Origin of the sequence: Nocardioides sp. Leaf374 (genome assembly GCF_916862475.1) — a bacterium.
GTDB classification, from domain to species: Bacteria; Actinomycetota; Actinomycetes; order Propionibacteriales; family Nocardioidaceae; genus Nocardioides; species Nocardioides kribbensis.
In genome coordinates, this window is record NZ_CAKASO010000030.1 from 1 (window position 1) to 51,151 (window position 51,151).

General features: G+C 75.0%; 51 protein-coding genes. 28 read left to right on the plus strand and 23 right to left on the minus strand.

Annotated elements, in window-relative coordinates; genetic code table 11:
• Together LPA27_RS13455 and LPA27_RS13460 are read right to left on the minus strand one after the other, a co-directional pair.
• Positions 1-217, minus strand: a 217-nt coding sequence (locus LPA27_RS13455; protein ID WP_228942765.1) for a hypothetical protein, incomplete at its 3' end; no start/stop codon positions are given.
• A gap of 134 nt (positions 218-351) precedes the next feature.
• Positions 352-1,344 carry a serine/threonine-protein kinase gene (locus LPA27_RS13460; protein WP_228942766.1) on the minus strand — a complete coding sequence of 331 codons (993 nt, stop codon included), beginning with the start codon at positions 1,342-1,344 and terminating at the stop codon, positions 352-354.
• A 285-nt stretch (positions 1,345-1,629) separates the two neighbouring features.
• Here LPA27_RS13460 and rpsF point away from each other — a divergent pair, with 285 nt between their 5' ends.
• The 4 genes from rpsF (at position 1,630) to rplI (ending at position 3,479) form a co-directional block, all read left to right on the plus strand.
• On the plus strand, positions 1,630-1,920 hold the full coding sequence (gene rpsF / locus LPA27_RS13465) for a 30S ribosomal protein S6 (RefSeq protein ID WP_082500432.1): 291 nt from the start codon (positions 1,630-1,632) through the stop codon (positions 1,918-1,920).
• Positions 1,921-2,066: 146 nt separating this feature from the next.
• On the plus strand, positions 2,067-2,657 hold the full coding sequence (locus tag LPA27_RS13470) for a single-stranded DNA-binding protein (RefSeq protein ID WP_056865084.1): 591 nt from the start codon (positions 2,067-2,069) through the stop codon (positions 2,655-2,657).
• Positions 2,658-2,781: 124 nt separating this feature from the next.
• Entirely contained in the window at positions 2,782-3,018 is a 237-nt protein-coding gene (rpsR, locus tag LPA27_RS13475; protein WP_056865083.1) for a 30S ribosomal protein S18, read from the plus strand.
• A gap of 14 nt (positions 3,019-3,032) precedes the next feature.
• Entirely contained in the window at positions 3,033-3,479 is a 447-nt protein-coding gene (rplI, locus tag LPA27_RS13480; protein WP_056865082.1) for a 50S ribosomal protein L9, read from the plus strand.
• A gap of 128 nt (positions 3,480-3,607) precedes the next feature.
• Here rplI and LPA27_RS13485 read toward each other — a convergent pair whose 3' ends face one another.
• Genes LPA27_RS13485 through LPA27_RS13495 form a run of 3 tightly spaced genes read right to left on the minus strand, consistent with a single transcriptional unit; the run spans position 3,608 to position 6,794 of the window.
• Positions 3,608-4,810 carry a hypothetical protein gene (locus LPA27_RS13485; protein ID WP_228942767.1) on the minus strand — a complete coding sequence of 401 codons (1,203 nt, stop codon included), beginning with the start codon at positions 4,808-4,810 and terminating at the stop codon, positions 3,608-3,610.
• A 60-nt stretch (positions 4,811-4,870) separates the two neighbouring features.
• The gene (locus LPA27_RS13490) at positions 4,871-5,425 is read right to left on the minus strand and encodes a hypothetical protein (protein WP_228942768.1); all 555 of its coding nucleotides are present in this window, start codon (positions 5,423-5,425) and stop codon (positions 4,871-4,873) included.
• A gap of 43 nt (positions 5,426-5,468) precedes the next feature.
• On the minus strand, positions 5,469-6,794 hold the full coding sequence (locus LPA27_RS13495; protein ID WP_228942769.1) for an MATE family efflux transporter: 1,326 nt from the start codon (positions 6,792-6,794) through the stop codon (positions 5,469-5,471).
• A gap of 487 nt (positions 6,795-7,281) precedes the next feature.
• On the opposite strand from LPA27_RS13495, the gene dnaB reads away from it, so the two are divergent.
• Positions 7,282-8,715 (plus strand): replicative DNA helicase, encoded by a 1,434-nt coding sequence (gene dnaB, locus LPA27_RS13500; RefSeq protein ID WP_056865078.1) that lies wholly within the window; start codon positions 7,282-7,284, stop codon positions 8,713-8,715.
• A gap of 17 nt (positions 8,716-8,732) precedes the next feature.
• On the opposite strand, the gene LPA27_RS13505 is transcribed toward dnaB, so the two are convergent.
• Positions 8,733-9,473, minus strand: coding sequence for an ABC transporter permease (locus LPA27_RS13505; protein WP_228942770.1), 741 nt, complete (start codon positions 9,471-9,473; stop codon positions 8,733-8,735).
• Between the two features lie 119 nt (positions 9,474-9,592).
• On the opposite strand from LPA27_RS13505, the gene LPA27_RS13510 reads away from it, so the two are divergent.
• Positions 9,593-12,436, plus strand: a complete 2,844-nt coding sequence (locus LPA27_RS13510) for an alpha-amylase family glycosyl hydrolase (RefSeq protein WP_228942771.1) — start codon at positions 9,593-9,595, stop codon at positions 12,434-12,436.
• A gap of 69 nt (positions 12,437-12,505) precedes the next feature.
• Here LPA27_RS13510 and LPA27_RS13515 read toward each other — a convergent pair whose 3' ends face one another.
• Both LPA27_RS13515 and LPA27_RS13520 read right to left on the minus strand, forming a co-directional pair.
• Positions 12,506-12,934 carry a hypothetical protein gene (locus LPA27_RS13515; protein WP_228942772.1) on the minus strand — a complete coding sequence of 143 codons (429 nt, stop codon included), beginning with the start codon at positions 12,932-12,934 and terminating at the stop codon, positions 12,506-12,508.
• Complete coding sequence (locus LPA27_RS13520) at positions 12,931-14,019, minus strand: WXG100 family type VII secretion target (RefSeq protein WP_056865073.1); 1,089 nt, start codon at positions 14,017-14,019, stop codon at positions 12,931-12,933. Before LPA27_RS13520 ends, LPA27_RS13515 begins: the two co-directional genes overlap by 4 nt.
• A gap of 56 nt (positions 14,020-14,075) precedes the next feature.
• Here LPA27_RS13520 and LPA27_RS13525 point away from each other — a divergent pair, with 56 nt between their 5' ends.
• Positions 14,076-14,552 (plus strand): hypothetical protein, encoded by a 477-nt coding sequence (locus tag LPA27_RS13525; RefSeq protein WP_228942773.1) that lies wholly within the window; start codon positions 14,076-14,078, stop codon positions 14,550-14,552.
• A gap of 97 nt (positions 14,553-14,649) precedes the next feature.
• On the opposite strand, the gene LPA27_RS13530 is transcribed toward LPA27_RS13525, so the two are convergent.
• Positions 14,650-14,928 carry an HU family DNA-binding protein gene (locus LPA27_RS13530; protein WP_056865071.1) on the minus strand — a complete coding sequence of 93 codons (279 nt, stop codon included), beginning with the start codon at positions 14,926-14,928 and terminating at the stop codon, positions 14,650-14,652.
• A 354-nt stretch (positions 14,929-15,282) separates the two neighbouring features.
• Between LPA27_RS13530 and LPA27_RS13535 the strand changes: the two genes are divergently transcribed.
• The 4 genes from LPA27_RS13535 (at position 15,283) to LPA27_RS13550 (ending at position 20,830) form a co-directional block, all read left to right on the plus strand.
• Complete coding sequence (locus LPA27_RS13535; protein ID WP_228942774.1) at positions 15,283-16,902, plus strand: GMC family oxidoreductase; 1,620 nt, start codon at positions 15,283-15,285, stop codon at positions 16,900-16,902.
• Positions 16,899-18,509 carry an aldehyde dehydrogenase family protein gene (locus tag LPA27_RS13540; protein WP_228942775.1) on the plus strand — a complete coding sequence of 537 codons (1,611 nt, stop codon included), beginning with the start codon at positions 16,899-16,901 and terminating at the stop codon, positions 18,507-18,509. The genes LPA27_RS13535 and LPA27_RS13540 overlap by 4 nt, the downstream gene beginning before the upstream one ends.
• Positions 18,510-18,661: 152 nt before the next feature.
• Complete coding sequence (locus LPA27_RS13545; protein ID WP_228942776.1) at positions 18,662-19,507, plus strand: Fpg/Nei family DNA glycosylase; 846 nt, start codon at positions 18,662-18,664, stop codon at positions 19,505-19,507.
• A 75-nt stretch (positions 19,508-19,582) separates the two neighbouring features.
• Positions 19,583-20,830, plus strand: coding sequence for a PQQ-dependent sugar dehydrogenase (locus LPA27_RS13550; RefSeq protein ID WP_228942777.1), 1,248 nt, complete (start codon positions 19,583-19,585; stop codon positions 20,828-20,830).
• A gap of 100 nt (positions 20,831-20,930) precedes the next feature.
• Here LPA27_RS13550 and LPA27_RS13555 read toward each other — a convergent pair whose 3' ends face one another.
• The gene (locus LPA27_RS13555) at positions 20,931-21,539 is read right to left on the minus strand and encodes a GNAT family N-acetyltransferase (protein ID WP_228942778.1); all 609 of its coding nucleotides are present in this window, start codon (positions 21,537-21,539) and stop codon (positions 20,931-20,933) included.
• A gap of 250 nt (positions 21,540-21,789) precedes the next feature.
• On the opposite strand from LPA27_RS13555, the gene LPA27_RS13560 reads away from it, so the two are divergent.
• A complete protein-coding gene (locus tag LPA27_RS13560; RefSeq protein WP_228942779.1) occupies positions 21,790-23,517 on the plus strand; it encodes a DUF429 domain-containing protein in 1,728 nt (575 codons plus the stop codon).
• Between the two features lie 112 nt (positions 23,518-23,629).
• Positions 23,630-24,133 carry a mycothiol transferase gene (locus LPA27_RS13565; protein WP_228942780.1) on the plus strand — a complete coding sequence of 168 codons (504 nt, stop codon included), beginning with the start codon at positions 23,630-23,632 and terminating at the stop codon, positions 24,131-24,133.
• A gap of 45 nt (positions 24,134-24,178) precedes the next feature.
• Here the strand turns inward: LPA27_RS13565 and LPA27_RS13570 are convergent, their stop codons facing one another.
• The 3 genes from LPA27_RS13570 to LPA27_RS13580 all read right to left on the minus strand — a co-directional run bounded on the left by LPA27_RS13570 (position 24,179) and on the right by LPA27_RS13580 (position 27,073).
• Positions 24,179-24,922 (minus strand): peptidase E, encoded by a 744-nt coding sequence (locus tag LPA27_RS13570; protein WP_228942781.1) that lies wholly within the window; start codon positions 24,920-24,922, stop codon positions 24,179-24,181.
• Positions 24,919-25,704 carry a hypothetical protein gene (locus LPA27_RS13575; protein ID WP_228942782.1) on the minus strand — a complete coding sequence of 262 codons (786 nt, stop codon included), beginning with the start codon at positions 25,702-25,704 and terminating at the stop codon, positions 24,919-24,921. Before LPA27_RS13575 ends, LPA27_RS13570 begins: the two co-directional genes overlap by 4 nt.
• A gap of 79 nt (positions 25,705-25,783) precedes the next feature.
• Positions 25,784-27,073, minus strand: coding sequence for an MFS transporter (locus LPA27_RS13580; protein WP_228942783.1), 1,290 nt, complete (start codon positions 27,071-27,073; stop codon positions 25,784-25,786).
• A 163-nt stretch (positions 27,074-27,236) separates the two neighbouring features.
• Here LPA27_RS13580 and LPA27_RS13585 point away from each other — a divergent pair, with 163 nt between their 5' ends.
• From LPA27_RS13585 to LPA27_RS13600, 4 genes are all read left to right on the plus strand, one after another.
• Positions 27,237-28,622, plus strand: a complete 1,386-nt coding sequence (locus tag LPA27_RS13585; RefSeq protein ID WP_228942784.1) for a glutamine synthetase family protein — start codon at positions 27,237-27,239, stop codon at positions 28,620-28,622.
• Entirely contained in the window at positions 28,622-29,470 is an 849-nt protein-coding gene (locus LPA27_RS13590; protein ID WP_228942785.1) for a DUF6885 family protein, read from the plus strand. Before LPA27_RS13585 ends, LPA27_RS13590 begins: the two co-directional genes overlap by 1 nt.
• Positions 29,471-29,514: 44 nt before the next feature.
• The gene (locus LPA27_RS13595) at positions 29,515-29,811 is read left to right on the plus strand and encodes an antibiotic biosynthesis monooxygenase family protein (protein ID WP_056865064.1); all 297 of its coding nucleotides are present in this window, start codon (positions 29,515-29,517) and stop codon (positions 29,809-29,811) included.
• 77 nt (positions 29,812-29,888) lie between these two features.
• Entirely contained in the window at positions 29,889-30,341 is a 453-nt protein-coding gene (locus tag LPA27_RS13600) for a DUF427 domain-containing protein (protein ID WP_228942786.1), read from the plus strand.
• A 108-nt stretch (positions 30,342-30,449) separates the two neighbouring features.
• On the opposite strand, the gene LPA27_RS13605 is transcribed toward LPA27_RS13600, so the two are convergent.
• On the minus strand, positions 30,450-30,869 hold the full coding sequence (locus LPA27_RS13605) for a VOC family protein (RefSeq protein WP_056905144.1): 420 nt from the start codon (positions 30,867-30,869) through the stop codon (positions 30,450-30,452).
• A 298-nt stretch (positions 30,870-31,167) separates the two neighbouring features.
• Here LPA27_RS13605 and LPA27_RS13610 point away from each other — a divergent pair, with 298 nt between their 5' ends.
• The 3 genes from LPA27_RS13610 to LPA27_RS13620 all read left to right on the plus strand — a co-directional run bounded on the left by LPA27_RS13610 (position 31,168) and on the right by LPA27_RS13620 (position 33,704).
• Positions 31,168-32,004 carry a PadR family transcriptional regulator gene (locus tag LPA27_RS13610; protein ID WP_228942787.1) on the plus strand — a complete coding sequence of 279 codons (837 nt, stop codon included), beginning with the start codon at positions 31,168-31,170 and terminating at the stop codon, positions 32,002-32,004.
• On the plus strand, positions 32,001-32,471 hold the full coding sequence (locus tag LPA27_RS13615; RefSeq protein ID WP_056865061.1) for a DUF1707 SHOCT-like domain-containing protein: 471 nt from the start codon (positions 32,001-32,003) through the stop codon (positions 32,469-32,471). Before LPA27_RS13610 ends, LPA27_RS13615 begins: the two co-directional genes overlap by 4 nt.
• A 165-nt stretch (positions 32,472-32,636) precedes the next feature.
• Positions 32,637-33,704 (plus strand): LLM class F420-dependent oxidoreductase, encoded by a 1,068-nt coding sequence (locus LPA27_RS13620; protein WP_228942788.1) that lies wholly within the window; start codon positions 32,637-32,639, stop codon positions 33,702-33,704.
• A gap of 31 nt (positions 33,705-33,735) precedes the next feature.
• On the opposite strand, the gene LPA27_RS13625 is transcribed toward LPA27_RS13620, so the two are convergent.
• The 4 genes from LPA27_RS13625 to LPA27_RS13640 all read right to left on the minus strand — a co-directional run bounded on the left by LPA27_RS13625 (position 33,736) and on the right by LPA27_RS13640 (position 37,750).
• The gene (locus tag LPA27_RS13625) at positions 33,736-34,350 is read right to left on the minus strand and encodes a response regulator transcription factor (protein ID WP_228942789.1); all 615 of its coding nucleotides are present in this window, start codon (positions 34,348-34,350) and stop codon (positions 33,736-33,738) included.
• Entirely contained in the window at positions 34,347-35,639 is a 1,293-nt protein-coding gene (locus LPA27_RS13630; protein ID WP_228942790.1) for a sensor histidine kinase, read from the minus strand. Before LPA27_RS13630 ends, LPA27_RS13625 begins: the two co-directional genes overlap by 4 nt.
• A gap of 180 nt (positions 35,640-35,819) precedes the next feature.
• The gene (locus LPA27_RS13635; RefSeq protein WP_228942791.1) at positions 35,820-36,662 is read right to left on the minus strand and encodes an ABC transporter permease; all 843 of its coding nucleotides are present in this window, start codon (positions 36,660-36,662) and stop codon (positions 35,820-35,822) included.
• On the minus strand, positions 36,659-37,750 hold the full coding sequence (locus LPA27_RS13640) for an ABC transporter ATP-binding protein (protein ID WP_228942792.1): 1,092 nt from the start codon (positions 37,748-37,750) through the stop codon (positions 36,659-36,661). Before LPA27_RS13640 ends, LPA27_RS13635 begins: the two co-directional genes overlap by 4 nt.
• Positions 37,751-37,927: 177 nt before the next feature.
• Between LPA27_RS13640 and LPA27_RS13645 the strand changes: the two genes are divergently transcribed.
• Complete coding sequence (locus LPA27_RS13645; protein ID WP_056905149.1) at positions 37,928-38,365, plus strand: DUF1707 SHOCT-like domain-containing protein; 438 nt, start codon at positions 37,928-37,930, stop codon at positions 38,363-38,365.
• A gap of 376 nt (positions 38,366-38,741) precedes the next feature.
• Here LPA27_RS13645 and LPA27_RS13650 read toward each other — a convergent pair whose 3' ends face one another.
• Positions 38,742-39,569, minus strand: coding sequence for an SDR family oxidoreductase (locus tag LPA27_RS13650; RefSeq protein ID WP_228942793.1), 828 nt, complete (start codon positions 39,567-39,569; stop codon positions 38,742-38,744).
• A 70-nt stretch (positions 39,570-39,639) separates the two neighbouring features.
• Positions 39,640-41,016 carry a cytochrome P450 gene (locus LPA27_RS13655; RefSeq protein ID WP_228942794.1) on the minus strand — a complete coding sequence of 459 codons (1,377 nt, stop codon included), beginning with the start codon at positions 41,014-41,016 and terminating at the stop codon, positions 39,640-39,642.
• Positions 41,017-41,130: 114 nt separating this feature from the next.
• Between LPA27_RS13655 and LPA27_RS13660 the strand changes: the two genes are divergently transcribed.
• The 4 genes from LPA27_RS13660 (at position 41,131) to LPA27_RS13675 (ending at position 44,523) form a co-directional block, all read left to right on the plus strand.
• Entirely contained in the window at positions 41,131-41,757 is a 627-nt protein-coding gene (locus tag LPA27_RS13660) for a TetR/AcrR family transcriptional regulator (RefSeq protein WP_056905151.1), read from the plus strand.
• A 142-nt stretch (positions 41,758-41,899) separates the two neighbouring features.
• Positions 41,900-43,024, plus strand: a complete 1,125-nt coding sequence (locus tag LPA27_RS13665; protein ID WP_228942795.1) for an FUSC family protein — start codon at positions 41,900-41,902, stop codon at positions 43,022-43,024.
• Between the two features lie 40 nt (positions 43,025-43,064).
• Entirely contained in the window at positions 43,065-43,703 is a 639-nt protein-coding gene (locus LPA27_RS13670; protein ID WP_228942796.1) for a hypothetical protein, read from the plus strand.
• Positions 43,704-43,770: 67 nt separating this feature from the next.
• Entirely contained in the window at positions 43,771-44,523 is a 753-nt protein-coding gene (locus LPA27_RS13675; RefSeq protein ID WP_228942797.1) for a TetR/AcrR family transcriptional regulator, read from the plus strand.
• A 72-nt stretch (positions 44,524-44,595) separates the two neighbouring features.
• Here LPA27_RS13675 and LPA27_RS13680 read toward each other — a convergent pair whose 3' ends face one another.
• From LPA27_RS13680 to LPA27_RS13690, 3 genes are all read right to left on the minus strand, one after another.
• Positions 44,596-45,339 (minus strand): DedA family protein, encoded by a 744-nt coding sequence (locus tag LPA27_RS13680; protein WP_228942798.1) that lies wholly within the window; start codon positions 45,337-45,339, stop codon positions 44,596-44,598.
• 373 nt (positions 45,340-45,712) lie between these two features.
• Entirely contained in the window at positions 45,713-46,321 is a 609-nt protein-coding gene (locus LPA27_RS13685; protein WP_056865051.1) for a YceI family protein, read from the minus strand.
• Positions 46,322-46,527: 206 nt separating this feature from the next.
• Positions 46,528-46,677, minus strand: coding sequence for a hypothetical protein (locus tag LPA27_RS13690; RefSeq protein WP_156697959.1), 150 nt, complete (start codon positions 46,675-46,677; stop codon positions 46,528-46,530).
• 296 nt (positions 46,678-46,973) lie between these two features.
• On the opposite strand from LPA27_RS13690, the gene LPA27_RS13695 reads away from it, so the two are divergent.
• From LPA27_RS13695 to LPA27_RS13705, 3 genes are all read left to right on the plus strand, one after another.
• Positions 46,974-47,261 (plus strand): hypothetical protein, encoded by a 288-nt coding sequence (locus LPA27_RS13695; protein WP_056865050.1) that lies wholly within the window; start codon positions 46,974-46,976, stop codon positions 47,259-47,261.
• Positions 47,262-47,360: 99 nt separating this feature from the next.
• A complete protein-coding gene (glmS, locus tag LPA27_RS13700) occupies positions 47,361-49,190 on the plus strand; it encodes a glutamine--fructose-6-phosphate transaminase (isomerizing) (RefSeq protein ID WP_228942799.1) in 1,830 nt (609 codons plus the stop codon).
• 130 nt (positions 49,191-49,320) lie between these two features.
• On the plus strand, positions 49,321-51,151 hold a 1,831-nt coding region (locus LPA27_RS13705), incomplete at its 3' end, for a DEAD/DEAH box helicase (RefSeq protein ID WP_228942800.1).

Below are 51,151 nucleotides of genomic sequence, written 5' to 3' on the forward strand. Positions count from 1 at the left end.
CGACCTCGTAGGTGTGGCCGCAGCCGGGGCAGCGGGCGGCCAGCACCTCCTCGGCGACCGCGCCGGGCATCGCGGCGTGGCACTGCTCCTGGGCGCGGTGGCCCTCGGCGGCGCGGGGACGGTCCTGCTGCGCCGGGCCCGGCGTCGCTGACCCGAGGCGGAGCCCTCGCCCTCGGTCGTGCCCGCGCTCGGCGGCGCCGGACCGGCGCCGCGCCATGTCCTCCCGGGGTCTGGTCCCGCTGGTGCCCTCGCCCGCGCCCTGCGCACGCGGTCCCCGGGTCCGCGTCCCCGGGTCCGCGTCCGGGGGTCCGCCTCCGCCCGGGGAGGTGGGCGCGTGGGGCCGGGTGACGCTCAGCCGGCCAGCAGCCGGACGCCTGCGGCGGCGAGCCCGCCGGCGCCACCGAGGCAGCCCGCGCCGGCCAGCCCCAGGGCCCATCGGTGCGCGCGGTCGGGCGGGCGGGCCCGGGAGGGGTCCGTCACGGGCCGCGCCCCCGGCGGCGCCGGCCAGGGCGGGGGTCCGAGCCGGTCCACGACCACCGGGGGCCGGGCACCGTCCCTCCACGGGGCGCCCGACGGCACCCCGGCCCGCCGCAGCAGGCCCAGCGCCGCGGCCGCCGAGGCCGGCCGTCGCCGGGGGTCGTGCGCGGTCAGGGCGTCGAGCAGTGGCACGAGACGCCCCGGGGGCGGCGTGGGTGGCGGTCCGGAGCGGGTCGGGGCACGACCGCTGAGCAGCTGGAGGGCGACGACGCCGGCGGCGTAGAGGTCCTGGCCGGGGTCGGGGGGCTCGCCCGCCGCCTGCTCGGGGGCCATGTAGCCGTCGGTGCCGACGGCACCGGGGGTGCGCGTCAGGCGCACGTCCTCGGCGAGCGCGGCCACACCGAAGTCGCCCAGGCGCACGTGCGGCCGCGCCGAGCCGGTCGCGTCGAGGAGCAGGTTGGCCGGCTTGACGTCGCGGTGGACCACGCCGGCCGCGTGCACGGCGGCGAGCGCCTGCAGCAGCTGGTCCAGCACGACGGCGACGAAGTCGGCGGGCAGGGGGCCGTGGGTCTCCAGCAGCGACTGCAGCGAGCCCCCGCGCACGAGGTCCATGGTCAGGACGACCAGGTCGTCGTCGGCGGCCCAGCCGTGGGGGGCGATCACGTGGGGGTGGCGCACCCGCACCGACTGCTCGCGCACGAAGCGCAGCAGCAGCGAGGCGTCGTGCTGCCCCAGCACCTTCACGGCGACGAAGCGCTCCTGACGCAGGTCCCACGCCCGCCACACGCTGCCCATGCCGCCGGCGCCGACCTGGTCGGCCAGCACGAAGCGACCCGCCAGGGGCGGGATCGGCGGCACCGGGCTCACCGTGACGACGCTAGCCGGAGCGCCGGCTCGCCGCAGCGGCTCTCCACAGCCCCCCGACCGGGGCCGGCCGGCCCGGGGGCGACCCGGGGGCGGCCGGGACGGGGATTGCCGGGCGGCGTCGGGGCGCTGGTAATCTCGAGTGTCCTCGCGCGCGCTCCCCACCGATGGGATCGGGCTCGCGCGGGACACGCTCGATGACCCCGGTGCGCCGGGGCTCGGGCGACGCACAGCCCTCCTGCCACGGAGAGACCGTGGCCGCCGAGTCCAGAGGAGGTGGAGACCGCTATGCGTGCTTATGAAGTGATGGTCATCCTCGACCCCAGCCTCGAGGAGCGCACGATCGCGCCCTCGCTCGAGAAGTACCTCAACGTCGTCACCAAGGACGGTGGCACCGTCGAGTCGGTCGACGTCTGGGGACGTCGTCGCCTCGCCTACGAGGTGAAGAAGAACGCCGAGGGCATCTACGCGGTGATCTCGCTGAACGCCGAGCCGGCCACGGTCAAGGAGCTCGACCGCCAGCTCACGCTCAACGAGTCCATCCTGCGCACGAAGGTCATCCGCCCCGACGCCAAGTGAGGCGTGGCGGCAGGTCGGGCCCCGAGCCCGTCCCCGCCGCCTGTGGAGGACCTCTGGCCGTTGTCGGCGGCTGCCGCCACCATGGCAGCACCGACATCGGACCCGACTGATGCGCATGCACCACCCGACACCCTGAGGGAGAACCCATGGCCGGCGAGACCATCATCACCGTGGTCGGCAACCTGACCGACGACCCGGAGCTCCGCTTCACCCCGTCCGGGGCCGCGGTCGCCAACTTCACGGTCGCCTCGACTCCGCGCACCTTCAACCGTCAGACCAACGAGTGGGAGGACGGCGAAGCCATGTTCCTCCGGTGCTCGATCTGGCGCCAGGCCGCGGAGAACGTCGCCGAGTCCCTGCAGCGCGGCATGCGTGTCGTGGTGCAGGGCCGCCTCAAGGCCCGCTCCTACGAGACCCGCGAGGGCGAGAAGCGCACCGTCTTCGAGCTCGAGGTCGAAGAGGTCGGTCCGTCGCTGAAGTTCGCCACCGCCAAGGTCACCCGCGCCTCCCGTCAGGGCGGCGGGGGCGGCTACTCCGGCGGCGGCCAGGGAGGCTCGCAGGGCGGGTCCTCCCAGGGCGGCGACGACCCGTGGGCCAGCCCGGCTCCCTCGGGCGGTGCCGGTGGGTCCGGCGGTGGCTACGGCGGCGGCGGTGGCGGCGGGCAGTCCCGTCCCGCCCCTGCGGCCGGCAACGACCCCTGGGCCGCCCCCGGCGTCCAGGACGAGCCCCCGTTCTGACGCGCTGCACCACCTGCACGACCCGCACCACCGCCGGTCGCTCGACCGGCGTCCTGTCCGTCCACCTCAACCATTCCGACCTGGTAGCCACTCCGGGACGGGCTTCTAGAAAGGAAGCACCACAATGGCCAAGGCAGTGATCCGCAAGCCGAAGAAGAAGGTTTGCCAGTTCTGCAAGGAGAAGGCGACCGGTGTCGACTACAAGGACACCACCCTGCTCCGCAAGTTCATCTCCGACCGCGGCAAGATCCGCGCGCGTCGGGTGACCGGCAACTGCGTCCAGCACCAGCGCGACGTCGCCACCGCGGTCAAGAACGCCCGCGAGGTCGCCCTGCTGCCCTACACGTCCACCGGTCGCTGAGAGGAGCGGAGAAGATGAAGCTCATCCTGACCCAGGAAGTCACCGGTCTCGGTGCCCCCGGCGACATCGTCGAGGTGAAGGACGGCTACGGCCGCAACTACCTCGTCCCGCGCGGCCTCGGCATCCGCTGGACCCGCGGTGCCGAGAAGACCGTCGAGTCGATCAAGGCCGCCCGCGCCTCGCGCGCGGTCCGCGACCACGACCACGCCGCCGAGATCAAGGCCAAGCTCGAGGCCTCGCCCGTCACCGTCAAGGTGCGCGCCGGCGAGGGTGGCCGCATGTTCGGCTCGGTCAGCGTCACCGAGATCGCCACGGCGGTCACCGACGCGACCGGCGAGGCCGTCGACAAGCGCACCATCGCGGTGACCAACCCGATCCGCTCGCTCGGCGCCCACCAGGTGTCGGTCAAGCTGCACGACGAGGTGTCCGCCACGGTGGCCCTCAACGTCGTCAAGGGCTGATCCCAGCACGACCCCGGGCCGCTCGGCGGCCCTCACGCCGACGGGGCCGTCCCTCCTCCGGGAGGGGCGGCCCCGTCCGGCGTTCCCGGGGCCCTCGGTGTCGCTGGGTGGGTGTCAGTGGCCCGCGGTCAGTGGGCCAGGATGCCGTCGAGCCGCACGGGCCGACCGTCGCTGGTGACGCGGATGCGGATGGTGCCGGTGCGCAGCGGGCTGTTCTGGTCGCGCACGGTGTAGAGGTGCTGGCGGTCCACGGTCGGGGTGGCGAGGTCCACCGGCTGCCACTTCCGGGCCCGGCCGATCTTGACCTCGACGCTGCCCGCACCGGGACCGCTGGGGCCGATGAGCACCAGCTCGCGCACGTTGCGCCCGTAGTAGCGCAGGGTCGCGCCCCTCTCCCGGGTCTCCAGGAAGCTGCCGCCCAGCGCGTCGGCGGAGCGCAGCGAGCGCCAGCGGCCGCCGTCGCCCGCGGTGAGGTCGGCCGGCACCGCGAAGACCGCGGTGCTGTCCTTGACGGTGGGGTCGGTGTTGCCGGCCTTGTCGGTGGCACGCACCGTGAGCGTCTTGTCCCCCGGCCCGAGGCCGCGCAGGGTCGTGACACCCTCCGCGCACGGCACGGCGGCGCCGTCGACGTCGCAGGCGAAGGTCGAGCCGCCCTCGTCGGCGGCCAGTCGCACCTGCGGGCTCAACGAGTCGGCGATCGGCAGCCGGTAGCCCTCGAGCTGGGGCGGGGAGCTGAGCACGAAGGTGTTGGGTGCGACGGTGTCGACGCGCACCACGCTCACCGCGGCCGACTCGTCGAGGTCGGGCAGGTCGGTCTCGGCGCCCGCGACGAGCAGCCCGGGTGAGGCGGTGGCGTCGATGGCGTCGTCGGCGGTGTCGATCGCGCGCACCCGGAAGGTGTAGGGGGCCGCCGAGCTGTCGTCGAGGTCCTGATAGGTCTGCGGGCTCCGGCAGGCCTCCCACCGGTCGTTGGTCGACGCGCCGTCGTCGTCGAGCTGGCACTCGAAGGAGATCGGGTCGGTGTCGCCGTCGGTGTGGCGCCCCGAGAAGGTGAAGGTCAGGTCGTCGGTGCGCAGGTAGCCGGCCGCGTTGGGCGGCGGGGTGAGCGCGGTGATCGTGGTCTCCGGCGGCGCGATGTCGTCGCACGGCGGGCCGGTGGGCAGGCCCAGCACGCTGCGCGGTGCCACCTCGGTGGTGCAGGCCTCGGCGGCCTGTGCGACCCCGGCGGGGCCGACCAGGGGGAGCAGCCCGGCGACGAGACCGCCGGTGGCCAGGAGTCCGACGCGGCGTCCGACGCGGCGGACGTGGCGGACGCGGGGCGAGGTGGGCATGACGACTCCTGGGGCAGCGGGACCGGTGGTGGCTGGACAACGCCCCGGGGCCCGCCCAGGCTACGAAGCCGCGCCGGGAATCCCAGCTGCTCCAGACAACTGCTCGCGGGTGGCCCAGGGGCGCGCGGCGTACCGGAAGCCGAGCCAGACCAGCACGAGCAGCAGCAGCTGCGCGCTGACGTACGCCGGCACCTCGAGCGCGGCGACGCCGGCGCCGAAGACCAGCGGGGGCAGGACGGCGACGACGACGGCGAGCAGCCGCAGGGTGCGCAGCCAGGCCGACGCGCGGGTATCGCCCGCGGCGCGCGCCCGCTCGGCCAGCTCGTGGCACAGCAGCAGCACGAGCGCGAGCTGGGGCAGGTTGGCGCTCCACAGCAGCGCCGGGTCGCCCTCGGCCAGGCGGGTCGCGACCTCGGGGAACCACACCGCCACCGACACCGCGCCCGCCACGGCCCCCAGCGCCAGCAGCGGGAGGCGACGCGCGACCGGCAGGTCGCGCACGCCGAGCAGCACGAGGACCCACCCGACGGGGTCGGCGAGCAGGTCGTGGCCGCGCACGGGAGCGACGAGCAGGATGATCAGCAGCCCCATCGCGACGGACTGGAGCGGCTTCATGGCCGTGATGGTAGGCCGCGCCCCTGCGCCGCCGGAGGGGCGGTCAGGCGCGAGCCGGCCCGGTGACCATCCACGCGTCGCCGCGGGCGCGCGCGACGAGCACCACCAGACGCGCCCCCATGAACACCGCGCTGAACCCCACCCAGAGCAGCACGAGCCCGCCCGTCGGTGCGGCCAGCAGCGCCACCGGGGCGTAGACCAGCAGCGTCGCCACGCCGCCCCAGGCGAGGTAGACGCCGTCGCCGGCACCGATGAGCACGCCGTCGAGCACGAAGACCACCCCGGCGACCGGTTGTCCGAGCGCGGCGACGAGCAGCACCGGCACCAGTCGCTCGGCGACGGCGGGGTCGTCGGTGAAGAGCCGCCCGAGCACGGGGCTGACCGCGGCCAGCCCCAGGCCGGTCACGACCCCGGCGCCCACGCCCCACTGCAGCATGCGGCGGGTGGTCGCGCGGGTGCCCGCCAGGTCGCCGGCCCCGAGGGCGCGACCGGTGAGGGCCTGGGCGGCGATGGCGATGGCGTCGAGCACGAAGGCCAGGAAGGTCCACAGGGTCATGGCCAGCTGATGGGTGGCGAGGTCGGCGTCCTGGGCGCCGCCCACGACGCCGAGCGTCACGGCGTAGGTGGTCACGAGCAGCGCCGCCCGCAGGGTGAGGGTGCGCACCACCAGCGGCACGCCGGCGCGGCCGGCCGCTCGGATGCCGGGGAGGTCGGGCCGCAGGGGGGCGCCCTCGCGTCGCGCGGCGCGCACGACGACGGCGAGCAGCGCCGCGGCGGAGGCGACCTGGGCCAGCACCGAGCCGATCGCGGAGCCGGCGATGCCGAGGTCGAGGCCGTAGACGAGCAGCACGTTGAGCACAACGTTGAGCAGGTTGCCGGCGACGGCGACGACCAGGGGGGTGCGGGTGTCCTGGAGGCCGCGCAGGATGCCGGTCGTGGCCAGCATGACCAGCAGGGGAGTGGTGCCGAGGAAGGCCAGGCGCAGGTAGGTCTCGGCCTGCGCCGCGACCTCGGGTCCGGTGCCGAAGGCGGCCACCAGCGGCGTGGTGCCCAGGACGCCGCCGACGGTCACCACGGCGCCGATGACCACGGCCAGCCACACCCCGTCGACGCCTTGCGCCATCGCCCGCCGTGTGTCGCCGGCGCCGAGGTGGCGCGCGACGGCCGCCGTGGTGCCGTAGGCGAGGAAGACGCACAGGCCGACGGCCGTCTGGAGGACCACGGCGGCGATGCCGAGACCGGCCAGCTCCGGGGTGCCGAGGTGGCCCACGATGGCGGCGTCGGTGAGCAGGAAGAGCGGCTCGGCCACGAGGGCCAGGAACGCCGGCACGGCCAGGCGCAGGATCTCCCTGTCCTCGGCCCGCCGCACGGGTCGCAGTGTAGTCACGTAAGGGGCTCCCGGCCGTTCCGGTCCTGACCGCCGTAGTCCGTGGCGACCAGTGGATAACTCGGGCCTGCCTGTGCATATCGCACGGGCCCGGTGCTTTGTCGACAAACACCCAGGCATCCGCCCGGTAGCCGGGGTGTGAACGCCCACGGCGTGAAAATACTTTGGTTCCACATGGCCTCAGCACTGTTTGCGCAGGTCAGCGCGGTGCGGTCGGGGAAAGTCCGTTTGTTGTCCACAGGGTTGTCCCCAGGCGGTGCACAACGCCACGCGTGTCGTCCACGGGTCACCCCGAGTTATCCCCAGGGCCTGTGGACAAGGTGGTGTCGCCGACCCCCTCCGACCACGTACGGTCCGACGACTGTCGGTGGACGTCCCTACCGTCGGCAGCGGCCGGGCACCCCCGGCGCGACCCGGTGACGGGGTCGCCGACGCACGGTCCGGGGTCGGGACGAGGAGGAGCCACAGCATGAGCGTCACCGAGCAGGCCGGTCACTCCGGGGGCTCCGCTCCCCTCGACGAGCCGCCCTTCGAGGACTGGGGCGACGGTCCGGTCTCCTACGCGCCGGGCGAGCGACCGACCACCCCCGGCGCGCGCACGCCCCCGCAGGACATGGCCGCCGAGCAGTCGGTGCTCGGCTCGATGCTGATCTCCAAGGACGCCATCGCCGAGGTCTCCGAGGTGCTGCGCGGCGTCGACTACTACCGCCCCAGCCACGAGACGATCCACGACGCGATCATCGATCTCTACGGCCGCTCCGAGCCGGTCGACATGATCACCGTGGCCAACGAGCTCCAGCGCCGTGGCGAGCTGCAGAAGATCGGCGGGGCGCCCTACCTCCACACGCTCTCGGCCAACGTGCCGATCGCGGCCAACGCGGGGTGGTACGCCCAGATCGTCCACGAGAAGGCGGTCCTGCGTCGCCTCGTCGACGCCGGCACCAAGATCGTCCAGATCGGCTACGCCGGCGAGGGCGACGTCGACGACATCGTCGACCAGGCCCAGGCCGAGGTCTACAAGATCGCCGACAAGCGCAGCACCGAGGACTACGCGCCGCTCTCCGACATCATGGACGGCGTCCTCGACGAGATCGAGGCCATCGGCAACCGGGAGAACGGGCTCTACGGCGTGCCCACCGGCTTCGCCGACCTCGACGACCTGACCAACGGCCTGCACTCGGGCCAGATGATCATCGTCGCGGCCCGACCCGCCATGGGGAAGTCGACCCTCGCCCTCGACTTCTGCCGCTCCGCCTCGATCCACAACAACCTCTCCAGCGTCTTCTTCAGCCTCGAGATGACGCGCTCGGAGATCACGATGCGCCTGCTCTCGGCCGAGGCGAAGGTGCCGCTCAACCACATCCGCAACGGCAACATGAACGACGACGACTGGACCAAGCTGGCCCGCAAGATGGGCGAGGTCTCCTCGGCGCCGATGTTCATCGACGACTCGCCCAACATGACGATGATGGAGATCCGGGCCAAGGCGCGCCGGCTCAAGCAGCGCCACGACCTCAAGCTCATCGTCATCGACTACCTGCAGCTGATGAGCTCGGGCAAGAAGGTCGAGTCGCGCCAGCTGGAGGTCTCGGAGTTCTCCCGCCAGATCAAGCTGCTGGCCAAGGAGCTCGAGCTGCCGATCATCGCGCTCTCCCAGCTCAACCGTGGCCCGGAGCAGCGCGGCGACAAGCGCCCGATGATGAGCGACCTGCGCGAGTCGGGCTCGATCGAGCAGGACGCCGACATGGTCATCCTGCTCCACCGCGACGACGTCTACGAGAAGGAGTCGACCCGCCCCGGCGAGGCCGACCTCATCGTGGCCAAGCACCGCAACGGCGCGACCCGCGACATCACCGTGGCCTTCCAGGGCCACTACAGCCGCTTCGTCGACATGGCCCACTGACCCGGTCGCCGGGCAGCTCACGCCGCGACGTACGGCGAACGACCGACCAGCCGGGCGACCACGACGCCGGTGACGGTCATCGCCAGCGCGATGGCCGCGAGCACCACGAGCTGGAACTGCGCGGCCTCGGCCGGGCTCGCGCCGCCGAAGAGCGCGCCGACGAAGGCGCCGGGCAGGGTCACCAGCCCCGTCGAGCGGGTCTGGTCGAGCGTGGGCAGGAGCATCTCGCGCGTGGCCTCGCGGCCGATGTCGCGGTGCGCCCGGGTCGGGGTGGCGCCCAGCGAGAGCCAGGCCTCGACCTCCCCGGACCGCTGGGTGGCACTGCGCAGGAAGGTGCGCCCGGTGAGGGTCGCGGCACTCATCGCGTTGCCGATGACGATGCCGGCCACCGCCACGACGTAGCGCACCTCCGGCTCGACCAGGCGCAGCGCGAGCACCGCGCCCAGGGCGACCACGGCGCCGCACACGACGCCGAGCACGGCCGCGCTGCGCCCGCCCCACAGTCCGCGCAGACGGCCGCGGGTCGTCCACGACGCCGTGGCCAGCATGAGCGCGAGGAAGGCCACGACCGTCCAGGGCGCGGAGAGGATGCCGCGCAGCAGCAGCGCCACGACGCCCAGCTGGACCACGGCCCGCAGCAGCGCGGTGAGCGGTGCCAGCCCCAGGGACAGCCCCGCCGCCCGGGCCAGCAGCACCGTCGCCGCCACGAGCGCGCCGAGCCCCAGGGCGAACCCGAGGTGGTCCTGCCAGGCCGTCACGCGTCCAGTCTCCCCGAGGCGGGGGACGCGCGGGGGCCCGGAGGTGACGGGTGTCGGCGGCCCCCACTACGGTGTCGCCTGCTGTGACGCACGTCACCGGATCGATCTCGGGAGCCCCCATGCCACGCACCACACGTCCTGCCCGTCCCGCCCTCCTCGGCCTCGCCGTCGCCGCGGTCCTCGCCCCCCTGGCCGCCACGCCGCTGGTGACCTCGCCTGCCGCCGCCGACCCGGCGTCCGCCGCCACTGCGACCGGCACCACCACGACCAGGTCGCCCGGCGCCCCGGCCGCCGACCCGCGGCCGGCGGCGCGGGCCCGGCACTCGCTGCGCGGCGACCTGACCGACCAGAGCTTCTACTTCGTCATGGGCGACCGGTTCGCCAACGGCGACCCCTCCAACGACCGCGGCGGCCTCGAGGGTGAGCGCGAGGTCACCGGCTTCGACCCCACCGGCAAGGGCTTCTTCAACGGCGGTGACCTGGTCGGTCTGCGCGAGCGGCTCGACTACGTGCAGGGCCTCGGCACCGACGCGATCTGGCTGACGCCGGTCTTCAAGAACAAGCCGGTGCAGCTGGAGGACGGCCCCTCGGCCGGCTACCACGGCTACTGGATCACTGACTTCACCCAGGTCGACCCCCACCTCGGCACCAACGAGGACCTCGCGGCGCTCGTCGACGCGGCCCACGAGCGGGGCATGAAGGTCTTCTTCGACATCATCACCAACCACACCGCCGACGTCATCGGCTACGAGGAGGGTGCGCGCACCGCCTACGTGCCCAAGGACGTCGAGCCCTACCGCACCGCCGGCGGCCGGGCCTTCGACGACCGCGACGTCGCCGGCCGCGCCTTCCCCGAGCTCGACGCCGCCACGTCCTTCCCCTACACCCCGGTGCTGGAGGAGGGCGAGGAGGACCTCAAGGTCCCGGCGTGGCTCAACGACCCGCGGATGTACCACAACCGCGGCAACACCACCTTCACCGGCGAGGACAGCCAGTACGGTGACTTCTTCGGCCTCGACGACCTCTTCACCGAGCGGCCCGAGGTGGTCGAGGGCATGCTCGACATCTACCGCACGTGGGTCGGCGACTTCGGCATCGACGGCTTCCGCATCGACACCATGAAGCACGTCGACGACGAGTTCTGGCAGGAGTTCGGCCCCGGGATGGTCGACTACGCCCGTGCCCGGGGCAAGGACGACTTCTTCATGTTCGGCGAGGTCGCCCTCGACGGCAGCGGCACCGCGGCCAAGGCCTTCACCTCCCGCTACACCACGACCGCCCGGATGCAGTCGGTGCTCGACTTCCCCTTCCAGGACGCCGCCCGCGGCTTCGCCTCGCGCGGGGGCTCGGCCGCGGCCGTGGCCCGCTTCTTCACCGCCGACGACTGGTACACCGACGCCGACTCGAACGCCTACCAGCTGCCCACCTTCCTCGGCAACCACGACATGGGCCGCTTCGCGCACTTCCTGCGCGCCGACAACCCGGGCGCCGACGACGCGGAGCTGCTGTGCCGCGACGTCCTGGCCCACGAGCTGATGTACCTCTCCCGCGGCAACCCGGTCGTCTACTACGGCGACGAGCAGGGCTTCGCCGGCGAGGGCGGCGACCAGCTGGCGCGCCAGACCATGTTCGCCAGCCAGGTGCCGGAGTACGCCGACGACACCCAGCTCGGCACCGACCGCACCGGCGCCGACGACAACTTCGTCACCGACCACCCGCTCTACCAGGCCATCGCCGGTCTCGACGCGCTCACCGAGGAGCACCCCGCCCTGCGCGACGGCGCCCTCCAGGTGCGCCACGCCGACGACGGGCCGGGCGTCGTGGCCTTCTCCCGCACCGACGCCCGCGAGCAGGTCGAGTACGTCGTGGCCGTCAACAACTCCACCGAGGCACGCACCGCAGCGGTCCCGACGTACGCCGCTCGCGCCGGCTTCCGGCTGGTGCACGGCGACGGGCCGGCCGACCTCGTGACCGGCCGCGACCGCAGCCTGCCCGTGGAGGTGGGCCCGCTGTCCACCGTGGTCTACCGCGCCACCCGCGCGCTGCCGGCCTCGACCCGCGCGCCCCGGATCGAGCTCGACCGCCCCGCGCCCGCGGCCGCCGCCCGCGGCCGGATGCAGGTGCGCGCCGACGTCGACACCACCTCCTTCGCCGAGGTCACCTTCCTGGCCCGACGAGCCGGCGGGGCGTGGCGCTCGATCGGCACCGACGACTCCGCGCCCTACCGCGTCTTCCACGACACCAGCGCGCTGCCCACCGGGGCGCGCGTGGACTACCGCGCCGTGGTCCTCGACAACGCCGGACACACCCGGTCGAGCCAGGTGCGCGCGGCCCGGGTCGCCGCTCCGGCGCTCACCCTCGACGCCGGGGCCGACGAGGCCGGCACGGTGAGCAGCATCGACCCCGTGACGGTGACCGCGGGCGTCGACCCCGAGCGGGCCGACCAGCGGGTGCGCTTCGAGCGACGCGTGGGCGCTGGCGACTGGACCCGCCTGGGCGTCGACTCCTCCTCGCCCGTCTACACCTGGCGCGACGACGTGACCGGGCTGCCCGTCGGCTCGCGGGTCCGCTACCGCGCCACGCTGCTCGAGCCCGGGACCCCCGCCGTGCGCAGCGACGTCGTCACGGTGCGCACCGCCGAGGCGGTGGCCCAGCGCGACAGCGTGGTCGTGGCCGGCGACCTGCAGAGCGAGATCGGGTGCCCGGGCGACTGGGACCCCGCCTGCGAGCAGAGCCGGCTGGCCTTCGACCCCACCGACGGGCGCTGGCACGCGAGGTTCGCGCTGCCGGCGGGCTCCTACAGCTGGAAGATCGCGGTCGACGGCGGCTGGGAGGAGAACTACGGCGCCGGCGGCGCGGCCGGCGGCGACAACCTCGCCCTGGACGTGCCCGACGGCGGCGGTGACTACCTCTTCACCTGGGACCAGGTCAGCCACGTGCCGTCGGTCGAGCCCGCGGGCTGAGCGCCCGGTGCGAGCCGGGCCGCGACGACCCGCGGCCCGGCCCGGTAACCGGCCCGGTCGCCGCCGGGGTCACCCCCAGCGGCTCGGCCCCCGGTCGTCGCGGCCGCGAGCGCCGCCGGGCGGCGGGTCCTCGGGCGGCATCCGACCCTCCTCCTGGAGGGTCTGGACCACCGCGTCGTCGGTGATGTCCCCGCCGGGGTCGTGCAGGCGCTCGGTCACCTGCTCGCGCTCCTCGGGGGAGAGGCGGGCGATGCCTTCCTCGAGGTTCTCGTAGTTGCGGCTGGCCATGGCCCAGAAGGTCGGGTGCTCGAAGACGCGACGCACGCTCTGCTCGCCGCCGAGCACGCTCACGCACAGCCGGCGCAGGTCGGGGTCCTCGGTGCGTCGCGCGATCACGGCGAGCGTGGCCCGCAGCTGGCGGGCCTGGCGCTGGTCGCCGCGGGTCATGGCGTCGATGCCGGAGTAGTCGGGCTCCGTGGGGCCTCCGGTGGCGCTCATCCGGGGACGCCGTTGGTGAAGGGGATCGCCGGGAACCGATCGGTGGTGTCGGTGTCCTTGAAGGCCTGGTCTACGTAGAGCACCAGCCCCACGAAGCTCTCCACCACCGTGGCGATGTTGCCGGTGTACTTGAGGAACAGCGCGATGGCCTCGCGGGTCACGAAGACCTGGTAGGCGCCGATCGCGGCGATGATGACGTTGATCCCGGGCACGCTGGCGAGGCATCCCGCGGCGGCCAGCTCGGCCACACAGATGAGGACCTGGTCGATGGCGGTGGCCAGCGCCCCGCCGACGACCTCGGCGATCTGGGCGCAGCACTGCACGAGCTCGGCGTACTTGGCGCCGAGCTCGTCGAGCTCGGTGGCGTGGTCGGTGATCGCGCCCGACAGCTCCATGAAGTAGGCCTGGGCCGCGTCGGCGGCGTGACCGCTCCAGGTCGAGCGCACGGTGACCAGGCCCTGCTCGAGCGCGGCGGCGAGGGCGCGGTCGAAGTCGGCCAGCGCCTCGGCCGCGTGGCCGGCCTGGGCCAGCTCGTCGTAGTCGCCGAGGACGGACTGGGTGAGCTCCTTGACGGGGTCGAGCCCCAGCACGCTGGCGATCTTCATGGCCATGCCGGCGATGGAGAACCACCCGGCCTTGTCCATGATCCAGTGCACCATGTCGGGGATGGGCGCGTCCTTCGACGGCGTGGCCGACAAGGCCGAGGTGGTGTCCCCGGCGTCGGGCCGCCTGCCCGTCGACTCCGGCATCGGCGGGGCGGCCGTGCCGGGGAGGACCCCGTCCATCCGCGCCGACTGCGCGTCGTCGGTCTGGCGGTAGATGCCGGCCGCCTGTCGCAGCGAGATGCCGCACCCGCCGAAGACGAAGCTGAGCTGCTGGTAGGAGGCGTCGAGGCGCTCGACGACGCCGCGGTTGGCGAGGTAGATGTCGGCGAAGAGGTCGCCCTCGTCGTGCGGCACCCCGGAGTAGGAGGCGACGTAGGACTGCGCCTCCTGGCAGGCGCCGCTCATGGTGGCACCACCCCCGTAGTTGGTGAGGAAGTCGGCGAACGCGTCGATGTCGGCGGGGACGACCTGGAAGGACATGGCTGCTCCTGGGCTGGGTGACCGGACGGGCGGACGGCCACCCGTAGGGTCTCCTCGTGGCGACCACCTCAAACGACCTCGTCGGCCGACCCCACTCCACGCAGCGGATGGTGGCCGTGCTGCCGGGTGTGCCGATGCTGCTCATCGGTCTCTTCCTGGTGGCGGTGCGCCTCAACCCCGTCGGGCTGGTGCTCGTCGTGCTCGGCTTCGCCATGGTGTCGAACCTGTGGCGCAAGGTGACCGTGCACGAGGACCACCTCGTGGCGCAGGGCCGCTTCTCGCGCCGCCGCCTCGACCTGCGCGAGATCACCCAGGTCGGTCTCTCAACCTTCGCCGCCGCCTGGGTGCAGCCGCGCCACGGCAAGGCGATCCAGCTGTGGATGATCTCCGAGGGCGACGACATCGTGAACCCGGGCCGGATGGGCTTCATCCGCCAGCTGCGCGAGCGTGCGGCCCGCGCGGGCGCCACCCTCGAGCCGGAGCTGCAGGAGCCGACCGACCCGGCCGAGGCCGACCGCTGGTTCGGCCGCTGAGCCGGGGGCGGCCCGGCCCGGACGCGACGAGGCCGCCCACCGGGAGTCCCGGGGGCGGCCTCGTCGTACGACGTCCGGCCGGTCGGCCGGGGTCGGGTCAGCTCTTGGCGACGGCCTTCTTGAGCTGGGCGCCGGCCTTGAACGCGGGAGCGGTGCTGGCCGCGATCTCCATGGTCTCGCCGGTCTGCGGGTTGCGGCCCTGGCGAGCCGAGCGCTCACGGGTCTCGAAGGTGCCGAAGCCGGGGATGGTGACCTTGTCACCGGCGGCGAGGGCCGAGGTGATGGAGTCGATGACGGCGTTGACGGCCTTGTCGGCCTGGGCGCCGGTGATGTCGGCGGCGGACGCGACGGCGTCGCGGAGCTCGGTCTTGTTCATGGTGGAACCACCTCTCGGGTGCGGAGCACCCCGGTCGAGTATCGGATGACGCGACGACGACGGGGCTCGTCCACAGGGTTGTGGGGCCTGCGACCGGTGCCGTCGTCGTACGGCGCAGCCTCGATCCCACCGCGCCGAGGGGGCTCCTGCCAAGTCGACGCACCGGTCGCGGGCCCGCCGTCGGGCCGGAAGAGCCCGATCTGGCGCGGATTTGACCCTCCGCGGGCGCCTCGGCGTCCGCGGCGGACGTCCGCGCGCCGCGGACGCCGTGGACAGCGCGTTGTGACGCCCACCACCACGCCGTAGGTTCGGGGGATCGCGGCCCGGCAGGGGCCGCCCGGGCGAGGAGGTGCCGTGGCCGAGCGCGAGAGCTTCGACTACGTGGTCGTGGGAGCCGGCAGCGGCGGAGCGGTGGTGGCCGCCAGGCTGACCGAGGACCCGTCGGTCTCGGTGCTGCTGCTCGAGGCGGGGGGAGCGGCCGACGCCGACGAGATCACCATCCCCGCGGCCTTCGCCAACCTCTTCAAGACCCGGTGGGACTGGAACTACACCACCACCGAGCAGAAGCAGCTCGAGAGCAGGCGTGCCTACTGGCCGCGCATGAAGGCGCTCGGCGGCTGCTCGTCGATGAACGCCATGATCTACATCCGCGGCAACCACGCCGACTTCGACACCTGGCGCGACGCCCACGGCGCCACCGGCTGGGGGCACACCGACGTGCTGCCCTACTTCGTGCGCTCCGAGGGCAACACCCGCCTCGGCGGGCCCCACCACGGCCAGGACGGCCCGCTGCACGTCGAGGACCGCCGCTACACCCACCCGCTGACCCACGCCTTCGTCGACGCCGCGGTCGCGTCGGGCTTCAAGCCCACCGACGACTTCAACGGCGCCGAGCAGGAGGGGGCGGGGCTCTACCAGGTCACCCAGCGCAAGGGACGGCGCTGGTCGGTGGCCAAGGCCTACCTCGAGCCCGCCGCCGACCGGCCCAACCTGACGGTGCGCACCGGGGCCTTCGTGGAGAAGGTGCTGGTCGAGGGCGGCCGGGCGGTCGGGGTCAGCTACCAGCAGGGCCCGACCGTGCGCACGGCGTACGTCGAGGCCGAGGTCGTGCTCGCCGGCGGCGCGGTGAATTCCCCGCAGCTGCTGATGCTCTCGGGCATCGGGCCGGGGGCCCACCTGCGCGAGGTCGGCGTCGACGTGCTTGTCGACCTGCCGGGCGTGGGCCAGAACCTCCACGACCACCCGGCCGTGCCGCTGGTCTTCCGCACCCGCGACACCACCGACCTGATGGACCACAACACGCTCGTGCAGTTCGCCCGGGCCAAGGCCACCGGCACCGGGCCGCTGGTCTCCAACATCGGCGAGGGCGGCGGCTTCTGGCGCACCCGCGACGACCTGGCCGCACCCGACCTGCAGGTGCACGTGGCGCCGACCGGCTTCTACGACAACGGCCTGCACGAGCCCACCACCCGCAACGTCACCCTCGCCCCGACCCTGGTGCACGTGGCCAGCCGCGGCTCGGTGCGGCTGCGCTCGGCCGACCCGCGCTGGCACCCCGACATCGACCCGGGCTACTACGACGACCAGGCCGACCTCGACGCCATGACCGCGGGGGTGCGCCGGATGCTGGAGGTCGCCGCGACCGGGCCGCTGGCGGCCCACGTCGTCGGGCCCGGCCTGCCCACGATGCAGGGCTGGGGCGCCGACCCCACCGACGCGCAGATCGTCGAGCACGTGCGCGCCCAGACCCAGACCCTCTACCACCCCGTCGGCACCTGCGCGATGGGCTCCGACGAGCGCGCCGTGGTCGACCCCGAGCTGCGCGTGCGCGGCGTCGAGGGCCTGCGCGTCGCCGACGCCAGCGTCATGCCGATGGTCACCCGCGGCAACACCAACGCCCCCTCGATCATGATCGGCGAGCGCGCCGCGGACCTCCTGCGAGGCCGCACCGCCGCCGGGAAGGACCACCGATGAGCCTCGACACCGGTCTCGACGCCCACGCCGACCCCCACGCCGACCCCCACGCCGAGGGCCTCGGCCTGCCGGAGGGCCAGGGCGGGCCCGCCGACGGACCGACCTTCGACTCCCTCGACCCCGCCACCGGCGACGTCGTGGGCACCCACCCGGTCGACGACGCCGCCGCGGTCGACGCCGCGGTGGCCCGCGCCCGGCAGAGCGCGGGCTGGTGGGCCGCGCTCGGCTTCGACGGGCGCAAGGAGGTGCTCGCCCAGTGGCGCGGGGTGATGACCCGGCGCCTCGGCCAGCTCGCCGCCGTCGTGCACGCCGAGACCGGCAAGCCCCACGCCGACGCGGCCCTCGAGATCGGGCTGGCCATCGACCACCTGGCCTGGGTCGGCGCGCACGCCGAGAAGGTGCTGGGCCGCAAGCGGGTCTCACCCGGCCTGCTGCTGTCGAACCAGACGGCGTCGGTGGAGTACCTCCCGCTCGGCGTGGTCGGCGTCATCGGCCCGTGGAACTACCCCGTCTTCACGCCCATGGGCTCGATCGCCTACGCCCTGGCCGCCGGCAACGCCGTGGTGTTCAAGCCCAGCGAGCTCACCCCCGGCGTCGGGCGCTGGCTGGCCGACAGCCTGCGCGAGGTCGTCGGCGACCGCGCGCTGCTCCAGGTCGTGACCGGCTTCGGCGAGACCGGCGCCGCGCTGTGCCGCGCCGACATCGACAAGCTCGCCTTCACCGGGTCGACGGCCACCGGCAAGCGGGTGATGGCCACCTGCGCCGAGCGGCTCACGCCGGTGGTGATCGAGGCCGGCGGCAAGGACGCCCTGCTGGTCGACGCCGACGCCGACGTCACGGCCGCGGCCGACGCCGCGGCCTGGGGTGCCTTCTCCAACGCCGGGCAGACCTGCATCGGCGTCGAGCGGGTCTACGTGCACGAGCAGGTCTACGACCGCTTCCTCGCCGAGCTCAGCGACCGCGCCCGCGCCGTGCACGCCGGCAACGACCCCGCCGCCAAACTGGGCCCGATGACGATGGCCAGCCAGGTCGACGTCGTGCGCAGCCACGTCAGCGACGCCCTGCAGCGCGGCGGGCGCGCGGTCGTGGGCGGGGAGGACACGGTCGGGGAGCGCTTCGTGCAGCCCACCGTGCTCGTCGACGTGCCCGAGGACTCCCTCGCCGTCACCGAGGAGACCTTCGGGCCCACCGTGACCGTGCGCAAGGTGCGCGACATGGACGAGGCGGTCGCGCTGACCAACGCCGGCAAGTACGGCCTGGGCTCCACGGTCTTCTCCGCCAAGCGCGGGCCCGAGATCGCCCGCCGGCTGCGCACCGGCATGACCGCGGTCAACTCCGTCATCTCCTTCGCCGCCGTGCCGGGGCTGCCCTTCGGCGGGGTCGGCGACTCCGGCTTCGGGCGCATCCACGGCCCCGACGGCCTCAAGGAGTTCACCTACGCCAAGGCCGTCACCCGCCAGCGCTTCAAGCCGGTGCTCAACCTGACGACCTTCGACCGCACCCCCGAGCAGGACACCACCTTCGCCACCCTGCTCACCGCGCTGCACGGGCGCGCCAGCCAGCTGCCGAAGAAGCCGCGCAAGCCGCTGCGCACCCGCAAGGACTGAGCCCGCTCCGGTCCGCCCCAGCCCGCTCCGGCCCGGTCCGGCCCGGTCCGGTCCTGCCGGGTCCGGCCGGGTCCGGTCGGGGTCCCGCCGCTGCGTCGGCGGGACCCCGGCCACGGCACGGCGGCTTGGAGCGGCCTGCTCCACTGGTGGGCATGCCCGAGGGCCACTCCATCCACCGTCTGGCCCGGCGCCACGACCGCCTGCTCGTCGGCCACCGTGTCGCGGCCAGCAGCCCGCAGGGCCGCTTCGCCGAGGGCGCGGCCCTGCTCGACGGGCGGGTGCTCGCCCAGACCCACGCCCGCGGCAAGCACCTCTTCCACCGTTACGTCGACCCCGCGGCCTGGCCGCAGGGCCGCGACGCGCCCGCCGGGCCCGACGACCGGTGGCTGCACGTGCACCTCGGCCTCTACGGCAAGTGGGCCGACGGCCGCGGTGGGCCCGAGGCGCCACGGGGTGCGCTGCGGCTGCGCCTGGTGACCGACTCCCACTGGTTCGACCTGCGGGGCCCGACGGCCTGCGAGCTGCTGACCCCGGGGGAGCGGCAGGCGATCCTCGACCGTCTCGGGCCCGACCCGCTCGACCCCGCCTGCGACCCCGCGCCCGCCACCCGCCGGATCGGGCGCAGCCGCGCCCCCATCGGCACCCTGCTGATGGACCAGTCGGTCGTGGCCGGCATCGGCAATGTCTACCGCGCCGAGGTGCTGCTGCGCAGCCGCGTGAGCCCCTTCCTGCCCGGGCGCGACCTCGACGCCACCACGTGGAGCCACCTGTGGGAGGACCTCAAGGTGCTCATGGAGGCCGGGGTCAGGGCCGGGCGCATCCTCACCACCGAGCCCGACCACCGCGAGCGGCCGGCGGGGCGCCCGCGTCGCGTCGACGCGACGTACGTCTACGGCCGCACGGGGCTGCCGTGCCGCATCTGCGACACCCCCGTCGAGGCGGCCGAGCTCGGCGCACGGCGGGTGTTCTGGTGCCCCACCTGCCAGCCCGACCCGTGAGCGGCCGCTGAGGCGCGGGGGATCCACGTGAAACATCGCGGCCGCCCGGTTGGGCCCTCTTGCCACCATGGCTGCATGATCTCCCGCCTCCCGAGCCGCCTCCCGAGCCGCCCAGCGAGCCGTCTCGCCACCCTCGCGACCACCGGTCTGCTGGCGGCCGTGCTGGTCGGCTGCGGCGACGAGGACACGGCCGCCACCGGCGAGCCCAACCCCGCCACCCGCACGGCCGAGCCGTCGACGACCGCGTCGGAGGAGCCGGCCGGGGAGGACCGGGGCGCCGACGCCCCGCGCACCGGCGAGGACCTCGACGTCTCCGAGGTCGCCACGGGCCTCACCAGCCCCTGGGGCATGGTGCTGCTCGAGGACGGCGGCGCGCTGGTCAGCGAACGCGACACCACCGACATCAAGCTGCTGCCCGCGGGCGACCCCGGCCGCCCACGCGTCGTGGCCACCGTCGAGGCCGCCGAGCCCACCGGCGAGGCCGGACTGCTGGGTCTGGCCGCCACGCCCGACGAGCGCACCGTGCTGGCCTACTACACCACCGCCGAGGACAACCGGATCGCCGCGATGAGCTGGGACGGTCGCCGCCTCGGCGAGCCGCGGGTGATCGTCGACGGCATCCCCGCCGGCGCGACCTACCACCACGGCGGACGGATGCTGGTCGGCCCCGACGGCTACCTCTACGTCAGCACCGGCGAGACCGGCGACGTCGAGCTGGCCCAGGACCCGGAGTCGCTGGGCGGCAAGATCCTGCGCTACACCGTCGAGGGCGAGCCCGCCCCCGGCAACCCCTTCGGCGACGCGGTCTACAGCCTCGGGCACCGCAACGTGCAGGGCCTGGCCTTCGACGACGAGGGCCGGCTGTGGGCCTCGGAGTTCGGCGACGCCAGCTGGGACGAGCTCAACCTCATCGAGGCCGGCGCCAACTACGGCTGGCCGCGGGTCGAGGGCACCGGCGGGGAGCCGGAGTACGTCGACCCCGTCGCCGTCTGGCGCACCGCCGACGCCTCCCCCTCGGGCCTGGCCTTCTGGGACGGCTCGCTGTGGATGGCCGCCCTGCGCGGCCAGCAGCTGTGGGAGGTGCCGCTCGACGGATCCGGGGCCGGGACCGGTGCCGGGGGCGGGTCCGGCGCCGGGGCCGACGGGTCGGCGCGGACCGACGAGGTCGGGCAGCCGGTCTCGCACCTGGCCGGGGAGTACGGCCGGCTGCGCACGGTCACCACGCTGCCCGACGGCAGCGGGCTGTGGCTGGCGACCTCCAACACCGACGGCCGCGGCGACGTGCGCGACGGCGACGACCGCGTGCTCGAGCTGACCCGCTGACCGGTCGGTCTCTGGCGCTCGGTCGCTGACCCTCGCCCGTCGACCGGGCGGCCGCTGACTCGCCCGTCGACCGGGCGGCACCGCGCGCTGCGGGGTCCGGTCACGAGCGGGCGCGCCACTCCTCGGCCAGCAGGGCGTAGGTGAGGCCGTCGAGCCAGCCGCGCGAGCGGTGCAGCGAGTCGCCCACGGTGCGGGCCTCGCGGCGCATCCCGACGCGCTCCATCAGCCGCCACGACGGCGTGTTGTCGGCGAAGCAGTCGGCCACCACCCGGCGCAGCCCGAGGGCGTCGAAGCAGACGCCGAGCAGCGCCCCGACCGCCTCGGTGGCCAGGCCCTGCCCGCCGTACGCCGGGTCGAGGACCCACCCGAGCCGCGCCTGCGTGCCGGCCGCGCGGTCGGCGACCTCGGTCTGGGCCCAGGCGTCCTCGACGGCGAGCATGAGGTCGCCCACCACCACGCCGGGCCGCTCGCGCCGCTCGACCACCAGCGACGTCGCCAGCCGCTGCGGGCGGGTGAACATCGCGGCGTACTCCCCCGGCCCGAGCGCGGCCGAGGACAGCCACTCGTGCACCTCGGGGCGACGACGGATCGCGTAGGTGGCCGTCACGTCGGCCCGCTCGGCACGGCGCAGCAACAGCCGCTCGGTCCTCACCGGCCACGGCACCCGGGTCAGCGGGTCCGACGGGTCGGCCACGGCGTGCTCGCTCACGCCTCGATGGTGCCTGGTCGGGCGGGGGCGGTCACGCGGGTTTCGCCAGCCGGCCGGCGAAACCCGCACTGGTCGGCCCACGCGCGGGCCGACATGTGCGGGTCCGGGCCGACAGGTGGGAGGTCCGGGCCGACAGGTGCGGGTTTCACCGGCTGACCGGTGAAACCCGCAGCCCCACGACCCACACCCCACGACCCGCCCAACCACCTCTCCCGCCCCGCGGCCAGGGCCGATAGGGCAGGGTGAGGGGGTGTACTTCATCGGCGTCGACCTCGCGTGGGGAGACCGGAGCCCGACGGGCCTGGCGGTGGTGGACGGGACGTCGCGGCTGCTGCACCTCTCGGCGGTGCGCTCCGACGACGAGATCGCGGAGGCGCTGGCGCCGTACGTGACCGGCGACTGCCTGGTGGCCATCGACGCGCCGCTCGTGGTGACCAACCCGACCGGGTCGCGGCCCGCGGAGAAGGCGCTGAGCAAGGACTTCCGCCGGTTCGAGGCCGGCGCCCACCCGGCCAACACCGGCAAGCCGGAGTTCGCGCACGGCACGCGCGGCGGAAGGGTGGCGGAGCGCCTCGACCTCGACATCGACCCCCGCTCGGCGCGCAGCCGCCGCGCGATCGAGGTCTACCCCCACCCGGCGACGGTGGTGCTCTTCGACCTGCCGCGCACGCTGAAGTACAAGAACAAGCGCGGCCGCGACCTCGACGGCCTGCGCGAGGCGCTGCTGACGCTGATGTCGCACGTCGAGACCGTCGTCGACGTCGACGAGACCTGGCGCGGACTGCGCGCCCAGGTCGAGCAGGCCACGCGCAAGAGCGAGCTGCGGGTGGTCGAGGACCAGGTCGACGCGGTGGTCTGCGCCTACGTCGCGCTCTTCGCCTCCCGCTCGCCCGACCGGGTCACGACCTACGGCGACCTCGAGACCGGCTACATCGTCACCCCCGCGCTGCCCGGGGCAGAGCCGGAGCTGGCCCGCGAGGACGTCGTGCGCGCGGCCGTGCGGGCCTACGACGCCCAGCACGCCGAGCTCCGCCTGGCCGCCGAGGAGGCCGCCGCCCTGGTCACCCGGATCCTCGACGAGGCCGGCATCAACTACCTCACCGTCACCTCGCGGGCCAAGAGCGTCGCGTCCTTCGCCGAGAAGGCGGGACGCACCAGTGCCGGCGTGCCGCTCTACTCCGACCCGCTGACCCAGATCACCGACCAGGTCGGCGTGCGGGTCATCGCCTACGTCGTCAGCGACGTCGACGCGGTGGCCGACCTGCTCGGCGACCAGGTCGTCGTCAAGGACGACCGCGACATGGGCCAGGACGCCATCAGCGCCGGCGGCTTCGGCTACGCCAGCCGCCACCTCCTCATCACCCCCGACCCGACCCGCGAGGGCGACCCGGCGCTGGCCCACCTCGAGGGCCGCACCGCCCAGGTGCAGGTGCGCACCGTGCTGCAGCACGCATGGGCGGAGTTCGAGCACGACATCCGCTACAAGGGCGTCGTGCCCGAGGAGCACGCCGCCGACTTCGACCGCCGCTTCACCCTCGCCGCGGGCCTGCTGGAGCTGGCCGACCGGGAGTTCGCGGAGATCCGCGACCGGCTGCGCGCCGGGCCGCGCGGGTCGGTGGGGTTCTCCGAGGACGAGATCGACGGCGACCTCGACCCGCGCCTCGACGCGCGCGAGCTGGCGGCCTTCCTGGCCGGGCAGTACGCCGACGCCGGGTGGTCGCGCACCGACCACTACGCCTGGATCTCCGGGCTGCTGCTCGAGCTCGGGATCACCTCCCTCGACGAGCTGGCCACCGCCCTGCGCCCGGTCGCCGACCTCGACCTCAACGCCCGCATGGACTACCGCTACCCGCCCGGCGCGGTGCGACGCCTCGACGACGCCCTGCTCGCCTCCTTCGGCCAGACCTACGTCGACCTGCACGGCAACGCCCACCGCGTCGCGCTGCTGGCCTCCCGGCTGGAGCGGCTGCGCGGCTGACCCGCGCCCGACCGGCCGGGCCCGCCCGTCCCGCCCGCTCTGCCCGTCCCGGCCGCTCCGCCCGCCCGTGCGGGCGAGGATGGCGGTGGCGGGGGCGACGTAGGTTCGGGGCATGACTCCCGCACAGCTGCTCACCGACGCCTTCGAGCGCATCCTCGAGGCGGGCACCGCCGCGGTCGACGGGCTCGACGCCGACCAGCTCGCCCACCGCCCGGGCGCCGACGCCAACCCGATCGGCTGGCTGGTCTGGCACGCCGCGCGGGTGCAGGACGACCACGTCGCCGGTGTCGCCGACCTCGAGCAGGTCTGGACCGCGCAGGGCTTCGCGCGCCGCTTCGACCTGCCCTACGACGACGCCTCCATCGGCTACGGCCAGTCCAGCGAGGAGGTCGGGGCGCTGCGGGCCGAGGCCGACCTGCTGGTGGAGTACCTGCGCGCGGTGCACGCGCAGACCACGGCGTACGTCGCGACGCTCGGCGCCGAGGACCTCGACCGCGTGGTCGACGAGCACTGGGACCCGCCGGTGACCCTGGCCGTGCGCCTGGTCAGCGTGGTCAACGACGACCTCCAGCACGTCGGCCAGGCCGCCTACGTGCGCGGGCTGCTCGGCGCCTGAGCCGAGCCCGGCCGCCAGGCCGCCCTTGCCGCCCGGGCGGCGCGGTCAGCCGAGGAAGCGGACGTCGACGGGGCTCTCGGCCACGGGCGCGGCCTCCATGGCGTCGTCGAGCCCGTCGGCGTCGCCGGTGCGGTGCACCCGGAAGGCTCGGGCGTCGGGGCGCGAGGAGACCGCCTCGACCAGCTCGCCGTCGCGGAAGAGCAGCGCGCAGCCGTCGTCGGCGGCGTAGCCGGAGGGCAGGACGCCGCGCCCGACGAGGTCGACGTAGGTGGGCTGCCGCTCGGCCTCGCCGTCGTAGTGCGGGCAGGCGCTGCCGCGCAGCAGCCCGAGCCCGTCGGGCAGGGCGTCGAGCGGGCCCCAGGAGTCGGTGACCGAGCCCTCGAACCAGCAGTTCATGCCGGCGCTGATCCCGGCCAGCACCACCCCGGCCTCCCCGGCCTCGCGCAGCACCTCGTCGAGGCCGTGCAGGCGCCACAGGGCGAGCAGGTTGAGGGTGGAGCCGCCGCCGACGTAGACGACGTCGGCGGCCAGGACCTGCTCGCGCAGGTCGCGCCCGTCGCGGCGGAAGAGGCTCAGCACGTCGGTCTCGGCGCGCTCGGCGAAGGCGGACTCGAAGTCGGCGATCCGGCCCTGGTCGTCGCCGGCGGCCGTCGGCACGTAGAGCACCCGCGGCCGGTCGCCGCCGCCGCGCCGGCGGGTGGCCAGCGAGAGCAGGAAGTCGTCGAGCAGCGGGTTGTCGGGCTCCATCAGGAAGCCGCCCCCGCCGAGGGTCAGGATGGTGGTGCTCACGCTCTCTCCTCCTCGTCCTGCTCCCGCTCGACCCGCTTCTTGATGCCGCGCAGCCCGGGGAGCTTGCCCAGCATCTCGTTGAGCTCGCGGGAGACGTCGAGCAGGTCGTGCAGGTCGGGCGCGACGCTGCTCAGCGACTCCAGCATCGGCACGACGTCGGACTCCATCTTCCGCGCCAGCAGGGGCAGCTGGTCGACGAGCGCGACCATCGCGTCGACCTCGTGGGGGTGGGTGGTCTCGGCGAGCCGGTCGAGCACCGGCAGCAGCCGGGTCAGCGGCGGCACGACCTGCTCGAGCAGGGGCTCGACGCGCTCGACCATCGGCTCGGCGCGGCCCACGAGCGCCTCGGCACGGCCCACGAGCGGGGCGCCCTCGTCGAGGAGGCCGCCGGCCCGCTCGACCAGCGGCGCCCCGGCGTCCAGCAGCCCGTCGGCGCGGCCGAGCAGCGGCGCGGCCTGCCCGACGAGGCGGTCGGCGCGGCCCAGCAGCGGCTCGACGTCGTCGAGGAGGCCCGCGACCCGGTCGGCGAGCGGCTCGAACGACGTGAGCGCCCGGTCGGCCCGCGCCCGGGTGCGGTCGACCTCCGCGACCACCTCGTCGGCAGCCAGGCGGGTGGCGTCGACGCGCTCCAGCAGCAGCCGGGCCTCGCCCACCAGCCCCTGGGCCGAGGCCAGCAGCGCCTCGGCGCCCGCGAGCAGGCCGACCACGCGGGGACCGGCGGCCACGGCCTGGTCCACCAGCCACCTGACGTCGGAGGGACCGGGCAGCGGGGGGAGTCTCATCACCTCAACCTAGGCCGCGCCGGCCCGCCCGGCTCCACCCCGGGGGCCGAGGCCCGGGCCGGGTGGCGCCCCCGGTCGCTCAGGTCAGGGGTGCAGCGGTGCGGGTGAGGCGGTAGCGGACGAAGGACGGCACGGCGAGCGCCGCGACCACCGTGCCGACGACCACCAGCACCCCGCCGCCGGCCGCGGCGGCCCCGGCGCCGACCGAGGCGGCGGCCGCGCCGTGGGCGACGTCGGCGATGCGGGGGCCGCCGGCGACCACGACGATGAAGACGCCCTGCAGGCGCCCGCGCACGGCGTCGTCGGCGGCGGTCATCAGCATCGAGCTGCGGAAGGCCGCCGAGGCCATGTCGGCGGCGCCGCCCACCATGAGCATCAGCAGCGCCACCACGAGCATCGGGGTGCGCCACCCGTCGACGCCGGCCAGCAGCACCGCCGTGCCGAAGCCGACGACGGCCGCTCCCCAGACCAGGATGCACACGATGACGGCCAGGCCCTGCCGCTCGATGCGCGAGACCCACCCGCTCAGCACGCCGCCGAGCACCGCGCCGGCGGGGATGGCGGCGAAGAGCAGCGCGAAGACGATGCCGCCCTCCTCGGGGCCGCCGAAGTCGACCGCGGCGATCTCGGGGAAGAGCGCGCGGGGCATGCCGAAGACCATCGCGATCAGGTCGACCACGAAGGACATCAGCAGCACGGGCTGCTGGCGCAGGTAGGCCAGGCCCTCGACCACCGAGCGCAGTCCGGGGGTGGTCGTGGCCGCGTCGACCACCGCCAGGCTCGGCAGGCCGAGCACCGCGCCGAGCGTGGCCAGCAGGGTGATCGTGTCGATGAGGTAGAGCCACTCGAAGCCCAGCACGGGGATGAGCACCCCCGCCACCAGCGGCCCGGCGATGGCGCCGGCCTGCATGACGGTCATGTTGAGCGAGTTGGCCGCCGGCAGCAGCTCGGGGGGCAGCAGCTTGGGCAGCACGGCGCTGCGGGTGGGCTGGTTGACGGCGAAGAAGGCCTGCTGCACCGCGAAGAGGCACAGCAGCAGCCACACGTTCGTCGAGCCCGCGGCGGCCTGCAGCCAGAACAGCGCGCTGGTGACGATGAGCCCGACGGTGGTGACCAGCAGGATGGTGCGGCGGTCGAAGACGTCGGCCAGGGCGCCGCCGTACAGCCCGAAGACGACCAGGGGCACCAGCCCGAAGAGGCCGGTGAGGCCGACGTAGGCCGAGGAGCCGGTGTCGGCGTAGATCTGCGCGGGCACGGCGACGACGGTGAGCTGGGCGCCGACGACGGTGACGATGTTGGCCAGCCACAGCCGCTTGAAGTGACGGTTCTGCAGCGGTCGCGTGTCTGCGACGAGGTCCCGGATGCCCACGGGTCGCCAACCTACGTCGGGTCCGCGCTGTTCCCACCCGCGCCCGGGGTGGCCCTCCCCGACGGGCCGGCCGTGGACGGGCCGGCTGTGGACGGGCCGGCTGTGGACGGGCCGGCTGTGGATGGGCGGGGCAGGGCCGGCGCGCCGCCGGTAGCGTGCCGTCATGACCGCCACCGGCGTCCCCGACGTCCACGCCCCCGACGTCCACGAGCTCACCGACCGCCTGGCCCGCGAGGGCGTCGTGGGCGTCACCATCGGCTGGGTCGACAACAACGGCATCGTCCGCTCCCGCACCGTGCCCACCGCCGAGCTGCCGGCCGCCGCGCGCCGCGGGGTCGGGGTGACGGCCGTCTTCGCGGTCTTCGACTCCCACGACGTCATCACCTTCGCCCACGAGGGACTCGCCACGCCTTCCGGCGACGTGCGGCTCGTGCCCGTGGTCGACCGCGCCGACAGCGTCGTGCCCCTCGCCGGGCAGCCCGGCCTGGCCTGGGTCCACGGCCGCCAGCTCGACGCCGACGGCGACCCGTGGCCCTACTGCCAGCGCAGCGTGCTGGAGCGACAGGTCGACGCCGCCGCCGAGGCCGGCTTCGCGGTGCGCGCCGGCTTCGAGGTGGAGATGGTCGTCGTGCGCGAGGGCGAGGACTTCACCCCCGCCCACCACGGCCCGGCCTACGGGCCCAACGCGCTGCGCGAGGTCGACGAGTTCACCCGTCGCCTGCTGCGCGACCTCGCCGCCGACGGCATCGCGATCGGTCAGCTCCACGCGGAGTACGGCGAGTCGCAGGTCGAGCTCGCCCTCTCCGCGCTCGACCCGCTGGCCATGGCCGACACGCAGGTGCTGGTGCGCCAGACCGTGCAGTCGGCCGCGCGGGCCGAGGGCCTGCGGGTCAGCTTCGCGCCGGTGACGACCGCCGCGGGCGCCGGCAACGGCTGGCACCTGCACACCTCACTGGTGCGCGAGGGCCGCAACGCGCTGACCGGCGACGGCCCCCACGGGCTCTCCGACGTGGGCCGCGGCTACCTCGCCGGCCTGCTGCGCGAGCTGCCCGGGATCGTCGCCGTCACCGCGCCCAGCGCGGGGTCGCTGCTGCGCCGCCGGCCCGGCTACTGGGCCGGCGCCTACGGCTTCTGGGGCGTCGAGAACCGCGAGGCCGCGCTGCGGCTGGTGCCCGCCTCGCGCCTGCTGGGCCCCGAGCACACCAACGTGGAGCTCAAGGCCAGCGACGCCTCGGCCAACCCCTACCTCTCCCTCGCGGTGGTCATCGGCGCCGGCCTCGCCGGGGTGCGCGACGGGGCCGAGCTGCCCGACCCGGTGCAGGAGGACGTCGGCGCCTGGGACGACGCGCGCCGCGAGGCCGCCGGGATCGTCGCCCTCGCCACCACCCACGAGGAGCAGCGTGCCCACCTGCTGGGCAGCGCGCTCGTGCGCGACGTGCTCGGCGCCGACCTCCTCGGCGCCTTCGTCGCCTGCCGCGACTCCGACGCCGCCTGGGCCGCCGAGCACACCGTCGAGGAGGTCGTCGCCTCCCACCGGTGGCTGTACTGATGCCCGGTCGACCGGTGCCCGACCGACCGGCGGCCGCACCGCTCGCGGTGCCGGGTCTGCTGCCCGGCGCCGAGCGCGTGCTCGCGGCCCACGGCCCGGCGCTGCCCCAGCCCGACCAGCTCTGCGGACCCTTCGCCGCCGCCCTGGCCCTGCACGCGGTGCTGGCGTCGCCCGCGTCCACCGGGGCCGCCCCGCCGGCCAGCACCCGGGCCGCGGCGCCGGCCGCGGTGCCCTCGGCGACAGCGATCGCGGTGGCCGCCGGCACCGCGATCTGGCCCCACGACGTCGCCGACTGGCGACCGGAGGGTGCCCCGCTGCTGCGCACCGGGTGGGACGAGCTGCCCCGGGCCGCCGCCCTCGGGCACAGCGGCACCGACGCGGCCGGTCTGCTGCGCGGCGTCGAGGCCGCGGCGGGCGACCGGGTGGTCGTCGTGCCCGTGCCCGGGTCGGCGCTCGACGCCGGCGCGCTCGGAGCGCTGCTGGAGCGGCTCCGGGCGGCCGGGCGGCCCGTGGGGGTGGTCGCCAACGTGCGCACCGGGCCGATCAGCCCGCCCGGCGCCACCTGGGACGTCGGGCACTTCGTCGTGCTGCTCGCCCACGACCCCGAGGGCGGGTCTGGTCCCGGGTCCGAGTCCGGGGGCCGGGTGCTGGTGGGCGACACCTACGCCGAGCTCGGCGCGCCCGGGCTGCCTCCGGGCTGCCGCTGGGTGGCGGTCGAGGCGCTGGCCGAGGCGCTCGCCGCCCCGCCCGGGCGCGGCCTGCTGCTGCTGGCGGGGCGCGAGGACGAGGCGGCCGTGGCCGGCCTCGTCGACGCCGCCGGGCTGCCCCGCGGCGTGTGGGCCACCTGAGCGGGCCCGGCGCCGCGGCGGCGTACGGCGGCTAGCCTGCGCGCATGGTCCTCGAGCACGCCCTGCTGCCCGTCCGCCCCGGTCAGGAGGAGGCCTTCGAGGCCGCCTTCGCCCAGGCGCGCTCGATCATCGCCGCCTCGCCCGGCTTCGGCGGGCTGACGCTCTCGCGGCTCGTGGAGCGCCCCGGCACCTACCTCCTGCTCGTCGAGTGGGAGCGCCTCGAGGACCACACCGAGGGCTTCCGCGGCTCGCCCGCCTACGAGCAGTGGCGCGCGATGCTGCACCACTTCTACGACCCCTTCCCGGTCGTGGAGCACGCCGAGAGGGTGATGGAGGCGTGAGCGCGGCCGCCTAGGGTCGGGGTGTGCGCCCCTTGAACCCGCTGAAGCGAGAGAAGCCCGGTCCGGGACAGGAATCGGTGTGGGACTACCCGCGCCCGCCCGCCCTCGACGAGAGCAAGGAGTCGATCGAGGTCACCCTCGACGGCGTCGTCGTGGCGCGCACGACCCGCAGCTGGCGGGTCATGGAGACCAGCCACCCCCCGACCTACTACCTGCCCCGCGAGGCCTTCGTCGACGGCGCGCTGCGCGACGCGGAGGGCAACAGTTTCTGCGAGTGGAAGGGCCTGGCCACCTACTTCGACCTCGTCTCCGGCGACACCGTCGCCCCGCGCGCCGCCTGGACCTACCTCACGCCCACCCCCGGCTTCGAGGCGATCACCGGGGCGATCGCGATCATGCCGGCCTCGGTCGACCGGATCACGGTGAACGACGAGGTGGTGGTGCCCCAGGAGGGCGGCTTCTACGGCGGCTGGATCACCTCGCGCGTCGTCGGCCCCTTCAAGGGCGCCCCCGGCACCTGGGGCTGGTGACCCGCCCGGGCTGAGCCCGCCCCCGCCCCCGGCGATCCGGCGCCCGGTGACCCGGCCCCCGGTGACCGTCCCAGGCCACCGCGACCCGCGCGACGCTGGCGCGCGTCCTCAGCCTCCGGGGGCGAACAGGCAGAGCGGGTGGCCCTCCGGGTCGAGCACCACCCGCACGAGGTCCTGCGGCTGGTGCGGCGCCAGCACGGCGCCCAGCTCCAGCGCCCGTGCGACCGCGGCGGCGAGGTCGTCGACGGCCACGTCGAGGTGCGCCTGCATCTGCTGCGCGCCCGGTGCCGGGGGCCAGGTCGGCGGCACGTGGTCGTCCTCGCGCTGGAACGCCAGCCCCGCGGCGGCCGGGTCGACCGCGCCGTCGGGCCCGACCGGCTTGACGACCACCCACCCCGGGTCGGCCGCGCGCTCCTGCGCGCTGTCGCGGTGGCGCCAGCCGAGCAGCGCGACGTAGAAGGCGGCCAGGGCCTCCGGGTCGCGCGCGCCGAGCACCGTCGAGGCGAGGCGGAAGGTGGGCGTCGTCATCCGGCGAACCTACGCCGCCCCCGCGCCGGTCCCCCGCCGCCACCACGCCGCCACCACGCCGCCGCGATCCCGCCCGCCACGCCGTCGCCACGCCGCCGCGGCCGGTCGGCGCCACCTGTCGGCCCGGACCCGCACCTGTCGGCCCGCGCACCGGCCGACTGGTGCGGGTTTCGCCAGCCGGCTGGTGAAACCCGCGCGGCCCTTGTCACCACCACCACCCCGACGTACGCTCACGATATATCGCGAAACACTCGACGACAGTCGGTCGCCGGGCGCGACGGGCGAGAGGAGTCCGGCCATGAGGCACGGATTCGACAAGCAGCAGCAGCGGGAGTGGGCTGACCGCGCCGAGGCGCTCTGGGCCCAGCACCGCCACGGCGGCTGGGGTCCCGGGCCGGGCTTCGGCGGCCCCTTCGGAGCCTTCGGTCCCGGACCGGGCGGCCCCGGCGGACCCCGCGGTCGCGGGGGACGCCCCGGCCCCCCGCCGTGGCTCGCGGGCCTCTTCGGCCTCGGCGACCCGGAGGCCTCGCGGGGCCCGAAGGTGCGGCGCGGCGACGTGCGCGCGGCCATCCTCGACGTGCTGCGCGCCTCCGGTGAGGCGGGCGAGCCCGTCAACGGCTACCAGGTGATCCAGCAGATCGCGGAGCGCTCCGGCGACGCCTGGCGCCCCAGCCCCGGCTCGGTCTACCCGACCGTCGCGCAGCTGCAGGACGAGGGCCTGGTGGAGTCCGACGACGAGCGCAGCCGTCGCACCCTGCGCCTCACGCCGGCCGGTGAGGAGTACGTCGCGACGCACCGCGACGAGCTCGACGCCGTCTGGGCGCCCTTCGAGGCCACCGCCCGCGAGGCGGCGACCGGGCCGCGCGTCGACCTGCGCCCGGAGATCGGCCAGGTGATGAGCGCGGTGTGGCAGATCGTCACCACCGGCACCGACGCCCAGCGCCGCGCCGCCGTCGACGTACTCGTCGACGCCCGGCGCAAGCTCTACGGCGTGCTCGCCGACGGCGGTGACACCGAGGAGACCGGCGAGGAGACCGGCGCGGAGACCGGCGAGGAGACCGGCGCGGAGCGCGCCGAGGGCGCGCCGACCGACCGGTCGCGCGACGGGACCGCCCGGGAGGCGGACGAGTCATGAGCGAGCAGCACCTGCGCATCGGCGACGCCGAGCGGGAGCAGGCGGCGGCCGCGCTGGGCGAGCACTACGTCCGGGGCCGCCTCGACCACGACGAGCACGCCGAGCGTCTCGAGCGGGTCTGGACCGCGCGCACCCGGGCCGACCTCGGCCCCCTCTTCGCCGACCTGCCCGCCCCGTGGCCCGACGGCCTCCTCCCGGCGACCCTCGCGCAGCGCTCCGGGTCCGGCGGCGCCGCGCGCGACCCGGGTCGCTGGGTGCCGGGACGCGCGGCGTACTGGTCGGGCGGCCGGGCGCTGCGACCGCGCGGGCTGCCCGCGCCCGTCGTCGCCGTGCTGGCCGTGCTGCTGGTGCTGACCGTGGTCACCCACCTCCCGCTGCTGCTGCTCGGGCTCGGGGCGTGGCTCTTCGTCCACACCCGCCACCGCGCGGCGCGCCCGCAGCGGGCGCGTCGGCCCCAGGCCGGGTGAGCACCGGCCCGTCGTGTCGCGCCGCCGTCGGCGCGGCCGGGCATGATGGGCGTCACGCCACCCCAGGAGGACGAGCATGGGCCACCCGCTCACCGCACCGCCGATCCAGCCGGTCCAGCCGGTCCAGCCGGCCCGCACGCCGCCGCACGTGACCGGGGCGTCGCGATGAGCGCGGGCGGGCTGCGGCTGGGCGTCTCCCTGGGCTACTGGGGCGCCGGCCCGCCGCCCGGCCAGGCCGAGGCGGTGGCGCTGGCCGAGGAGCTCGGTCTCGACTCGGTGTGGTCGGCGGAGGCCTACGGCTCCGACGCCCTCACCCCGCTCGCCTGGCTCGGCGGGCAGACCTCGACGCTGCGCCTGGGCACCTCCATCATGCAGATGTCGGCGCGCACGCCCGCGGCCACGGCGATGGCCGCGATGACCATGGACCACCTCAGCGGCGGTCGCTTCGTGCTCGGCCTCGGCGCCTCGGGCCCGCAGGTGGTGGAGGGGTGGTACGGCCAGACCTACCCCAAGCCGCTGGCCCGCACGAGGGAGTACGTCGCACTCGTGCGCCAGGCGATCGCCCGCGAGAGGCTCCAGCTCGACGGTGAGCACTTCCAGGTGCCCTTCACCGGCGGCGCCGCGGTCACCGGCGGCGACCTGCCGACCACCGGGCTGGGCAAGGCGCTGCGCTCGACGCTGCACCCGGTGCGCCCCGACCTGCCGGTGCTGCTGGCCGCCGAGGGCCCCAAGAACGTCGCCATGGCCGCCGAGATCGCCGACGGCTGGCTGCCGCTCTTCTACTCCCCGGCCCACGACGAGCACTACCGCGCCGCCCTGGCCGAGGGCTTCGCCCGCCCCGGCGCGCGCCGCAGCGCCGAGGACTTCGAGGTGGCCTGCATGGTGCAGGTCGTGCTCGACGACGACGTGGAGGCCGCCGCCGACACCCTGCGACCCCACTACGCGCTCTACATCGGCGGCATGGGCGCCAAGGGCGCCAACTTCCACTACGACGTCTTCGCCCGGATGGGCTTCGAGGCCGAGTGCGAGCACATCCAGGAGCTCTACCTCTCGGGTCGCAAGGAGGAGGCCGTCGCCGCCGTGCCGCTGGCCATGGTCGAGCAGGTCGCGCTCGTCGGCCCGCGCGACAAGATCGCCGCGGAGCTGCCCCGCTGGCAGGACTCGCTGCTGACCACGATGATCGTGCCGCCCCGCCCCGACGTCATGCGCACGATGGCCGGGCTGCTCGGCTGACCCGCCTGCCGGGCGAGGAGCCGCAGGTCGCCTAGATCCAGCCCATCCGCCGCGCGATCGCGCAGGCGTCGTGGCGGTTGGCGGCGCCCAGCTTGCCCACGGCGTTGGACAGGTAGTTGCGCACGGTGCCGGGTGAGAGCGACGCGCGCTCGGCGATCTCCTCCACCGGCGCGCCGTCGGCGGCCAGTTCGAGCACGTCGGCCTCACGGGGCGTGAGGGGGCTGTCGCCGGCGGCGATCGCCTCGGCCGCGAGCTCGGGGTCCACGTGGCGCCCGCCCGCGTGCACGGTGCGCACCACCGCGGCCAGGGTCGCGGCCGACGTGGTCTTGGGCAGGAAGCCGCGCACCCCGCCGGCGAGCGCCCGCTTGAGGTGACCGGGTCGCCCGTGGCTGGTGACGATGACGGTGGCGCAGCCCGGCAGGTCGGCGCCCAGGCGCTCGGCGACCGCGATGCCGTCGAGCCCCGGCATCTGCAGGTCGAGCACCGCGACGTCGACGTCGGCCGCGACCGCCTGGGCGACCGCCTCGGGGCCCGACGCGGCCTGGGCGACGACCTCGAGGTCGTCCTCCAGGGCGAGCAGCTGGGCCAGTGCCGCCCGGATGAGGTGCTCGTCGTCGGCCAGCAGGACCCGGATCGGCGCGGTCACGACGCCGCCTGCGCGGGCGGGGAGTCCAGGCCGCTGACCCGGACCACGAACCGCCCGGTCCCGCCGTCGCCGTCCGTCGTCGTACCGGCGTCGAGCCGGGCGCCGAGGGGCGCCAGGCGCTCCCGCAGTCCGGTGAGCCCGCTGCCGGGGGTCGGGCCCGGACCGGCCGGGCCGACCCCGTCGTTGCCGACGACCAGGGCGCCCGCGGCGTAGGTGATCTCGACCCGGGTGGCGGCGGAGTGGCGCAGCACGTTGGTGACGCACTCGCGCACCACCCAGCCGGCCGGCTCGTGCCAGGCGGTGGGGAGGTCGGCGACGTCCAGGGCCACTGCGATGCCGGCCGCGTCGAGCAGCGAGCGCGCCCCCTCCAGCTCCTGGGCGAGGTCGGTGGCGCGGTAGCCGCGGGCCAGGGCGCGTGCCTCGCGCAGGGCGGTGTGGGCGACGCCGCGCACCTCCAGCATGGTCGCGGCGGCCGCGGTGTCGCCGCGCTCGCTGAGCCGGGCGGCCAGCTCCGACTGCAGGGCGATCGCGGAGAGCCGGCGCCCGAGCACGTCGTGCACGTCGCGGGAGAAGCGCAGCCGCTCCTCGGCCACCGCGAGATCGGCCTGGAGGGCGCGGGCGCGGTCGAGCTCGGAGACCACGCCGAGCAGCCACAGCGACACGCGCGCGGTGAAGACGAAGAAGGCCGTGACGCCGGCGGCGCCGAGACCGGCGACGAGCAGCCCGGTGGTGGCCCAGAAGACCAGCCCGAGGCCTGCGACGAGGGCGGCGGAGACCCGGTCGTCGCGCAGCCCGCCGACGCTCCAGCTCAGCACGCTGAGGGCGACCATGGCGCCGACCCCGCGCAGCCCGTCGGGCAGCAGCCGGTCGCCGACGAGCACCACCGCGGTGGCCGCCAGCAGGGGGCCGACGCTGCGCCAGGGCACGGGGCGCGCCGCGGGGTAGAGCGCGGCGACGTCGCGCACGACCGGCGTGCCCAGCGCGCAGGTCACCGCGACCGCCGCGACCACGAGCGCCACCAGGGCGGGTGGCTGCTCGCCCCAGTCCGCGGAGCCACGCCACAGGATGAAGCCCGTGCTCGACCAGAGCAGGAGGTAGATCGACTGGCGCGTGTAGAGGTCCACGCGCTCGACCTCGCTGCGCTCCGACCAGCGCTTCCAGCGCCCGCGCCGGGCGGCGTCACGACCTCGGGTGGGGCCCGCGCCCGCGCCCGCGCCGGCCGGCCGCGCGTCGTCGAGAGGGGGGTCGTCGAGAGGGGGGTCGCCGAGGTGGGCGTCGGTCGGGCTCATGGCGTCCTCTCGGGGGAGGGGGGTGGTCGGTGCGCTGCGGGGGAGGGGGGGCGGCGGCGGGTGCCGCGGGGCGGGCCCTGATCGTGCCGACCGCGCCGACCGCGCCGACCGCGCCGCTCGCCCCCTCACCACCCTAGACACGTCCGGGCCCGGGCGACGCGAGCTGCGGTCGGCAAGGGGTCAGCGCTGCGGCTCCCACCGCAGGGAGCGGCGGGCCAGGTCGAGGCCGACGGCGGTCCAGAGCACCAGCACGAGCACCGGCTGGAGCCCGACCGACCAGGTGTCGGCGAGGTCGAGGCTGGGGGTGGTGGAGCCGTCGTCGAGGCCGAACCAGCCGATCCGCACGAGCGCGGTGAGGGCGGCGCCGGGGGTCCAGTCGGTCCAGCGCTGCACGGAGTCGGGGAAGCTGATCGCCACCTGGCCGACCACGAGCAGCAGGATGACGGGCAGGCTGGTCATCTGCGCGGCCTCGGCGTTGCGGGTCCAGGCGGCGGTCCAGTAGGCCAGCGCGACCGACATCAGGGCGCCGAGGAGCACGGCCCCGGCGTACAGGACGGGGTTGACCGGGGCGGGCGCGCCGAGCGCGAGCGCCACGACCACCGTGACCAGCGAGACGAGGACCGCGACCACCAGGCCGGGCAGGGCCAGGGCCACCAGGATCTCCGCGTCGCGGGTCTCCCCGGTGCGCAGGCGCTTGAGGACGAGCTCGTCGCGGCGGGTCACGAACTGCGAGAGCAGGTTGTAGTAGACCGGGAAAAGCAGCGTCATCATCAGCGCGGTCACCACGGTGGCGGCGCCGACGGCGACGTCGCCGCGCGGCCCGGTGAGCAGCAGCACCAGCGGCAGCACGGGCAGCACCACGGCGTAGAGCAGGGTGAGCCGGTTGCGCGTCATGAGGGTGGCGTTGGCGCGGGCCAGCCCGCGCACCCGCCGTACGCCGGCTCCGCGCTCGGACCCGCCGGCGGCGTCGGTGGCCGGGGTGGCCGGGGCGGTGGGCTCGGTGCGGGGGGTCGACGTGCTCATCGGGTGGCTCCCTCGGTGGCGGTGGCGGTGGCCCTGGCCTGGTCGGCGGTCGCGGTCGTCTCGCTGGGGATCGGGTCGGAGCGCCGGGCCGGGGAGGCGGCGTCGCGGCCCTCGGCGATGGCGAGGAACACCGACTCGAGGCTGGCGGTGCGGGCGTCGAGCCGGTCGAGGCGCACACCCTCGGCGTCGGCCCAGGCGAGCAGCGCGGTCAGCGTGGCCTGGAGGTCGGTGGTGTGCAGGGTGGTGGTGCGCCCGTCGTCCTCGACCCGGCCGGCCGGCAGGGCCGGCAGGGTGCGGTCGGGGGTGTCGAGCCTGACCGTCGAGGGGTGACCCTCGGCGATCTCGGCGGGCGTGCCGGCGCGGCGGACCCGCCCGGCGTGCATGATCGCGAGGTGGTCGGCCAGCGCCTCGGCCTCCTCGAGGTAGTGCGTGGTGAGCAGGACGGCGGCGCCGTCGTCGCGCAGGTCGCGCACGATCTGCCACACGTCGCGCCGCGACTCGGGGTCGAGCCCGGTGGTGGGCTCGTCGAGCAGGACGACCTCGGGACGCCCCATGAGGGTGCAGGCCAGGTCGAGGCGGCGCTGCTCGCCCCCGGAGAGCGCGCCGACCCTGACGTCGGCGCGGTCGGCGAGGGTAAGCCGCTCCAGCGACTCCCCCACCGGGCGCGGTGCGGTGACGGTGGCGGCCCACATGCGCAGCGTCTCGCGCACGGTCAGGTCGGCGGAGAAGCCGCTGGACTGCAGCAGCACCCCGGTGCGCGGTCGCACCCGGGCCCGGTCGGCCAGGGGGTCGAGCCCGAGCACCCTGACCTCCCCTCCGGTCGGCGCGGCGAGGCCCTCGACCAGCTCGAGGGTGGAGGTCTTGCCGGCCCCGTTGGTGCCGAGCAGTGCGGTGACCGACCCTGCCGCCACCTCGAGGTCGACCCCGCGCACGGCGTCGTAGGCGGTGGAGCCGCGGCCGTAGGTGCGGCGCAGGTCGCGCAGCTCGATGGCGGGTGCCCCGGTCGGGGTGCCGGCCGCGTCGCCCGGCGACCGGCGGGGCGAGGGTCCGGGACGGGCGGTGCTCGGGCGGCGGGGGGTCGGTGTCATGCGTCCAGCCTCCCCGTCGCAGCGGCCGGGCGGCAGTGCGTGCACTCACCGGTCCACGTGGGGCGTGCACGCTCCGACCATGACAGGTGTCATGGGTGCTCGTGGGCGAGGGACGCGGTGGTCGCGCAGCGGCGGGGTCGGGGTGTGGCCCGCCCGGCAGTGGGGCAAGGTGGTGTCATGAGCGACCAGCTGCGCATCGGCGACGCCGAGCGGGAGCAGGCCTCGGCCTACCTCGCGGCGATGTACGCGCGCGGCATGCTCACCGCCGAGGAGCACTCCGACCGGGTCGGTCGCATCTGGGCCGCCACCACCCGGGGCGACCTCGTGCCGCTCTTCGCCGACCTGCCGGGCCCGCACCAGCAGCCGGGCTGGGCCTCCCAGGCTCCGGCCGCCGCGGTCCCCGGACCGCCGCCGGCCTACCCGCCCGTCGTCGGCGGGCCGGCCTCGACGCCGTACGGTCCGGTCCGCAGCGGCACGAGCCTCACCACCTGGCTGGTCCTGGCCGTCACCGGCGCAGGGGTCTTCCTGTCGCTCACCCAGGGCCGGCGGTGGTTCCTGGTGACCCTCGTGGTCGTCGTGCTGCTGGTCATCCGGCCCCGGCGTCCCCGGTCCTGACCCTCCCGCCGGACCGGTGCGGGACCGCGCAATTGCGCTGCGTGGGCAGGTGTCGGGGGCGGGGGGTTGCCGGGACCGCGCAAACCTGTCCGTGGGGTCGGTGCGGGTCCGCGCAATTGCGCTGCTTGGGCAGTGTCGGGGGCGGGGGGTGCCGGGTCCGCGCAAACCTGTCGTGGGGTCGGTGCGGGTCCGCGCAATTGCGCTGCTTGGGCAGTGTCGGGGGCGGGGGGGTGCCGGGTCCGCGCAAACCTGTCCGTGGGATCGGTGCGGGTCCGCGCGATGGCGGTGTTCCCGCAGGCACCGGCCGCACGTGCTGCCGTCGCGCCCCGCACCGTCGTGACGGCAGGCCGTCCGAGCGTCGGCGGCGGAGCGGTGCTCAGCGGCTGGCGCGCCGCTCGTACTCGGCGCGTGCGGCCACGTCGACGTCGGTGAGGGTGGTGTCGGCACCCATGGCGCGGCCGACCAGGTCGCGCACCCGACGGGGGAGCACGTTGGAGGAGTGGAAGACGCCCTTGGCGTGGGCCGGCACCCAGGTCTCGAACCGGGGGCGCTGCGCGACCGAGACGATGGCGTCGGCGACCTCCTCGGGGGTGCAGGCCCGCATGCCCCGGGTGGCGTGGACGCCGGCGGCGAGCTCGGTGGCGACCACGGTGGGCAGCACCGTGGAGACGTCGACGCCGTGCGGGCGCAGCTCGGCGTGGGCGGCCTCGGAGAAGCCGAGCACGCCGAACTTGCTGGCGCTGTAGACCGCCGCGCCCGCCATGCCGAGCCGACCGACCGCGGAGGCGACGTTGACGACGTGGCCGTGCCCTCGCGCGACCATCGCCGGGGCGACCAGGCGGGTGCCGGTCACGACGGCGCGCAGGTTGATCTCGAGGGTGCGGTCGACGGAGTCGTCGCTCTGCTCGAGCAGCGGGGTCAGCGGCATGATGCCGGCGTTGTTGACGAGCACGTCGACCGGCGCGAGGGCCGCCGCCTGCTCGACGAAGCGGGCGTAGGAGCCGCGGTCGGCGACGTCGACCACGAGCCCGACGGCGTCGTGGCCGACCGCGGCGGCGGCCTTGGCGGCCACGTCGTCATCGAGGTCGCCGATGACCACACGGGCGCCGGCGGCGGCGAAGCGGTGGGCGGTGGCCAGGCCGATGCCGCGGCCGGCTCCGGTGATGACGACGAGGGCGTCGGTGAGGTCGCGGGGTGCGGTCACGGTGGTCTCCTGCGGTCGGGTGCGGGTGCGGGTGCGGGTGCGGGTGCGGGTCGGGCGGGGGAGGGGCGGGTCAGGCGGTGCGGTGGACGAGGTCGACGGGCTGGCCGTCGGCGGGGAAGGGCAGCGAGTGGTTGTTCATCGGCGCGACGTAGGCCGGGTCGACGCTCCAGTCGAAGCGGCGCAGCAGCTGGTGCATCACCGCCTTGACCTCGGCGCCGGCGAAGAACAGCCCGAGGCACTTGTGGACCCCGCCGCCGAAGGGCTCCCAGGCGAAGCGGTGGGAGCGGTCCTCGCGGCGCTCGGGGGAGAAGCGCTCGGGGTCGAAGGCGGTGGGGTCGCTCCACAGCGAGGGCATCAGGTGGCTGAACTGGGGGGCGACGATGACGTAGCGGTCGGCCGGCACCCGCACGCCCTCGACCACGGTCTCCTTGACGGTGCGGCGCACGACGACCGGCACGGGGGCGCGCAGCCGCAGGCACTCCTTCATCACCAGGTCGAGGGAGGCCAGGGAGTCGAGCTCGGCCAGGGTGGGTGCCTCGCCCAGGGCGAGCGACTCCGCGCGGCAGCGCTCGCGCCAGGCGGGGTGCTTGCCGAGCAGCTCGAGCATCGTGGAGAGGGTGATCGTCGAGGTGTCGTGGGCGGCCATCATGAGGAAGACCATGTGGTTGACGACGTCGTCGTCGGAGAAGCGCTCGCCCTCCTCGCTCTCGACGTGGCACAGCTGGGAGAAGAGGTCGTCGCTCTCGCGGGCGCGCCGCGAGGGCAGGTAGTCGCGCAGGAACCGCTCGACGACCTCCCGCCCCCGCAGTCCCTTGCGCCAGCGGGTGCCGGGCAGGTCGCGACGCACGAGGGCGGCCGCGCTCTGCACGCAGTCGATGAAGGCGGCGTTGACCCGGGCCATCTCGGCGCGGTCGGTGCTCTCCGCCCCGCCCATGAAGATCTCGGCGGCGACGTCGAGGGTGAGCTCCTTGAGGGCGGGGTACGCCGGGAAGCCCGGCCCCGGGCGCCACGCGTCGAGGCCGCGGGCGATCGGGGCGTGCATGGCCGCGGCGTAGCCCTCCAGGCGCGGGCGGGTGAAGGCCTGCTGCATGATCCGGCGGTGCACGTGGTGCTCCTCGCCGTCGAGGAGCATGAGGCCGCGGTCGAAGAACGGGCCGACGAGGTAGCTCCAGGCCGGCCCGTTGACGAAGGCCTTGTCGGGGTTGGTGAGCGCGGTGGCGCAGGCGTCGGGGCCGAGCAGCATCACCCAGGGGTCGCCCAGGATGCGCAGCGGGGAGACGGGTCCGTAGGTCGCCCACTGCTTTTCGAAGAGGCCGACGGGGTCGCGGGCGTACTCCAGGCTGCGCCCGATCACGGGCCAGCCGCGGTGCTCGCGGGCGACGGCGGGGAGCGGGCGGGCCGTCGCGCCGGCGGCCGGGTCGGGGGTGCGGGACGTGGCCTGGGTCACGTCGTCCAGGGTGATTCAGACAGGACATCCTGTCAATGTCCTCGGCCCCCCCCGGGCCGCACCGGTCCGGTCCGGTCCCTGGGACGGGCGTGCAGCGGGTGTGAGGATGGGCCCATGGCGGTCAAGGCGGGGAGGTATCGCGGCAGGTCGGCGCAGGAGCGCGCCGCCACCCGCCGAGCCCAGCTGCTCGCGGCGACCCTCGACGTCTGGGGCGCCGACGGCGGACCCCGCGTCACCATGACCCGCATCTGCGCCGAGGCCGGCCTCACCGAGCGGTACTTCTACGAGCACTTCGCCTCCCTCGACGAGGCCCTCACCGCGGCCATGCAGCAGGTCGGCGACGAGATCACCGTGGCCGCCCTGGCGGCGATCGAGGAGACCGAGGGCGGGCCCACCGAGCGCATCCGCGCCGCCATCGGCGCCTTCGTCGCGATCATCACCGACGACCCCCGCAAGGGCCGGGTCACCATGCTCGAGGCCCCCGGGCGCCCCGAGCTGCGCCCGGCGCGCAACGCGCTGCTGCGCGCCTTCGCCGAGCTGGCCACCCGCGAGGGACGCGCGCTCTACGGCGACGACGCGTGGGCCGGTCAGCCCGGCGACCTCGCCGGGCTGATGTTCGTCGGCGGGGTCCAGGAGCTGGTCACCGCCTGGCTCGACGGCACGCTCGACGTCACCCCCGACGACATCGTCGAGGCCGCCACCCGCGCCTTCGCGGCCACCGCCCGGGGCGCGCAGGACTGAGCCGACCCAAGCCCGATCGACCCAGCCCGATCGACCCAGCCCGACCGACCCGGGCCGACCGGCCCGGCGGCGTGGGAGCACGCGAGCGCTGCTCGACCACCGGGGTGTGACGCCGGTCGCCGGCGCTGGCTACGGTCGCCTGATGCCCGGTTGGACTGCACGCGCGCGCGACCCGATCTTCTGGAACGACGTCACGCAGCTGGCCAAGACGGTGCTGGCGGCGGTGCTCGCCTGGGTGCTGGCCACGAGCGTCTTCGAGCTGCCGCAGTCGTTCCTGGCGCCGTGGGCGGCGCTGCTGGTCGTGCACGCCACGGTCTACCGCACCTTCTCGCGCGGCGTGCGCCAGGTCGCCGCCGCCGTGACCGGGGTGCTGCTCGCCTGGGCGACCGGCAACGTGCTCGGCCTCGACACCGCGGCGGTGGTCATGGTGCTGGCGCTCGGGCTGGCCATCGGCGCGCTGCCGTGGTTCGGCGAGGAGTCCACCGCCGTGGCGGCCACGGCCCTCGTCGTGCTCACCACCGGCTTCTCCGACAACGACGGCATGCTCGTCTCGCGCCTGGCCGACACCGCGATCGGCATCGGCGTCGGCCTGCTGGTCAACCTGCTGGTGTGGCCGCCGCTGCGGCGGCGTACGGCGGTCGTGGCGCTCGACCGCATCGACGACGCCATCGGCGTGCTCCTCGTCGACATCGGTCGCGGGCTGACCGACGGCTGCAGCGACGAGGACGTCGACGACTGGATCGACCGCACCCGCGACCTCGACGGCGAGCTCGACAACGCCTGGTCGCTGGTGCGCCAGGCCCGCGAGAGCGCGCGGATGAACCCGCGCCGCTCGGCCCACGAGCTGCGCGACCCCCGGCAGTGGTACTCCCTGCTGCGCCGCATGGAGCAGGCGGTCGCGGAGACCCGCAGCATGGCGCGCACCCTCGGCCACGAGACCACCTGCCGCGACGACTGGGCCGACCCCTTCCGGGCCGGGTGGGTCGCGCTCTTGGTGGCCGCCGGCGAGGCGGTCAAGGACGCCGATCCCGAGCCGCTGCGCGAGGTGCGCTCCCGGCTCAACGTGCTGGTGGACCAGATCGGCGCGCAGGAGCCCACCCCGGAGCTGTGGCCGGTCTTCGGCGGACTGATGATCAACCTGCGCAACATCCTCGACGCCATGGACGAGGTCGCCGCGGCCAACCCCCTCGGCCAGCCGCCGCTGCCGCTGTCCACGGTCGTGCGCCGCCGGGCCCGGGTGGCCGCGGGCGGAGAGGCCGCCGAGTGACCAGCCCAGTGACCCCCAGTGACCCCCCAGTGACCCCCCAGTGACCCGCCGGTCAGGGCGTCCCCGTCGGCAGCGCTTCGTCGGTCGCATCGCCGGCGTCGGCAGCGCCAGCGGGGTGCGGGTGGTGGTCGGGCACTGGCACGACACCCCGCTGGGCCGCTTCTCCGACGCGATGGTGGAAGGACCCGACGGGCACCGCGTGCTGATCGCCCCGCACCGGGAGGCGGCCGACTTCATCGAGGCGACGTACTCCTTCGACGAGGTGCGGATCGAGCCGGTGACGGCGGTGGCCACGGCGACCGCCTGGTCCGTGCGCTCGCCCTCCCTCGACCTCGACCTCGTCGTCGGCCGCCGCACCGCGCTGGGCCGGCTGCTGGCCCTGGTGCCCGACCGGGTGGCGACCAGCCCGGCCTGGTGCTCGCTCACCGACGTCGTGGCCCGTCTCGTGCTGCGCGGGGTCCGCACCCGCGGCAGCGCCGGCGGCGGTCGACGGGAGTGGTACGGCGCCACCGACCACCACCGCGTGCGCGCCGCGACGGGGCAGCTCGAGGGCCGCGACCTCGGTGCGCTGGCGCCGGTGAGCCCGCCCCCGCGCTTCGGCTTCTCCTCCACGCCCCGCCGGCCGTCGGTCACGACCGTGGTGACCACCGTCGAGGTGCCCGGGGCCCAGCGCGGCTGAGGGCGGGAGCGGCGCCGCCGGTCCGCGCCGCGAGCGGAGCCTGCCGCCGGCGGCTACGGTGCCGGACATGGCTCCCGGCTCGCAGCGCCCCCACGCGGCCGACCCCGCGCACCCGGTCCCCGGTGGCTCGATCGACCCGGGCCGTGCGCCCGATCCGGGCGACCCGGGCGCGGAGGACGGCCAGCGGCCGCTGCGCGCCGACGCCGAGCGCAACCGGCGCCTGATCCTCGACGCCGCCAGCGCGGTCTTCGCCGAGCGCGGCCTGGAGGCCGGCTTCGAGGAGGTGGCGCGTCGCGCGGGGGTGGGCGTGGGCACGGTCTACCGCCGCTTCCCCGACCGCGACGACCTCATCGACGCCCTCTTCGCCCGGCGCCTCGACGAGCTGGTCGCGCTCACCGCGCGCGCGGGTGAGAGGGAGGACCCATGGGAGGCCCTGGTGTGGTTCCTGGAGGAGTCGGTCGCGGCCCAGTCCTGCGACCGGGGGCTCAGCGAGGTGCTGGGCGACGGCCTGCGCGGGGCCGAGCGCCTCGAGCGGGCCCGGGAGCGCATGCAGCCCGCGGTCGGCGCCGTCGTCGCGCGGGCCCAGGCCGCCGGGCTGCTGCGCGACGACGTCGCTCCCCTCGACCTGGCGGTGCTCTCCCGCGCGGTCTCCCAGATCGGCACCGAGGCCACCCCCGACCTGTGGCGCCGCTACCTCGCCATCCTGCTCGACGGTCTGCGCGCCCGCCCCGAGCGGCCCACGCCGCTGCCGCGGGCCTGCCCCGACGAGGCCGAGCTGGCCCGGGTGGCGCACAAGGCCCGTCCGGGCCGCCGGCGCTGAGGCCGGCCCCACCTGTCGGTCACGGCCGGGACCGAGGTCGGGCTCGAGGGCGGCTGGACCCGTGGGGACGGCTCAGCAGACGGGCAGCCGGTCGCGACACCGCGGGCATCGGGACCCGGGAGGCTCCTCGCTGCTCGGCTCACCGCCGTCCGCGTGCCCGTCGGCCAGGTGCCCGCCGGTCGACTCCCGGTCGACCGGTCCGCGTGCCGGCACCGCCGCGGCGGCCACCGGGGCCACGGCAGCCACGGGTGCGAGCGTGCGACCGGCCGCGCGGCGCCGGCGTACGACGTGGCGTGCGGCCAGGACGACGACGAGCGACGCGGCGAGGACGACCACGGCGGTGCCGAGGTGGTCGAGCACGCCGCTGGCCGCGATCGCGCTGCCGGCGACGACCCAGGCCGAGGCCCACGCGAGCGCACCGACGACGGAGGCGGGCAGGAAGCGCCGGTAGGGCAGGTGGGCAGCGCCGGCGACCGCGGGCATGACGGTGCGCACGAAGGGCAGCATGCGGCTCACCAGCACCGCGGTCGTGCCGTGGCGTGCGACGAGGTCGGTGGCCCGGTCCCACCGCGCGACACCGAGGCGCCCCACGAGACGGCCGGCCCGCAGCCGCGGCCCGGTGTGGTGGCCCAGCAGGTAGCCGAGGTGGTCGCCGCTGGTCGCCCCGAGGGCCACCGCGAGCACCAGCAGGGCCGAGGCTCCGGTCCCGTCGGTCGCGGCCGACAGCCCGGTGATCGCGACCTCGCCGGGCAGCACGGCCCCCAGGCCGAGCGACGACTCGGCGAGCGCCAGGAGGAAGCCCAACAGGAAGGTCATCGGGTCCCCCGCTCCGTCCGCCGCCGGGTGCGGTGGGACGACAGGTCCGACAACGCAACCGGAGGATTTATTCCGTTTGGGTCGCTGTGGCTGGTGGCGGGTTTCACCGGTCGGCCGGTGAAACCCGCACTGGTCGGCCGACGCGTGGGCCGACAGGTGCGGGTCTGGGCCGACAGCCTGGCCGGACGCGCCGGTGCGGGGCCCGGGGCGGCCCTGCGGCGGCGGGCGGCGGTGGGCGGCGGTGGACCCACCGGGGTCGCGTCGCAGGACGACGACGGGGCCCCGGATCACCGGGGCCCCGTCGTGGTGTCGCGCGCCGCCGGGTGTGCCGGTCGGCGCGGTCTTGCTGCGTCCCCTGCCGGGGACAGGTGGATCAGACGTTCTTGATCGCCGAGATGTCGAACTCGAGCTTGATCTTCTCGGAGACGAGGACGCCGCCGGTCTCGAGGGCGGCGTTCCAGGTGAGGCCGAAGTCCTTGCGGTTGAGGGCCGAGGCGCCCTCGAAGCCCACGCGGGTGTTGCCGAAGGGGTCGGTGGCCGAGCCGGTCTGCTCGAACTCGATGGCGACCGAGTTGGTGGTGCCGGCGATCGTCAGGTCGCCCGTGATGGTCCAGTCGTCGCCGTCGCGGCTGACGTCGGTCGAGGTGAAGGTGATGGTGGGGTTCTTCTCGGCGTCGAAGAAGTCGCCGGAGACCAGGTGGCCGTCGCGGTCGGCGGAGCCGGTGTCGATCGAGGCGGTGACGATGCTGAGGGTCACCGAGGAGGCGGCGGGGTTGGCGGTGTCGATGTGGGCGGTGCCGCTCCAGTCCTTGAACTGGCCGCGGACGGTGGTGACCATCGCGTGACGGGCGCTGAAGCCGAGTCGGCTGTGGCTGGGGTCGATGGTGTAGTCGCCGGTGAGGTCGGAGACGACGCTGGTGGGGGCGTCGAAGGTGGCGGTGGCGCCGGTGGTCTTGTCGTTCGAGCGGCTGAAGATGCCCATGGTGTGCTCCTGAGGTCTGTGGTGGGGGTGCTCGTCCACGCTAGTGGAACTTTCAATTACCCACAACCGGACCGGGGTCCGTTTTCATTCCCGACGTCGGTCCGCAGTCGCGAGGCGGTCTGGACCAGTGTCGACACGGCCCCGTCGGGCCGGAAATGACGAGGAGCCGCGACCCCCGGTGGGTCGCGGCTCCTCGTGCGTGTCGCTCAGGCTGCGTGAGGCGTCTGGATCGGAGCTGCGCTCCGGACGTCGAGCGTCGGGTCGACCCAGTGGGCCTCCAGGCGCGTGCGGCCGCTGCTGTCGGTGACGGTCACCCAGGTCTGGGTCAGGGCTCCGGTCATCTGCGAGTTCAGCATGGGACACCTCCTGTTCATCTTCTGTTCACCAAAGGTAGCACGGCTCCACACGGACGGGCGGATTTTGCCGCCACTTCGCTCCCTTGCTCCACCTGGAGGGGTGATCGACCGCGCGGCGTCACCACGGCGCTCCACCCGGTCGATCCGGGCGCGTGGTCGGGCCGGGCCCCGCCCGACCCGGCCATGGCCGGAGCTGCCGCTGGCTCGGTCGGCGAACAGGCGTCCGTCTGGGTCGTTCCTGCCCGAAATCGGGCAGGAAGTTGGCAGGTCGAGGCTGCTGCGGTCACGATCTGGCGGTGCGCGCACCCGACGACCTCCGAGAGCATCCGCTCGCCCCGCTCGTCGACCACCTCAGCGCCACGACCGACCTCAGCCGACCCGAGGCCCTGCGCGTCGCGCAGGACGTCGTCGACTTCCTCGCCCAGCCGGTCGAGGAGGTCGTACGCCGCCGCCACGCCCAGCTGCGCTCCGCGGGCGTGCGCAACGCCGACATCTTCGCCCTCGTGCGCGACGAGCTGGCCCAGCGCCTCGTCGCCGCCCCCCGCCTCACCGACCGGCAGATGCGCCGCATCGTCCACGGCTAGGCCCGCCCGCGCGCCGGCTCCCACCCGAGCGCGACCACCCGCCGGCACCCGCCGGCACCCACGTCAGCACCAGCACCACGAACCCCGAGAGGACCCACCATGTGCGGCATCGTCGGCTACATCGGCGCCCAGCAGGCAGCACCCCTGATCCTGGAGGGCCTGACCCGCCTGGAGCACCGCGGCTACGACTCCGTCGGCCTCGCCGTCGTCGGCGCGGGCCGCGAGCCCGCCGTGAAGGTGGTCAAGGCCGCCGGCCGCGTGCGCGACCTCGGCAGCGACCTGCCCAAGCGGTTCTCGGGCCGCAGCGGCATCGGCCACACCCGCTGGGCCACCCACGGCCCGGCCAACGACGTCAACGCCCACCCGCACACCGACGAGAAGGGCGACGTCGCGGTCGTCCACAACGGCATCATCGACAACGCGGCCGCCCTGCGCGCCGGGCTCGCCGACGACGGGGTGACCCTCACCAGCGACACCGACACCGAGGTGCTCGCGCACCTCATCGGCCGCTCGGTCGCCGAGACCCTCGAGGAGCGCGTGGTGGAGGCCCTGGCCGCGGTCGAGGGCACCTACGGCATCGCGGTGGTCCACGCCGACTTCCCCGACCGCATCGTGGTGGCCCGCAACGGCAGCCCGCTCATCATCGGCGTGGGGGAGAAGGAGATGCTCGTCGCCTCCGACCTCGCCGCGCTCGTGCGCCACACCACGACGGTCGCCCACCTCGCCGACGGCGAGATCGCCACGCTGACCCCGGCCGGCTTCACGACCTTCCGCCACGACCTGACCCGCGTGGCCCGCACCGCGGCCGAGGTCGACGTCGACCCGACCTCCTACGACGCCGGCGACCACGAGTCGTTCATGCGCAAGGAGATGCTCGAGCAGCCCGCCGCGGCCGAGCGCGTGCTGCGCGGTCGCCTCGACGAGCGCTTCGGCACCGCCCACCTCGGCGGTCTGGAGATGGACCCGCGCGAGACCCGTGCCGTACGCCGGGTCAAGGTGCTCGGCTGCGGCTCGGCCTACTACGTGGGCCAGATGGGCGCCTCGCTCATCGAGGAGCTGGCCCGGATCCCCGCCGACGCCGAGGCGGCCAGCGAGTTCCGCTACCGCAACCCCGTCATCGAGCCCGACACGCTCTACGTCGCGGTCAGCCAGTCCGGCGAGACCGTCGACACGCTGCTGGCAGTGCAGGAGATCCAGCGCAAGGGCGGGCGCGTCATCGGCCTGGTCAACGTCGTGGGCAGCGCGATCGCCCGCGAGTGCGGCGCCGGCATCTACCTCCACGCCGGGCCCGAGGTGGCGGTGGCCAGCACGAAGGCGCTGACCAACATGTTCCTCGGCTTCTCGCTGCTCGCGCTGCAGCTGGGACGCGTGCGCGACCTCTCGGTGGCCGACGGGCGTCGCCTCATCGCCGGGCTGCAGGCGCTGCCCGCGGCCGTGGAGGAGGTGCTGGCCCAGGAGGACGCCCTCGCCGCGGTGGCCCAGCGCCTGGCCGAGGCCGAGAGCCTGTTCTTCGTCGGGCGGGTGCGCGGCTTCCCGGTGGCGCGCGAGGGGGCGCAGAAGTTCAAGGAGATCAGCTACCGCCACGCCGAGGCCTACCAGACCTCCGAGCTCAAGCACGGCCCGCTCGCGCTGATCTCCGAGGAGGTCCCCACCGTCGCGGTGGTGCCCGACGACGAGCTCACCGAGCGCAACGTCGCCGCCCTCCACGAGATCGCGGCGCGCAAGGGTCCGCTCGTCGTGGTGACCCACCCCGGCGTCGACCTCGGCGGTCTCGACGTCGTGCGCATCGACGTGCCCCACCTCGAGCGCGAGCTCGACCCGATCCTGCTGACCATCCCGCTGCAGCTGCTGGCCTACCACGCCGCCAAGCACCTGGGCCACGACATCGACAAGCCGCGCAACCTCGCCAAGTCGGTCACCGTCGAGTGAGCGCGGGCCGCTCGGCACGGCGGCGGGCGGGCGCGCGCGGGGCGTGCGCGAGGTGACGGGGAGCCGACGTGACCCAGCCCTCCGCGACGCGGAATCCGCCGCCGCCGCGCCGAGCGACTACCGTTGACGGGTGAGCCCTTCTGACGTACCGGCCGACGCACCCGCTCCCGAGAGCGCCGCGGAGCCTGCTGCCCAGCCCGCGACCGAGCCCGCGACGCCCGCCGCCGAGGCGCGGACCGAGCCGACCTTCTCCGACCTCGGCCTCTCCGACCAGGTCCTCAAGGCGCTGCGCGACGTCGGCTACGAGACCCCCTCGGCCATCCAGGCCGCCACGATCCCCACCCTGCTCGACGGCCGCGACGTCGTCGGCCTGGCGCAGACCGGCACCGGCAAGACCGCCGCCTTCGCGCTGCCGATCCTCTCGCGCCTCGACGTCTCCCAGAAGACCCCGCAGGCGCTCGTGCTGGCCCCGACCCGCGAGCTGGCGCTGCAGGTCTGCGAGGCCTTCCAGAAGTACGCCGCGAGCATCAAGGGCGTGCACGTCCTGCCCGTCTACGGCGGCCAGGCCTACGGCGTGCAGCTCAGCGCCCTGCGCCGCGGCGTGCACATCGTGGTCGGCACCCCGGGCCGGATCATGGACCACCTCGACAAGGGCACCCTCGACCTGTCCGAGCTGCGCTTCCTCGTGCTCGACGAGGCCGACGAAATGCTCAACATGGGCTTCGCCGAGGACGTCGAGACGATCCTGGCCGAGACCCCCTCGGACAAGCAGGTCGCGCTCTTCTCCGCGACCATGCCGCCGCAGATCCGCCGGCTCTCCAAGCAGTACCTGAGCGACCCGGCCGAGATCACGGTCAAGAACAAGACCGCCACCGCGGCCAACATCACCCAGCGCTACCTGATGGTGAGCTACCCCCAGAAGGTCGACGCCCTCACGCGCATCCTCGAGGTCGAGAACTTCGAGGGCATGATCGTCTTCGTCCGCACCAAGAACGAGACCGAGACCCTCGCCGAGAAGCTGCGCGCCCGCGGCTTCTCCGCGGCCGCCATCAACGGCGACGTCGCGCAGGTGCAGCGCGAGCGCACCGTCAACCAGCTCAAGGCGGCCAAGCTCGACATCCTCGTGGCCACCGACGTCGCGGCCCGCGGCCTCGACGTGGAGCGGATCAGCCACGTCGTCAACTACGACATCCCCACCGACACCGAGTCCTACGTGCACCGCATCGGCCGCACGGGCCGCGCGGGGCGCTCCGGTGACGCGATCTCCTTCATCACCCCGCGTGAGCGCTACCTGCTCAAGCACATCGAGAAGGCCACGCGCTCCCCGCTCGTGCCGATGCAGCTGCCCAGCGTGGAGGACGTCAACTCCACCCGCCTGACCCGCTTCGACGAGGCGATCACCGCCGCGCTGGGCGAGACGGCCCGCATCGCGCGGTTCCGCGACATCGTCACCCACTACATGAACGAGCACGACGTGCCCGAGGTCGACGTGGCCGCGGCGCTCGCCGTGGTCGCGCAGGGCGACACCCCGCTGCTCCTCGACGCCGAGGCCGACCGCGCCATGCGCCAGCCCGCCGAGCGTCCCGACCGCGGCGACCGCCCGGGCCGCGGGGACCGGCCCGAGCGCGGCGAACGCGGTCCGCGCCGCGGCCAGAGCGACGTGCCGATGGCGACGTACCGGATCTCGGTCGGCAAGCGCCACAAGGTCGAGCCGCGCCAGATCGTCGGCGCCATCGCCAACGAGGGCGGCCTGCGCCGCGGGGACTTCGGGCACATCCAGATCCGCCCCGACTTCTCGCTGGTGGAGCTGCCCGCCGACCTCGACCCGAGCGTCTACGCCAAGCTCGAGAGCACCCGCATCTCCGGCAAGCTCATCGAGCTGCGCGAGGACGGCGGCGGCCCCGTGCGCCGCTCCGGCCCCTCCGGTGGCGCGGGCGGCAGCTCGGCCGGCGGCGCCGAGC

Excerpts from the sequence above, each read along its gene's own strand:
- LPA27_RS13660 (WP_056905151.1), top strand. The coding sequence starts at position 41,131 with ATGGCGGTCAAGGCGGGGAGGTATCGCGGCAGGTCGGCGCAGGAGCGC.
- LPA27_RS13610 (WP_228942787.1), top strand. The coding sequence starts at position 31,168 with ATGAGGCACGGATTCGACAAGCAGCAGCAGCGGGAGTGGGCTGACCGC.
- LPA27_RS13680 (WP_228942798.1), bottom strand. The coding sequence starts at position 45,339 with ATGACCTTCCTGTTGGGCTTCCTCCTGGCGCTCGCCGAGTCGTCGCTC.
- LPA27_RS13620 (WP_228942788.1), top strand. The coding sequence starts at position 32,637 with ATGAGCGCGGGCGGGCTGCGGCTGGGCGTCTCCCTGGGCTACTGGGGC.
- LPA27_RS13585 (WP_228942784.1), top strand. The coding sequence starts at position 27,237 with ATGACCGCCACCGGCGTCCCCGACGTCCACGCCCCCGACGTCCACGAG.
- LPA27_RS13530 (WP_056865071.1), bottom strand. The coding sequence starts at position 14,928 with ATGAACAAGACCGAGCTCCGCGACGCCGTCGCGTCCGCCGCCGACATC.
- LPA27_RS13575 (WP_228942782.1), bottom strand. The coding sequence starts at position 25,704 with ATGAGACTCCCCCCGCTGCCCGGTCCCTCCGACGTCAGGTGGCTGGTG.
- LPA27_RS13545 (WP_228942776.1), top strand. The coding sequence starts at position 18,662 with ATGCCCGAGGGCCACTCCATCCACCGTCTGGCCCGGCGCCACGACCGC.
- LPA27_RS13485 (WP_228942767.1), bottom strand. The coding sequence starts at position 4,810 with ATGCCCACCTCGCCCCGCGTCCGCCACGTCCGCCGCGTCGGACGCCGC.
- LPA27_RS13635 (WP_228942791.1), bottom strand. The coding sequence starts at position 36,662 with ATGAGCACGTCGACCCCCCGCACCGAGCCCACCGCCCCGGCCACCCCG.
- LPA27_RS13685 (WP_056865051.1), bottom strand. The coding sequence starts at position 46,321 with ATGGGCATCTTCAGCCGCTCGAACGACAAGACCACCGGCGCCACCGCC.
- LPA27_RS13490 (WP_228942768.1), bottom strand. The coding sequence starts at position 5,425 with ATGAAGCCGCTCCAGTCCGTCGCGATGGGGCTGCTGATCATCCTGCTC.
- rpsR (WP_056865083.1), top strand. The coding sequence starts at position 2,782 with ATGGCCAAGGCAGTGATCCGCAAGCCGAAGAAGAAGGTTTGCCAGTTC.
- LPA27_RS13645 (WP_056905149.1), top strand. The coding sequence starts at position 37,928 with ATGAGCGACCAGCTGCGCATCGGCGACGCCGAGCGGGAGCAGGCCTCG.
- dnaB (WP_056865078.1), top strand. The coding sequence starts at position 7,282 with ATGAGCGTCACCGAGCAGGCCGGTCACTCCGGGGGCTCCGCTCCCCTC.
- LPA27_RS13605 (WP_056905144.1), bottom strand. The coding sequence starts at position 30,869 with ATGACGACGCCCACCTTCCGCCTCGCCTCGACGGTGCTCGGCGCGCGC.
- LPA27_RS13595 (WP_056865064.1), top strand. The coding sequence starts at position 29,515 with ATGGTCCTCGAGCACGCCCTGCTGCCCGTCCGCCCCGGTCAGGAGGAG.
- LPA27_RS13590 (WP_228942785.1), top strand. The coding sequence starts at position 28,622 with ATGCCCGGTCGACCGGTGCCCGACCGACCGGCGGCCGCACCGCTCGCG.
- LPA27_RS13510 (WP_228942771.1), top strand. The coding sequence starts at position 9,593 with ATGCCACGCACCACACGTCCTGCCCGTCCCGCCCTCCTCGGCCTCGCC.
- LPA27_RS13565 (WP_228942780.1), top strand. The coding sequence starts at position 23,630 with ATGACTCCCGCACAGCTGCTCACCGACGCCTTCGAGCGCATCCTCGAG.
- LPA27_RS13470 (WP_056865084.1), top strand. The coding sequence starts at position 2,067 with ATGGCCGGCGAGACCATCATCACCGTGGTCGGCAACCTGACCGACGAC.
- LPA27_RS13520 (WP_056865073.1), bottom strand. The coding sequence starts at position 14,019 with ATGTCCTTCCAGGTCGTCCCCGCCGACATCGACGCGTTCGCCGACTTC.
- glmS (WP_228942799.1), top strand. The coding sequence starts at position 47,361 with ATGTGCGGCATCGTCGGCTACATCGGCGCCCAGCAGGCAGCACCCCTG.
- rpsF (WP_082500432.1), top strand. The coding sequence starts at position 1,630 with ATGCGTGCTTATGAAGTGATGGTCATCCTCGACCCCAGCCTCGAGGAG.
- LPA27_RS13630 (WP_228942790.1), bottom strand. The coding sequence starts at position 35,639 with ATGAGCCCGACCGACGCCCACCTCGGCGACCCCCCTCTCGACGACCCC.
- LPA27_RS13675 (WP_228942797.1), top strand. The coding sequence starts at position 43,771 with ATGGCTCCCGGCTCGCAGCGCCCCCACGCGGCCGACCCCGCGCACCCG.
- rplI (WP_056865082.1), top strand. The coding sequence starts at position 3,033 with ATGAAGCTCATCCTGACCCAGGAAGTCACCGGTCTCGGTGCCCCCGGC.
- LPA27_RS13665 (WP_228942795.1), top strand. The coding sequence starts at position 41,900 with ATGCCCGGTTGGACTGCACGCGCGCGCGACCCGATCTTCTGGAACGAC.
- LPA27_RS13540 (WP_228942775.1), top strand. The coding sequence starts at position 16,899 with ATGAGCCTCGACACCGGTCTCGACGCCCACGCCGACCCCCACGCCGAC.
- LPA27_RS13515 (WP_228942772.1), bottom strand. The coding sequence starts at position 12,934 with ATGAGCGCCACCGGAGGCCCCACGGAGCCCGACTACTCCGGCATCGAC.
- LPA27_RS13640 (WP_228942792.1), bottom strand. The coding sequence starts at position 37,750 with ATGACACCGACCCCCCGCCGCCCGAGCACCGCCCGTCCCGGACCCTCG.
- LPA27_RS13550 (WP_228942777.1), top strand. The coding sequence starts at position 19,583 with ATGATCTCCCGCCTCCCGAGCCGCCTCCCGAGCCGCCCAGCGAGCCGT.
- LPA27_RS13615 (WP_056865061.1), top strand. The coding sequence starts at position 32,001 with ATGAGCGAGCAGCACCTGCGCATCGGCGACGCCGAGCGGGAGCAGGCG.
- LPA27_RS13690 (WP_156697959.1), bottom strand. The coding sequence starts at position 46,677 with ATGCTGAACTCGCAGATGACCGGAGCCCTGACCCAGACCTGGGTGACC.